The sequence below is a fragment of the Kitasatospora sp. NPDC004272 genome (assembly GCF_053603035.1).
In genome coordinates this window covers 1-57671 of record NZ_JBSGET010000036.1, presented here as the reverse complement: position 1 = coordinate 57671, position 57671 = coordinate 1, and the positions used below count along the sequence as shown (strand labels likewise).

The window sequence follows — 57671 nt, the reverse complement described above, 5'->3', positions numbered from 1 at the left end:
CTTCGCGGTGGCGGGCGCGTGCGACGGCCTCGTCCTGACGGCGACGCTGCGGATCCGGACCGCCCACTCCCCGCCGCACCGGCTGGCGCAGGTGTTCACGCTGGGGGCCGGGCTGAAGGTGTCCGCCGCCGCGGCCGGCGCCGCCCTCGCCGCGGCGGCCACCGTCCACTCCGCGCCCCGCTACCTGCTCGGCATCGCCGCGCTGCAACTGGCGGCCGCCCTGCTGTACGCCGCGCTCGGGCGCGGCGCCCGGGACTGACCCGGCGTCAGGGGGCGGCCGGGCGGAAGGACGGCGGGACGAGGCCGCCGACCGCGAAGGGATCGACGGTGCCGCCGGGGCGGACCGCTTCGAGGACGAACTCCGGGACGGTCAAGTCGAAGCGGTGCCGATCGGCGCTCTCGCCCAGGGCGAGCACCGGCCAGGTGTCCGGGTCCGCCGAGTCGGGGAGCCAGAAGAAGGCGTCGCCGTGGCAGGTGCCGCCCCACGGGACCGGGCCGCCCGGTTCGCCGGGCGGCGGGTAGGGGTGCAGCAGGTCGGCGGCACCGGGGAAGAGCCAGGCGGCCGACTCGCGGGCGAGGGAGTGGGCGGCCCGTTCGTCGCCGGGGCCGGCGAGGAACAGGTACTGGCTGAACTCGCCGGGGCCGAAGGTCTCCGCCAGTTCCTTGAAGGAGGCGGGGACGGGCAGGCCGAGGCGCCGTTCGACGGGGAGCCGGTCGGTGGCGGCCCGGAGGCGGGTCCAGCGGGTCAGGGCGGCGAGTTCCGCCACGGCGGGGGTCACCGGGCGGGAGCCCCGGCGCGCCGGTCGATCAGGGCGGCGAGGCCGTCGAGGATGCGGGCGAGGCCGAAGTCGAAGGCGTTGTCGCGGCCGCCGGGGGGGTTCGGCGAGGGCGGCGGCCAGGGCCGGGTAGCGGGCGGCGTGGGTGCGGATCAACGGGACCAGGGCGTGCAGGAGTTCGGCCTCGGGGGAGCCGGTGGCGGACTGGCGGTGCTGGGCGGCGATGGTGCGGGCGTGGCCGATCAGCAGGACGGCGGCGTCCATGCGTTCGGCGCCGGTCAGGCCCTGGCCGTCGAGGGCGGACACCACGCTCTCCAGCCAGGCGAGTTCGCGCGGCCCGGTGGCGCGCGGTGCGGCGAGGGCGTCCAGCAGCCAGGGGTGGGCGGTCAGGACGGCGGCCATCCGGTGCGTCCACTCGGTGAGCCGCTCGCGCCAGGGGGCGCCGCTCGGGGGCGGGGGGTCGCCCGCGGTGTGCTCGATCATCAGGGCGACCAGTTCGGCCTTGCCCGGCACGTCGCGGTACAGCGCCATCTTGGTGTGGCCGAGCAGCCCCGCGACCCGCTGCATGGAGAACGCGGCCAGGCCCTCGGCGTCCGCGACCTCGATCCCGGCGCGGGCGGCCCGGCAGGCACGGCTGGCCTCCGAGCCGCCACTGGTCTGAGCCCGCCGTCGGTCGGGGCCCGGACCGACGGCGGGGCCCCGGGCGGGCGGTCGATCGCGGTGGGAACCGCGGCAGTTGCGGGCGGGGCGCGGCGTAGCGTGGGGGGATGACCACCGACACGGCAGCGCAAGAGGCATTCCTGCGGGCGTTCCACGCCGAGCGCCCGGCGGTGACCGGCGAGGCGTTCGGGCCGGGGCGGTCGCCGGACGGCCGCTCCAGCTACCAGTTGCTGTGCGACCGGCTCGCGGGGCGCGCGAGCGTCCTGGACCTCGGGTGCGGGGACGGCCTGCTGCTGGAACTGCTGGCCGGACAGCGGGGACGGCGGCTCGCCGGGATCGACCTGTCGCCGCAGGCCGTGGCACTGGCCCGGCGGCGGCCGGCCCTCGCCGGGGCGCGGCTGGAGGTCGGCCGGGCCCAGCGGCTTCCGTTCGCCGACGGCTCCTTCGACGCCTGCGCGTCCCACCTGGCGCTGATGCTGATGGGGGACGCCGAGCAGGTCGTCGCCGAGGTGGCCCGGGTGCTGGCCCCGGGCGGGGTGCTGGCCTGCGTGCTGGGCGGCGGGGCGGTCGGCGGCGAGGCGTACGAGCGGTTCGTCGCCCTGCTGCGGCGCTCGCTCGGCACCCTGCCCGCCGAGCGGCGGATCCCGGCGCTGGGCGACCGGCGCACCCGCAGCCGGGCCGGGCTGGACGGGCTCCTCGCCCCGGCGGGCTTCGCGGCGGTCGACTGGGAGACCGTCCCGATCGACCTGAGCGGCCCGGCGGACCGGGTGTGGGCCGCCCTCTCCGGCCTCTACGACCTCGGCCCGCTCGACCCGGCGGCCGTGGAACGCCTGCACGGGGACTTCCTCGCGGAGGTGCGCGACCTGACGACGCCGCAGGGGACCGTCCCCTGCGGGTTCAAGGTGCACCTCGCCACCGCGCGGCTGGGCTGAACCGGGCCCCGGTCGCCCGGCCGCCCCGGCCGCGCCGTCCGTCGCGGCTCCCGCCGTCCCGGAACCGCCCACCGCCGCTCCCAGGCCCCGGAGCCGCCCCCGGAGCCGTCCCGGAGTCGTTCCCGGGCGTGAAAGTTTCGCGGTCGCGGCGGGTTTTCCGGCCCCGCTCCGAAGTGGGACGAAACGTGTGCGAAGGGCCCGTTCGACAGTGCTTCGACTGGGCGAAAGGCCGTCAGGGACGCTCGGCGGGACGGGAGTTCGCCGCACAGGTGCTCTGCCGCCCGGGCGGGTCGGGCCGCTAGCATCGGCCGCGGTCCGCTGCGGGAGCGCTCCCACGCTCCGGCTCCCGCATCGTTCCCGGTCAGCATGCCCCCACCCTGATGCCGACCGCCTCTCCCACCCGAGAGCACCCCCGGAGGACACCGTGCACACCCCCGACCCCCACCGGCGCGCCGCCGTTCCGCCCGCCCGGCCGACCCGTCGCGCCGCCGCCCTCGCCCTCGCCGCCGTGACCGCCGCCGTCGGCCTGGTGGCCGCCACCCAGTCCGGCGCCGACGCGGCCGTGCAGGGCAGCCTCGCCGCCGACACCCAGTTCTACAAGGACCCGACCTCCCAGGCCGTCAAGTGGGCGGCCGCCAACCCCGGTGACTACCGGGCGCCGGTCATCTCCAAGCGGATCGCCAGCCAGGCGCAGGGCATCTGGATCGCCAACTACCGCCCCGACACCGTCACCTCCGACGTCCGCACGATCACCTCCGCCGCCGCCCAGTCCGGCCAGGTGCCGGTGCTGGTGGCCTACATGATCCCCAACCGGGACTGCGGCGGGGCCTCCGCCGGCGGCGCCCCCGACCTCGCCTCGTACGATGCCTGGGTCGGCAAGTTCGCGGCCGGACTGGGCAGTTCGCGCAGCGTCGTGGTGCTGGAGCCCGACTCGGTCGCGCTCACCACCTGCCTCAGCGCCCAGCAGCAGAACGACCGGTTCGCCTCGCTGGCCCGCGCCGTCAACACCATCCACGCCGCCAACCCGAACGCCAAGGTCTACCTCGACGGCGGCCACTCCACCTGGAACTCCCCCTCCGAGCAGGCCAACCGGCTGCGCAGCGCGGGCGTGCTCAACTCGGACGGCTTCTTCACCAACGTCTCCAACTTCAACACCACCTCCAACGAGACCTCGTTCGCCCACAACCTGCTGGGCGCCCTCGGCAACCCCGGCAACCTGCACGCCGTCATCGACACCAGCCGCAACGGCAACGGCCCGTCTGGCAGCGTCTGGTGCGACCCGTCCGGCCGCAAGATCGGCAACTACCCGACCGCCGCGACCAACGACAGCGCGATCGACGCCTTCCTGTGGATCAAGCCCCCGGGCGAGGCCGACGGCTGCGCCGCCGCGGCGGGTACCTTCGTCCCCGACATCGCCTACCAGCTGGCGCAGAACGCGGCCGACCCGAGCACGCCCGCCCCGTCCTCGCAGCCGCCCACCTCGCAGCCGCCGACGTCCCAGCCCCCGACCTCGCAGCCGCCGACCTCGCAGCCCCCGACGTCCCAGCCGCCGGCCGGGAACGCGTCCTGCTCGGTCGCGTACCGGGCCAACTCCTGGGCGGGCGGCTTCACCGCGGACATCACGGTGAAGAACACCGGCAGCACCGCCCTCAACGGCTGGAAGCTGGCCTGGACGTTCCCCGGTGACCAGAAGATCACCAGCGCCTGGAACGCCACCGTCGTCCAGAGCGGCGCCGCCGTCACCGCCACCGACCTCGGCTACAACGGCGCCCTGGCGGCCGGCGGCTCCACCAGCTTCGGCGTGCAGGCCACCTACGGGTCGAACAACACCACCCCGAGCGCCTTCACGCTGAACGGCACCGCCTGCACCACCTCCTGAGCCATCCTCCCCAGCCCCGCCGGCCACCCCCCACCCGTGGGCCGGCGGGGCACCCCTTTTCCGGCCCGCGTCGACCGACCACGCGGGACGGTCACGGGCGGAGTTGGACGGCCGTCACCATCACGTAGCCGACCAGCAGTCCGAACAGGCACACCGCCGTGACGTACCGGGGTGTGAACGGCAGTCCCGCGAGTGACGGGTAGAGCAGGACGGCGCCGCCCGCGGCCAGGTCCGCGATGTACAGGCCGGGGGGCGGGGTGATGCCGGTGCTGTGGGCGGCCCAGCCGGTGGCGATCAGGAAGCCCGTCAGCAGGGTGAAGCCGGACAGCAGGCCGGAGCCGATCGCCCCGAGGGTGGGGTGCGGTTCCGGGAAGGGCTCACCCTCCGGGACCTCGGGGCGCACGCGGTGCGCCACCGCGAGTGCGCCCACGGCGAGGACCATGGCCCCGAGGGCGCCGAGCAACGGAGCGGGATTCAACGGCTCCTCCTGGAGAACGTGAAGTGCTGCCCGGCGAGGGCCGCGAGCGCGGCCGGCAGCAGGACGGTGACGAGCAGGACGCTCGCCCAGACCGATGGTTCGAGCGGGCCGGGCCCGGCGGCCGGGGTGTCCGGCGGCGGCACGGCGACCAGCGTCGAGGGCGAGGCGGTCGGGGTCGGTGCGGGTGTCGGCGTGGGGGCGAGGGTGGGCGTCGGGGTCGGCGCCGCTGTCGCTACCGGGACGGGAGCGGGGGGCGGCACGCTGGAGGCCCGGACGGTCGGGGTCGGGATCGGGGAGTGGAGTTGGGCCGGGGGCTGGGTCTGCTGGGCGGCGGGCGGGGGCTGCGTCGGGGTGGGGGACGGTGCGGGGGCGGGGGTCGGGGTCGGGTGGGCAGTGGGTGTCGGGGTCGGAGTCGGGGATGGCGCGGGGGTGGGAGTAGGCGTGGGGGTGGGGTGCGGGGTGTGGCAGTGCCAGTTCCAGTGCCAGGGCGGGTGGTGCGGCAGTGGCAGTGGGCAGAGCGGGGGGAGCGGCGGGAGCGGTGGCAGGTCGGGGAGCGGGGGCAGGGTGGGCAGCGGCGGGAGGTGATCGTCCCGGGTGTGGTCCATTGCCCGATCATCGGACCGTCCCCTTGGGGCGCGGTAGTCGTTCGCGGTCAAACCCCACCGGCCGGTGAACCCTCCCGAGCTGCGGCGGAACGTCCGGACGGAGACCGGTCGTCCGTTCGACCGAGGGTGGCTGCGGTGAGCGCCACCGCGGCGGCGAGCAGCACCGGCCACCCGGTGCCGAGCAGCAGCGCCAGCACCGCCGGGCAGCTCACGGCGGCGGCCAGGCGCGGCATGCCGTCCAGGACGCGGACCGCCGCGGCCGTGCAGGTCAGGTAGACGGCGAGGAACAGCGCCGTGGGCACGGCCACCAGTTGAGCGGTGGTCAGCAGACCCGTCCCGACCAGGGCGAACAGCGGGCCGCCGGTGAGCACGGTGGCCGCGACCACCGCGAGCGAGCCGCGCCGACCGGACGCCGGGCCGGGTGTCGCGCCGGACGCCGGATGGGTGGTCGGGCCGGATGCCGGGCCGGTGGTCGCGTCGGGCGTCGGGCCGGGTGTCGGGCCGGGCGGGAGCAGGGCGTCCAGCAGGGCGGCCGCGCCCGTCAGGTAGGTGTTGGTGGCGGCCAGGGTGAGGACCACCGCCGCGCCGGCGGCCAGCAGCGGGCCCCGGGAGCCGAGGGCGGCGCGCATCAGGTCGGCCAGCGGGACGGGGCCGCCCGCGTCCGGGCCGAGCACGGCCACCGTCGCGGCGGCCAGGCCCAGGCAGAGCAGCGAGGTCACGGCGAAGGCGATCAGCACCACCCGGCGCAGTTGGCGGCGCGGGTCGCGCAGCCGGGTGGTCAGCGAGGCGGCCGCCTCCCAGCCGACGAAGGCGAACATCAGCGGCGGTGCGGCCCGCGCGACGCCCGCCCAGCCGTGCGGCAGGAACGGCGTCCAGTGCGCGGCCCGGGCGGCCGGGGCCGACCCCAGCACCGCCAGCAGCACCAGGCCCACCAGCCCGGACACCAGGGCCAGTTGGAGCCCGGCGCCGGTCCGCACGCCGAGCAGCCGTACGCCCAGCACCAGCGCCAGCAGCACCAGCCCGGCCCGGACGGCCGTGCCCCCGTCGGCACCGACGGCCGCCGCCGCGTAGCTCCCGCCGATCAGGCAGACCACCGGCGCGCCCGCCACCACGCCCGCCAGGAAGCACCACCCGGCGGCCCGGCCCGCCCGGGCGCCCAGCCCCGCGGCCGTGTACCCGGCGACCCCGCCGGAGGAGCCCAGCCGGGTGCCGAGCGCGCAGAACACCGTGGCGATCAGACCGGACAGCCCCAGCAGCGCCAGCCAGGCCAGCAGCGAGGCCGGACCCGCCGCGCGCGCCGCCAGCCCCGGGAGCAGCAGCAGGCTCGGGCCGAGCAGCGCGCCGACGTACAGCGCGGACGCCCCGGCGGTGGAGAGCGGGCCGGGGGAGGCGGACGGGGAACGGGGGAGGGAGGTGGTCGTGGTGTCGGTCATGCCCCGATCCTGGCCCGGACCGCGCGGCACCCGCTGGCGAAAACCGCTCCGCGACGGGGCCCCGGCGGTGGATCCTGCCGCGGCAGGGCGGTCCGGCGGCAGAAGGTGCCGAGGGGCCGGGAGGGGAGGACGGTCGAGTCGGGTCGCTGGTGGATCCTGCCGGGGGTTCGCGGGCCCGCGTGGTCGATCGTGCCGCGCAATGGCGCCCCGGCGGCAGGCCGTGCCGGAAACGGGAGGGAACGGGAACGATTGCGCCGACACCACCGCTAGGGTGCACGGCATGTCATCGAACCCGCAGTACGACCGCATCGACCGCGCGATCCTGGCCCACCTCCAGCGCCACGGCCGGACCCCCAACGTCGACCTCGCCGAGGCCGTCCGGCTCTCGCCCTCCTCCGCGCTGCGCCGCACCAAGGCGCTGGAGGCGGACGGGGTGATCGCCGGGTACCGGGCCGAACTCGACCGGGACCGGGTCGGGTTGGGGCTGACGGTGTTCGTCGCGCTGCGGGTCGAGCAGCACTCGCGGGAGACCTCCCGGCAGATCGAGGAGGCGCTGTGCGCGATCCCCGCCGTGGTCGCCTGCCACGTGGTCTCCGGCGAGGCCGACTTCCTGGTGGAGATCACCGTCCCCGACCTGGCCAGCTACGAGCAGGTGCTGCTGGACGAGATCCTCGCCGTCGGCCCGGTCCGCGACGCCCGCTCCACCTTCGCCATCCGCACCGTCCGCTCCCGCGGCCCGCTCCCGCTCGACCACTGGCCGCCCCGGCACGGCAGGTGACCGGCACCCCGCCCCGCCGTCCGGCAGCCGCCGGATCAGGGTGCAGGTGCTGTTCGCGGGGACGGTCGCCGCGCTGATCGGGTTCAGTCTGCTCCTCGTCCTCGTCCTCGTCCTCGTCCTCGACCGGCCGTTCACCGGCGACCTGTGCGTCTTCTCCGGCACCGTTCAAGGAGGGCGCGCCGGCCGTCTTCTGGCCCTGATCCGGTCAGGGTGCGCGGGGGACGGCCGACGGAGGGGACGCTGGCTCGGTTACCCTCCGGTAGGCAAGACTGGCCCCGGGTGCGGCACCCGCCGCCCCGTCAGCCCGCCCTTCCCGCACCGGAGGTGCCCCCGTGGCCGCCGAACCCCTGATCGCCGCCGTCGGCGGACTGAGCCCGCAGGTCGACCCCGGGGCGTTCGTCGCGCCCGGCGCGGTGGTGGTCGGCGCCGTCACCGTCGCCGCCGGGGCGAGCATCTGGTACGGCGCCGTGCTGCGCGGCGACGCCGAGCGGATCACCGTCGGCGCCGGCACCAACGTCCAGGACAACTGCACCGTCCACGCCGACCCGACCTTCCCCGCCGTCCTCGGCGAACGGATCTCGGTCGGCCACAACGCCGTCCTGCACGGCTGCACGATCGAGGACGACGTGCTGGTCGGGATGAGCGCCACCGTCCTCAACGGCGCCCGGATCGGCGCGGGTTCGCTGGTCGCGGCGGGCGCCGTCGTCCCGCAGGGCATGCAGGTGCCGCCCGGCTCCCTGGTCGCCGGCGTCCCCGCCAAGGTGAAGCGGGAGCTCACCGAGGAGGAGCGGGCCGGGATCCGCGCCAACGGCGAGGGCTACCGACTGCTCGCCGCCGCCCACGCGAAGGACGTGCCCGGGGCGCACGGCTGACGGCGGCGCGGAAAGCGGGCGCCGACTCCGGCGCGCGGCCGTCCCGTTCGGACCGCGCGGACTGCTCAAGCGCGGCCGCGCACCGGAGGCCGGCGGCCGACCGCGACGGATTCCGTCGAGCGGCGGACCACCCCGCCCGGCTACGGTGCAGCGGTGACCAGCAACGACCAGCCCGGCTCGGCCCGGCTCGCCACCCCCGCCGACCTCGACGCCGTGGTCTCCACCCTGACCAGCGCGTTCTTTCACGACCCGCTCTGGGGCCCGGCCTTCCCCGACCCGTCCCGGCGCGCCCGGCAGGCCGCCGCGATGTGGCGGTTGTACGCGACCTCCGCCCTGCGCTACCCCTGGACCCTGGTCACCCCCGGCGCGGAGGCCGTCGCGGTGTGGATCCCGCCGGGCGGCACCGAACTCACCGCACCGGAGGCCGAACACCTGCCGGAGTTGCTCACCGGAGCGGCGGGGTCGGAGGCGGCCCGGGCCATCATGGGCATCTACGAGCAGTTGGAGGCCGCCCACCCCGGCGTGCCCTGCTTCTACCTCACCCTGCTCGGCGTCCACGACGACCACCGCGGCAAGGGCCTCGGCATGGGCCTGCTCGCCCGCAGCCTGGAGCGGATCGACGCCATCGGCGCCCCGGCCTACCTGGAGTCCTCCAACCCGGCCAACCTCGCCCGCTACCGGAGCGTCGGCTTCACCCCGCGCGAGGAGATCACCACCGCCACCGGACACGTCGTCACCACCATGTGGCGCCCGGCCCGCTGACCCCCCGCGCTGACTGCCGACTGCCGACTGCCGACTGCCGACTGCCGACTGCCGACCGCCGACCGGCCTCCCGCCACCCGGTGCGTCCGCCCGGCGCCGGGTCGACTTCGTCCGCGCTTCGTTGTCATGTCACTTGAAAGTCCCCCGGGCGGGGCATCCTGCTCGCTGACCGGCCGTCAGCCCGTACCGACCGCCGGGCCGCCCGCCCAGTCGACCGTCCAGGGGGACCGCATGAACTTCCGCCTCGCCACCGCCCGTTCCGCCGTCGTCGGCGCGGTGCTCGCCGCCGCCCTCCTGGGGTCCACGCAGCTGGGAGCCGCCGCCGACGCGGGGACGGTCGGGGAACGGCCGTTCGCCGGGACCACCGGGGTGGGGCTGCACAACACGTACGACCCGGGCGCGTTCGGCTACCTCGCGCAGGCGCTGGACACCGGTACCGCGATGATCGAGCTGGACGTGTGGACCGACACCGTCACCAAGGAGTGGAAGGTCAGCCACTCCAACCCGCTCGGCAACGGCAACAACTGCGTCGACGCCGCCACCCCGGCGCAGCTGTACGGCGGCGGCGCCAACAAGAACCTGGAGAGCTGCCTGGACGACGTCCGGGTCTGGCTGGCCGCGCACCCGACGGCGGGGCCGCTCACGATCAAGCTGGAACTCAAGGGCGGGTACGCCGCCAACCTGGGCATGGGCCCGGCCCAGCTGGACGGGCTGATCGCCGCCCACCTCGGCGCCGCCGCCTTCCGCCCGGCCGACCTGCTGGCCCGGCCCGGCGGCGGCAGCTACGCCACGCTCGACGACGCCGCCCGGGCGGGCAACTGGCCGAGCCGGGCCGCGCTGGCCGGGCGCGCCCTGGTCTACGCGATCCCCGGCACGGTCGAGGAGGGCAACCCCTTCGACACCCTGCACACCGACGTCGAGGAGGCCCGCCACCTGCGCGACCTGGCCGCCGCCGGCCGGATCGGCGACGCGCGGGTCTTCCCCGCCGTGCACGGCGCCGCCGCGGGCGACCCGCGCGGCGGGTACCCGGACGCCACCGTCCGCCCCTGGTTCGTGGTCTTCGACGGCGACGCCGCCGCGTACCTGAACGGCGTCGACACCGCGTGGTACGACCAGCGCCACTACCTGCTGACGATGACCGACGCGCAGAACGTCGCCCCGGCGATCAGCGGCACCGACCCGACGGCCGAGCAGGCCCGCGCGCGGGCCGTCCAACTGGCCGGCGCGCACGCGTCCCTGGTCTCCGCCGACTGGCGGCACCTGCCCGAGGTGCAGTCGCTGGTCCTCCCGCGCGGCTGATCCGCGGCTGACCTGCGGGCCGCTCGGGGAAGGGAGTTGACGGAGCGTCAGGGAAGCGGCCGGGCCGGGGTGTCCGCCGGGGGGATCCGGCCGCGAGTTCCGTCGGCACTGTTGACCAATTGAAGTGGGCATGGCACTTTCGTCCGGCGCGGGCGTGCACCGACCGGTCACACGTCTGCGATCCCCCACAAGGAGAGCCATGTTCAAGAGATCCGCCGCGGCCCTCGCCGCGGGCGCGGTCGTCGCGGGCGCCCTGACCGTCGCCGCCACCCCCGCCCAGGCCGTCCAGGCCGGTGACCTGACCTCCACCATCGCGCTGAGCAACTGCTCCGCCTCACTGGTCCGCTACCCGGGCTCGGTGGACACCGACCGGGCGATGATGCTGACCAACGGCCACTGCCTGCCGACCATGCCGACGGCCGGCCAGGTCATCCAGAACGCGAGCGCCACCCGCAGCGGCACCCTGCTCGACTCCGCCGGGAACTCGCTCGGCACCGTCCAGGCGGACAAGGTGCTGTACGCGACGATGACCGGCACCGACGTCGCGCTCTACCAGCTCACCGACACCTTCGCCGCCGTCGCCTCCAAGTACGGTGCCACCGCGCTGACGATCAGCGACACCCACCCGGTCGACGGATCCGCCATGTACATACCCTCCTCGTACTGGAAGCAGGTCTGGAACTGCTCGATCAACGGGTTCGTCGGGACCCTGCGCGAGGACCAGTGGACCTGGCGCGACTCGCTGCGCTACAGCGCGGGCTGCAACACCACGCACGGCACCTCCGGGTCGCCCATCGTCGACGCGGCCAGCCGGAAGGTCGTCGGCATCAACAACACCGGCAACGACGACGGCGCGATGTGCACGCTCAACAACCCGTGCGAGGTCGCCGCGGACGGCACCACCACCGCCACCAAGGGCCAGAGCTACGGTGAGGAGACCTACTGGTTCACCACCTGCCTGGGCACCGGCCGGGTCATCGACCTGAACGTCAGCGGCTGCCTGCTGACCAAGCCGGCCGGCGCGGCCGTCACCGTCACCAACCCGGGCAACCAGTCGACCGCGCTGAACGGCGCCGTCAGCCTGCAGATCACGGCCTCCGGCGGCACCGCGCCGCTCAGCTACTCGGCCACCGGGCTGCCCGCCGGCCTGTCGATCAGCGCCTCCACCGGCAAGATCACCGGCACCGCCACCACCGCGGGCGGCTCCACGGTGACCGTCACCGTCAAGGACGCGGCGGGCAAGACCGCTACCGCCTCCTTCGGCTGGACCGTCACCACCACCCAGGGCACCTGCACCCCGGCCCAGCTGCTCGGCAACCCCGGCTTCGAGACCGGCACCGCCGGCCCCTGGACCGGCACCTCGGGCGTGGTCGACAACTCCGCCTCCGAGGCCGCGCACGGCGGCTCCTGGAAGGCGTGGCTGGACGGCTACGGCTCCGCCCACACCGACACCCTCGCGCAGACCGTCACCATCCCGGCCGGCTGCTCGGCCACGCTGAGCTACTGGCTGCACATCGACACCGCCGAGAGCGGCACCACCGCGTACGACAAGCTGACCGTCACCGTCAACGGCACCTCGGTCGCCTCGTACTCGAACGTCAACGCCGCCACCGGCTACGCCCAGAAGAGCATCAACCTGTCGGCCTACGCGGGCCAGAGCGTCACGGTGAAGTTCAACGCGGTCGAGGACTCCTCGCTGCAGACCTCCTTCGTGATCGACGACACCGCGATCCAGACCAGCTGACACCGCTGATCCACCGGGGCCCGGCAGCCGCACCACACCGGCTGCCGGGCCCCGGCGCGCCGCCCGGCTTCGGCGCCATTCGGCCAAACGGGTGGCCGATAAAAGGAACCTGACACTCCGAATGTGGAGCCTGTGCGAGCCTTTCGGATGAACGCCAGTTCGGCCTGAACCGAGCCGATCTGCGAGCACTTCGCTGCTCCACCGCGGTCTGCGGCGTCCGGACACCTCGGACGGCCCGCCGCGGGTTCCACCGCCCCGAACCGGGGGCGTGCACACCTTCAGCAGCATTCTGGCCCCGGCACGCCGCCGGGCCACGACAGGGGGGATGGGGCACTTGCGCGACAAGGCCTTGGTGAGGACGTACCGGGACCGGACCTATGTGTCCACGGCGATGGTGCGGCACGGGGGGACGACCGTGGCGTTCGCCATGGACGACAAGCGCCGGATCTACTACAGCGTGCTCGACCTTGAGCAGGCGGACGTCAAAAAGGGCGACCTGGACGCGGCGTACTGGAACGCGGAGGCGGCTCTGCTGCCGTTCCCGTCCGAGTTCGTCGATCCGTACGAGGAGGTGCCGTTCGCGTACCGGATGCCGACCGTCAAGGTCGGCGGGACGGCTGAGACGCGGCCGCAGGAACTGTTCGGCGCGGAGACCGACCCGTTCCTGTCGAGCACCGCGCGGCTGACCGCGCCGGTGCCGATCCAGGTGGTCTCGGACGGCCGGTACGTCCTGGTGTTCCGGCAGTCGATCGAGACCGGGCACGCCGACGCGGTGTACCGGACCACCGCCAACACGCTGTCCGGTGACCTGAAGCGCACCGACCTGCTCACGGACGGCGGCGCGAAGGTGCCCGCCGCCGACGCCTCGCTGCTGTGCGACCGGTACGCGCTGGTCGGCTCGGCGCTCAAGCCCGTGGTGGAGGCCCGCTACCAGCGCTCCCGCAGCAAGTACCGGCCGGCGCCCGGCGGCACCGATACGCTCGGCACCCGCGACATGGACGGCAAGCAGTTCTACGAGCCCACCACCAAGCTGTCCTTCGTGCCGCGGCTGACCGGCGGCGGCTTCGCGGTGATGCTGCTGCCGACCGAGGTCGAGGGCGCCTCGCGCTGGCAGCTGTTCGTCAACAACGCCGCCGAGAAGCGCATCGAGTCGTACAACTGCGAGCAGGGCGAGGACGGCCTGTTCGACACGGCCGGCGTCCAGCTGTACACCAGCCCCGACCCCCGCTACCGCAAGTCCGTGCTGGAGCGCGAGCCCGGTACCGACCCGAACACCGGCCGACCGCTGATCCCCTTGCCCGCCACCACCGACCGGGCGGGCACCGCGCTGCGGTTCACCGCGGGCACCGCCGCCGACGTCCGGATCGGCACCGACGGCCTGCCCACGCCGAGCGGCGGCTGCACCTTCGAGGCGTGGGTGAAACCCACCGCGCCCGGCGGCACCATCCTCGGCTCGCTCGACGAGAGCGTGCCCACCGGCTTCCACCTCGGCCTCGACGCCCAGTACCGGCTGACCGCCGGCAACGGCCCCGGCAACCAGTGGCTGGTGACCGCCCAGGCCCTGACCCCCGGCGTCTACGCCCACGTGGCGATGGCCGTCAAGGGCACCGAGGTCGTGCTGTTCATCGACGGCACCGAGGCCGGCCGGGCCACCGTGACCAGCGCGCCGGTCCCGGCGTCCGCGAACGTGCTGGGCACCGCCTGGTCCAACGGGGCGCAAGCGGACGGCCTGGCGGGCGACCTGGACGAGGTGCGGATCTGGAACCACGCCCGCAGCGCCGCCGACCTGGCCGACCGCGGCCGGCGCCTGATCGGGACCGAACCGGGCCTGGTCGGGTACCTGCGCATGGACGAGGGGTCCGGCGCCGTCGCCGCCAACCTCTGCGACCGGCGCCGCGACGCCACCGTCAAGGGCGCCACCTGGGCCGGCTCGGACGCGCCCACCGGCGACGGGTCCGGCCTGTCCCGCGACATGTTCGCCGTCAAGGGCCGCGAGGTGGTCGGCGGTCTCAGTGCCGTCCTCTACTACCAGCAGGAGACCCAGCCCTCCGGCTACGGCGCCGTCGCCTCCGAGAAGCGCCAGGCGCGGGTCCTGCTGGCCTGCGCCACCTCCGGGCCGGCGTTGAAGGACGGCGTCACCGGACGCAACCACCTGTGCGCGCTGGACTTCGCGCTCGACCGCAGCGGCCGGCTCGCCGCCGTCCCGCGCGAACTGGTGCTCGACGAGGTCGGCCCGCCCACGGGCACCGCCGGCTACGACCAGCTGGCCGCCGCCCAGACCAAGGTCGACACGGCCCGGACCGAACTGGGCATCGACCAGCGGCTCGCCGACCAGCTCGATGCCGCGCTGTACCGGTTGAACGAGATCAAGGACATGCGCTACCGCCGGGACGAGTTCAACCAGTTGGCCAACAGCGTGCCCGGGATGTACGCCGCGCAGGCCCGGCTCGGCCAGGACCGGGCCCAGGTCGCCGTCGCCGAAGCGGAGCTGGCCGCGCTGTCCGGCGGACTGATGGGTGCCGCCGAGGCGGTAGTACCCATGCCGCGGATCGCCGTCGACCGCGGCGGCCTGAGCGCGTACGGCGGGCTGCTGAACTTCGCCTGGAGCGAGAAGGCGCCGTCCCTGCTGGACAGTGCCAACGGCGACGTGGTGCTCTACTACGCGGGCGCCGACGGGCAGTTCTTCTCCGTCTACTACCCCACCACCGTCTCCCGGGCCACCCGCAGGCTGACCGCCGGCGGCGGCACCGTCTCCCTGATCACCCGTGACCCGGCCGCGCGGATGGCCGACTTCGCGGTCACCGTCGCCGCCGGCGGCAACGCCGACACCTGCACCGTCACCGTGACGGCCGGAACGACCGTCGAACGCTTCCCCGACGTGCCCCGGGCAGCGGGCGACTTCGCCCGGGTGCTGAACGGGCGGCGGGCCGCCGGCGCCCTGCTCGGCCGGATCAGCGCGGCCCAGGACACCGTGCTGGAACTCGCCGAACCGCTCGCCCAGGGCCTGGCCGCCGGCACGGCCGTCGCCGTCGGCAGCCGGCTGCGCACCGTCGCCGGCACCGTCGCCACCGGCGGCAAGAAGATCACGCTGACCGTCGGCGGTCTCGCCGGCACCGCCGGACAGGACGTCCACTCCGCGCTGTACGACTACGCGAAGGCCACCTGCACCCGGCCCGGCACCTCGCTCGCGGGCGGCTCCCGGATCATCAGCGTCACCACCGTCGGCGTCGGAGCCGACCAGAAGGTCGCCGACGGCCCGGCCACCGACGGCGCGCAGCCGCTGCTGCCGCGCTGGCGCGGCGACGCCCCCGGGCGGGCGCTGAGCTTCGGCAAGGACGGCCAGCGCCTGACACTGCCGGAGGCCAAGTGGCCGAGCGTCTCCCCAGAGGGGGACGTGACCGTGGAGGCCTGGGTCAACCCGGCCGCCGTCTACGCCGAAAGCCGGATCTGGCACGCCAACGCCGGCGCCGTCCCGTACGCGCTGGCGCTCAAAGAGGCGAGCGAAACGAGTGCGGTCAAGGCCGTCGACACGCTCTACTGCGGCGAAAAGCTGTCCCTGCAAGGCGACTTCACCCTCGAATTCTGGGCGCGCCGCGAGGCGGCCGGCGCCGCCGGCTCGGTGTTCATGCTCGGCACTGACCGCACCCTGATATTCGAGCTGACCTCATCAGGCAGCGCGCGGTTCGGCTGGCTCGGCCCTAACGGCATGCTGATGGGTGGTCAGGACGACCTCGGCTGGCACTGCTGGAGCGCCGTGTGCGAGGCCGCCACCGGGCAGCGCATCCTGTACCGCGACGGCGTGGAGGTCGCCCGGGACACCGTCTCGACCGTCCCCATGCTCGGAGGGACCCTGCGCGTGGCCGGCCTGCAGGGCTGGGTCGACGAGCTCCGGATCTGGCGGCAGGCCCGCACGCCGGAACAGCTGCGGACCTGGGCCAAGCGGCGGGTGGCCGGAACCGAACGGGAACTGGCCGCCTACTGGACGTTCAGCGACAACGTGCTGGCCGACCGGACCGGCAACGGCCACGACGCCTCGGGTGTCAACTACGTCCGCGGCGAGTCCGCGCCCTACAGCTACAGCGTGGCCGCCGTCGTGGGTGACCAGCTGGTCCACAGCAAGGCCGTGTACCCGGTGGGGGACTGGGCGCACGTCGCCGCGACCTTCCGGCAGGACTGGGCGGTCAAGCTGGACGGCACCGGCTACCTGGACGCCGGCGGGCCCGAACGCCTGGACCTGGCGGACGAGCTCACCATCGAAGCGTTCCTCACGATCGACTCGCACGGCACCGTGCACGGCCTGGTCGGCAAGGGCGCGCTGGAGACCGGCGCCGACGACGCCGTCCCGTACGCCTTCTACATCACCGACACCGGAAACCTGGCGTTCTCCTTCGAGTCCGGCGACGGGCAGAGCGACTCCGTCCGGACGTACAAGTCGGCCAACGCCGTGCCCCCGGGGAAGTTCACCAAGGTCGCCGTCACCCGCTCCGGCGAAGACCCCGTCACCGGCGACGTCAAGATCCGGTTCTACATCGACGGGGAGAGCAGAACCGGGGACTCCGCCACCTTCAAGGGCGCCAGGCCGATCGGCAACGACGCCAACTGCGAGATCGGCCGGATCCGGATCGGCCCCAAGGCGTTCGGACTGCGCGGCACCCTGGCACAGGTGCGGATCTGGAACGTCGCCCGCTCCGGCACGCAGATCGGCGCGGCGATCGCCCCGGACGCCAAGGGCCTGCTGGCCTGGTGGAACTTCCCGGAGCGCACCGGCGCCGTCACCGCGGACGCCTGCGGCACCCACCCGGCGCAGCTGCGCGGTGCCGGCCGGGTCCGCACCCCCGATCCGTGGGGCAACCGGATCACCGTGTACCACAACGGAGTTCCGTCCGCTCCCGTCGTCGCCAGCCCCTTGACCCTCACGAACTTCGGGGCCCGGCAGGTGACCGCCGGCGCGATGCAGCGCTACGACGGAAAGTGGAGCAACCTGCTCAACGGCGGCCTGGACGAACTGCGGGTGTGGCGGACCTGCCGCACCCAGGAGCAGATCCTCGACAACATGTTCACCCGCCTGCGGAACGTGAACGAGGACGTGCTCGCCTACTACCCGATCGACCTGGACACCACCACCTCCGAGGTCAAGGTCCTCGACGCCGGGGCGGCCGGCTGCGACCTCTACCCCTCCACGGTGGCCCCCACCGTGATGGTCTCGCACGCCCCGATCAGCAATGACACCGCCCAGGTCCGCTCCGCGCTGGCCGGCATCCGCAACGGCTTCCAGCGCCACGTCAGCGCCACCCCGCAGGTCGGCGAGTACGCCGACCTGCAGACCGACGCCGACGGACTGCGGTTCGGCGTGATGAAGCGCGCCTACTCCGCGATCCGGGACGGGGCCTGGAACCTCACCACCGGGTACAAGGTCGGCGACCTGGTCACCTCCTGGGTCGGCCAGGCGCAGTTCGCACCCCAGCTCGTCGGCTACCTCGAAGGCGCGCCGCCCGTCCCGTCCGAGAACCTGATCAAGGGCACCGCGGACGACTTCAAGGACGCCTCCTCGGTGAAGTTCGTCCAGGCCAACAGCACCACCGACACGCTCGCCGGGGAGAGCAAGGGCAGCTTCGACGCCTCGGCGACGGCCTACTTCAAGGGCTCGGTCAGCGACGACACCTACATCGTCGCCGCCCCGCTGGGCGCCGGTACCGCCAAGCGCGCCTCCAGCGCGTCGGTCAGCGGCGGCGTCAGCGCGGAGATCAAACAGAGCTGGGGGTGGAGCAGCGAGACCCAGGTCGCCCAGGGCGCCACCACCACCCGCACCAGCGAGGTCGGCCTGACCGGCCACTGGGAGCCCGACGACGTCAAGAAGCAGGTCAACCCCACGGCCGGCCGCCGCTGGGTGCCCGCCAACACCGGTTTCGCGTTCGTCCAGTCCGGCACCGCGGACCAGTACGCGCTGCGGCTCAAGCACAACGGCGCGCTGATCGCCCACCGGATGGTCCCCAACCCCGACATCCCCGTCGACTGGAACATCATCCCGTTCCCGATCAACCCGCAGTACACCAAGCAGGGCACCCTCGACGGCGTGCTCGGCTTCGCCGCCGACCCCGCCACCGGCGCCCTGCAGCCCTTCCCCGACCCCGACCACCCCAAGGCCGCCGACGCCGGCGGATTCAGCTACCACCGGCCCAAGGAGGCGTACGCGCTCAAGCGCCGGATCCAGCGCGAGGAACGCCAGCTCCAGGGCTTCTACGAGTCGGTGAACTCCCATCCGATGAGCCCCGACCCGGTCGCGGCGGCCGCCGACCGCGTACTCAAGGGCATGATGGGCGGCACCGGCGGCACCGGCCTGACCGACGAGAGCGGCACCGACGCCGCCAAGGCCCGGGCGGCCGGGAAATCCGCCGCGAAACGCAACATCGTCAACACCTACGTGTGGACGGCGGAGGGCGGCCTGTTCTCCGAGGTCACCGGCACCACCGACCAGGTCGTGCAGACGACCGCGGGCGAGTACACCCTCGCCCTTTCCGCCACCTACCACAGCAGCACCACGTTCGAGGCCATCGGAATCGGCTTCGACACCGGGTACGAACTCGCCGTCGGCGGTGGATTCAGCATCACCCGCCGCAAGTCCAGGGACGCCAGCCGGACCTTCAACCTGGAGGTCGTCGCCAAGCCGAACGGCGACCTCCAGAAGCAGGACTCCGGCGGGAACCCCGTCTTCGACGCCAAGAACCGGCCCGTGCTCACCCCCGGCCGGGTCGACGCCTACCGCTTCATGACCTTCTACCTCGACACCTCCAGCGACAACTTCGAAGACTTCTTCGGCAAGGTCGTCGACCCCGAGTGGCTGGACACCGGCACCAGCCCGCACGCCCGGGAACTGTCCAAGGCCCGGCAGACCGACCGCAAGCCCCCGTGCTGGCGCGTCATGCACCGCGTCACCTACGTCAGCCGCGTCCTGGACACCAGCTCGCCCGGCGCCCCCAGCTACGCCAAGGCGCTCGGCGCGCTGGGCGTCACCAGCGACCACCAGCTGTTCCAGAAGCTGGAGCCCTACCTGACCGGCGCCACCGGCTCACTGCCCGAGCTGACCGCCGCCACCGCCGCGGTACTGACCGCCCACTTCCCGGTGCTCGCCCCGCACAGCGCCACCATCACGGAGCGCCTGGCCGCGTACCACCAGCTCTCCGACAGCGGCGGCCCGCTGACCCTGCCCGGCCGGATCGGCACGCCGACGTCCACCCAGACCCCGACCACTCCCACTCCGACGCCCCCTGCGGCGAAGGCCGCGCTGACCCTCCCCGCGACCCTCACCAGGGGCACCCGGATCACCGCCGGGTACAGCATCCCGGCGGACCAGGCGATGCCGAAGAACTGGATCGGCGTCTTCCCCAACGGCGCGGCCGTCAACTCCGGTTCCCTGCACTGGCAGTACGCGCCGGGCACCTCCGGCACCGTCTCCCTGCCCAACTCCGAGAACCTCCCCGCCGGGAGCTACCAGCTGTGGTTGCTGGCCAACGACGGCTACGTCAAACTGGCCGGCCCCTACGACCTGACCATCGCCTGACACCAGGCCGGCACGCAAGCTCCGTGCGGGACCCGGCTCAACCGCCTCGTCCCGCACGGAACCCCGGTGCGCAGGTCCGGGCCGGTGCTCACCGAAAGCTCCGTGTTCACCTCGATCCGGCGGGAGAACCGCTGGTCGTCCGAGGCAGGGTCGTCGCCGAAGCGCTCGTTGACGGCCCGGTCCAGTCGCCCGTCCCGGCCAGCGAGAGGACGAGGGCGGCGATGTTCCAGGCGTCGTCCGCGCCGCTGTGGTGGCGGCCCTCCAACGGGAGGCCCGCGAGTTCGAGGGCCCGGGCCATGCCGGGGCGCTTGCGCAGGCCGCGGGCGTCGGTGAAGACCGCCTTGGCGTTGGCGTGCCGGCGGCCGAACGGGTAGGCGGTGCCGGTGGCCCGGCACTGGCGGCTGAACTGCAGCCGGTCGTAGTCGCCCCAACTCGCCCAGGGGCGCCGCCCCGCCGCGTGCTCGGCGGCCAGCAGCCGGCACGCCTCGGCGAAGGACACGCCGGTCTCCACCTCGCGCTGCGTCAGCCCGGTCAGCTCGGTGCAGAAGGCGCTGACCGCCGAGCGCCGCGGGCGCACCAGGATCCGGTGCCGGCCGACCCGCCGCCGGGCGGTGAGGTCGACCACCGTCAGCCCGATCTCGATGATCTCGCCGACCTGCCCGGGCGGCGGCTGCCCCTCCCAGCAGGTGGCCTCGACGTCCACCACGTTCCACAACTCCGCTTCCACGGCCCGATCATGCGCAGCCGCCGCCGGACGGGGCAACCGGATATCCCGGCCGCGCTCACCCCCGGGGCCAGAGCGGCTCCTCGGCGCGCTGCTCGGCCTCGCGCAGCACCCGCAGGACGTTGCGGCCGGTCAGGGCGGCCAGTTCGGTCGCCGACCAGCCGCGGGCGGCCAACTCGGCCAGCAGGACCGGGTAGCCGGTGACGTCGGGCAGGTCGGCGGGCTGGCGGTCGACGCCGTCGTAGTCGCCGCCGAGCCCGACGTGGTCGAGGCCCGCCGCCTCGCGGGCGTGCTCGACGTGGTCGGCGACCTGGGCGGCGGTGGCCTCGGGGCGCGGGTGGGCGTCCAGCCAGCGGCGCAGCTCCGGGGGCGCGGGCGCGCCGGGGCCGGCGGCGAAGGCGGCCGCGTACTCGGCGGCCGCGGCGGACGGGGCCTCGCCCGGGGCCGGGTGGCGGGGCCAGGACCAGCGCGGCTCGGGCAGCTCCAGGCGCTCCCGTTCGGCGGCGAACGCGGCCCGCCAGGCGGCCACCTCGGCGGACACGAAGTCGGGTACGAAGGTCAGTTGCAGCACGCCGCCGTTGGCCCGGAGCAGCGCCAGCACCTCGTCGGAGACGTTGCGCGGGTGGTCGCCGACCGCCCGGCAGGAGGAGTGGCTGAAGATCACCGGCGCGGTGGAGGCGGCCAGCGCGGCCCGCTGGGTGGACTCGGCGGTGTGCGAGAGGTCGACCAGCACGCCGATCCGGTTCAGCTCGGCGACCACGGCCAGCCCCTCGGCGGACAGGCCGCCGACACCGGGGGAGCCGGGGTCGGTCGCCGAGTCCGCCCACGGGGTGTGGTGGTTGTGGGTGAGCGTCAGGTAGCGCACGCCCAGCCGGGCGTAGACCCGCAGCACGCCCAGCGAGGAGGCCAGCGAGTGGCCGCCCTCGACGCCCAGCAGCGAGGCGATCCGGCCCGCGGCGATCGCCGCCTCCACCTGGTCGGCGGTGGCGGCCGGGCGCAGCCGCTCCGGGTAGCGGGCGATCAGCCGGTGGGCCAGGTCGAGCTGCTCCAGGGTGGCCACGGCGGCCACCGGCTCGGGCAGGTCGGAGGGGACGTAGACGGACCAGAACTGCGCGCCCACCCCGCCCGCGCGCAGCCGGGGCAGGTCGGTGTGCAGCTCGGGCCGGGGCCCGTCCAGGCCCTCCACCGAGCCCCCGGCGCGGGCCCGCAGGGCGACCGGCAGGTCGTTGTGGCCGTCGACGACGGGGCTGCGGCGCAGCGCCTCCAGGACGGTGTCCCGCACGGGATCGGGGCGGCTGTTCACGGGGCGGTGGCTCCTGTCTGCTGCTGCTCGGGCAGTCGGGGTCGGCGGCGGGCGGCCTGCCGGTCCGGGTCGGGGACGGGCAGCGAGTCGATCAGCCGCCGGGTGTAGGGGTGTGCGGGCGCGCCGAGCACCCGGGCGGTGGGGCCGCTCTCCACCACCCGGCCGCGGTGCAGCACGGCGACCCGGTCGGCGACCCGCTCCACCACCGCCAGGTCGTGGCTGACGAACAGGGCGGCGAAGCCGAGTTCGCGCTGCAGCCGGGTGAACAGCTCCAGCACCCGGGCCTGCACCGAGACGTCCAGCGCGGAGGTCGGCTCGTCCGCGACCACCAGGTCCGGGTCGAGCGCCAGCGCCCGGGCCAGCGAGGCGCGCTGGCGCTGGCCGCCGCTGAGTTCGTGCGGGTGCCGTCCGGCGGTGTCGGCGGGCAGCCGGACCTGGTCCAGCAGTTCGCGGACCCGGGCGGCGACGGCGGCGCCGTCCAGCTCGGGGCGGTGCACCCGCAGCGGTTCGGCCACGCAGGCGCCGATGGTCAGCCGGGGGTCGAAGCTGGTGGCCGGGTCCTGGAAGACGAAGCCCAGCCGGCCGCCCCGGCCGGGGCGGCGGCGGGCACCCGGACGCAGCGTCTCGCCCAGCACGGTCAGGGTGCCGCCGCCGACGGGGACCAGCCCGGCGACGGCCCGGCCCAGGGTGGTCTTGCCGCTGCCGCTCTCGCCGACCAGCCCCAGCACCTCGCCCGCGCCGATCTCCAGGTCGACCCCGTCCACGGCGCGGAACGGCGGCCGCCCCCACCGCCCCGGGTACTCGACCACCAGGGCGCGGGCCGCGACCACCGGCGCCGCCGCCCGCTCCGGCGGCGCCGGGCGGGCCGGAGCCGCTCCGAAGTCCGGCACGGAGGACAGCAGTTGACGGGTGTACGGGTGCTGCGGCGCGGCGAACAGCTCCCGCACCGGGGCCTGCTCGACGATCCGGCCCGCGCGCATCACCGCGACCCGGTCGGCCAGGTCCGCCACCACGCCCATGTTGTGGGTGATCAGCAGCAGCGCGGTGCCCGACTCGTCCCGGCAGCGCCGCAGCAGGTCCAGGATCTCGGCCTGCACGGTGACGTCCAGCGCGGTGGTGGGCTCGTCCGCGACCAGCAGCCGGGCGCCCAGCGCCAGCGCCATCGCGATCACCGCGCGCTGCTGCTGGCCGCCGGACAGCTGGTGCGGGTAGTACCGGGCCCGCCGGGCGGGCTCGGGGATGCCGACCTGCTCCAGCAGTTCGACCGCCCGGGCCCGGCGGCGGGCCCGGCTGCCCAGGCCGTGGGCGCGCAGGCCCTCGGCGAGCTGCCAGCCGATCGGGAAGACCGGGTTGAGCGCGGTGGACGGCTCCTGGAAGACCATCGCCGCCGCCGTCCCGCGCAGCTCCCGCAGCGTGCGCCGGTCCGTGCCCAGCACGTCCACCGGGCCGGCGTCGCCGTGCGCCAGCAGCACCCGGCCCCGGGCGGCGGCCGAGTCGGGCAGCAGCCCGAGCACGCTGCGCGCGGTGACGGTCTTGCCGCTGCCGCTCTCGCCGACCAGCGCCAGCGCCTCCCCGGCCGCCACCGCCAGGTCGACGCCGCGCACGGCGTCCACCGTGCCGCCGTCGGTGGCGAACGACACGTGCAGGTCCTCGACGCGCAGCAGTTCCTCAGGCACGGGCGCGCTCCTTCGCGGCGGGCAGCGGGGTGACGGCGGCGGGCGCCCGGCGGCGGCGCAGCCGGGGGTCGGAGAGGTCGTTCAGGCTCTCGCCGAGCAGGGTGATGCCGAGGACGGCCAGCACGGTGGCGACGCCCGGGGCGAGGGCGGTCCACCAGATGCCCGAGGTGACGTCGGAGACCGAGCGGTTGAGGTCGTAGCCCCACTCGGCGGCCGAGTTCGGCTCGATGCCGAAGCCGAGGAAGCCCAGGCCGGCCAGGGTGAGCACGGACTCGGCGGCGTTCAGGGTGAGCAGCAGCGGCAGCGAGCGCACCGAGTTGCGCAGCACGTGCCGGAACATGATCCGCAGGTGGCCGGTGCCGATCACCCGGGCGGCCTCCACGAACGGTTCGCCCTTGACCCGCAGCACCTCGGCGCGCACCGCCCGGAAGTACTGCGGCACGAAGACCAGCGCCACCGAGCAGGCGGCCGCGGTCAGGCCGCCGCCCAGGCTGGAGCGCCCGCCGCTGATCACCACCGACATCAAGATGGCCAGCAGCAGCGAGGGGAAGGAGTACAGCGCGTCCGCGACGCCCACCAGCAGCCGGTCGGTCCAGCCGCCCAGGTAGCCGGAGACCAGGCCGAGCAGGGTGCCGGGCAGCACCGACAGCAGCAGGGCCAGCCCGATCACCGCCACGGCGGTGCGGCTGCCCCACAGGGTGCGGGCCAGCACGTCGTAGCCGCCCGCGGTGGTGCCCAGCGGGTGGCCGCCCCCGGGCGGCCGCTGCGCGCCGAACAGCGCGCCGCCGTCCTGGAGCTGGGCGTGCCCCCAGGGCGCCAGCCAGGGCGCGAGCAGCGCGGTGAGCAGCAGCAGCGCGGTCAGCACGGCCCCGGTCAGCAGCATGGCGCGCTGCGGTCCGGCGCTGCCGCGCACCCGCTGCGGCAGCAGGCGGGAGAGGATCCGTCGGCGAGCGGTCATCAGTACCTCACCCGGGGGTCGATCAGCGCGGCCAGGGCGTCCACCAGGAAGTTGACCACCGCGACCACCACCGCGAAGAGCGCGACGATGCCCTGCACGGCGGCGAAGTCGCGCGCCGTCAGGTAGTGCGCCAGCTGGTAGCCCAGGCCCTTCCACTCGAAGGTGGTCTCGGTGAGCACCGCGCCGCCCAGCAGCCCGGCCACCTGCAGGCCCAGCACCGTCACCACCGGCACCAGCGCGGGCCGGGCGGCGTGCCGGGAGAGCAGGCGCAGGCCGCCGACGCCGCGCGAACGGGCCGCCTCGACGTACTCGGCGTCCAGGGTGGCGATCAGGTGGGTGCGCACCAGCCGCAGCAGCACCCCGGCCAGCAGCAGGCCGAGCGCCAGCGCGGGCAGCACGCTGTGCCGCAGCACGTCGGCGACGGCCGCGCCGTCCCCGCTGCGCAGCGCGTCCAGCAGGTAGAGGCCGGTGGGGTCGGAGAGGTCCTGCAGGCGCAGTTCGGTGCCGATCGAGGCCCGGCCGGCCACCGGCAGCCAGCCCAGGCCGACCGCGAAGACCAGTTTGAGCAGCAGGCCGACGAAGAACACCGGGGTGGCGTAGCCGAGTACGGCGGCCAGCCGCAGCACCGCGTCCGGGGCGCGGTCGCGGTAGCGGGCGGCCAGCGCGCCCAGCGGGACGCCCACGGCGACGGCCACCAGCAGCGCCCAGCAGGCGAGTTCGAGGGTGGCCGCGCCGTAGGTGCGCAGCACCTCGGTGACCGCCCGGTTGTCGGTGGCGGTGCGGCCGAAGTCGCCGGTGGCGACCTGCCGCAGGTAGTCCAGGTACTGGGTGAACAGCGGCCGGTCGTACCCGGCGGCGTGCAGCTTCTGCTGGAGCTGGGCCGGGGTGAGCCGGTCGGCGAAGGCGGTGGTGACCGGGTCGCCGGTGGCCCGCATCAGGAAGAACACCGCGGTGAGCAGCAGCAGGACGGTGGGGAGGACGAGCAGCAGGCGGACGGCCAGGTAGCGGACCAGCGGGGAGCGGAGCACGGCCCGTGCTCCGCTCCCCGGGCCGCGCCGCGGTCCGTCGGTCCGTCCGTCGCGCCGTCCGCCCAGGGGCGGGGCGAGCGTCATGGTGGGGTTCCTCGTCGGGTTCCTCGGGGTCCGGGGGCGGTGCGGGGTCAGCCCTTGCTGATCTCGGCCCAGCGGAACCGGTAGGCGCTGTTCAGCTTGTCGGGCACGCCCCGCACGTCGGAGCGGGTCACGATGGCGGTGGAGCCCTGCAGCAGCGGCAGCAGCGGCACCTGGCCGGCGGCGGCGTCCTGCACCTGCTCGATCTGCCTGGTGCGGGCCGCCGGGTCGGTCTCGGTCTGCTCCTGCTCGATCAGCGCCTGCACGGCCGGGTCGGCGTAGCCGCTGTGCACCCAGCTGTCCGGGACGAAGAAGGTGCCGATGTAGTTGTCGGCGTCCAAGTAGTCGGCGTACCAGCCCAGTTGGTAGAGCGGGTAGAGGTCGGCGACCCGGTCCTTGCCGTACTGGGCCCACTCGGTGGACTGGAGGTCGACCTTGAACAGGCCGGTGCCCTCCAGCTGGGTCTTGAGCAGGGCGTACTCGTCGGCCGAGGAGGAGCCGTAGTGGTCGGTGTTGTACTGGAGGTGGAGGGTGACCGGGGTCGGCACCCCGGCGGCGGCGAGCACGGCGGCGGCCGCGTCCTTGGAGGGGCCGCCGTTCTTGTCGCCGTACAGCTTCTTGAACGACGGGGTGGCGCCGGTGATGCCGTCCGGCACCGAGGTGTAGAGCGGCTCGAAGGTGTCCTTGTAGACCTGGGAGGCGAGTTGGGCCCGGTCGACGGAGTGTGCGACGGCCTGCCGGACGGCCAGCGCCTTGGCCGGGTCGGCCTCGGGGGTGGCGCTGCCGTAGGGCTGTGACTTGAAGTCGAAGACCAGGTAGCGGATGCCGTTGCCGGAGCCGGTGTGGACGCTGACGCCCGGCTTGCCGGAGAGGTCCTGCAGGTCGGCGATCGGCAAGGTGCGGTAGACGGCGTCGATGGCGCCCTGCTGGACGTCCAGCTTCAGGTTGTTCGGGTCGGTGTAGTACTTGAGCCGCACCTGCGCGGTCTTCGGGGTGCCCAGCTGGCCGCGGTAGGCGCTGTTGGCCTCGAAGGCGACGAGCGAGTTCTTCGCGTAGCTGGTGATGCCGTACGGGCCGTTCCAGGGGCGGGCCTTGACCACCGCGTCGTCGTCGAGGATCTTGTCGGCCGGGAAGACCTCCTCGTCCAGGACGCTGCCGGCGCCGGTGGAGAGCACCTGCGGGAAGAGGCTGTCGTCGGGGCTCTTCAGGGTGAACACGACGGTCAGCGGGTCCGGGGCGGCGACCGAGGCGAGGTTGTACAGCAGGGAGGACGGGCCGTTCTTGTCGGCGATCCGCAGCTGCCGCTCGAAGCTGAACTTGACGTCGGAGGAGGTCAGGTCGTGGCCGTTGGCGAACTTCAGGCCGGGCTTCAGGACGGCGGTGTACTGGTTCGGCGCGGTCAGCTTGACGCTCTCGGCGAGGTTCGGCGCGACGTCGGAGGTGCCGTTGGGGGCGCTGACCAGCGCGGCGTAGACCTCGTCCGCGATGGTGCCGGAGCCCGCGTCCCAGGAGCCGGCCGGGTCGAGGCTGACCACCTGGTCGGTGGTGCCGATGGTCAGGGCGCGGGCGGCGGCGTCACCCGAGGAGCCGCCGCCGGACTTCGCGCTGGTGCAGGCCGCGGCGGTCACCAGGACGGCGGCGCTCAGGGCGAGCGCGGCCAGCCGGCGGCGGGCCGGAGCGGGGCCGGAAGCGGGGGCGGGTATGGCGGAACTGCCGTTCCCGGCAGGGGGATTGAGCATGGTGGTTCTCCGGTTTCGCGGTGCGCGGGGGCGTCGGCGGGCGCGGGCTCGGGGCGGGCGCGGGCGCGGGCCGGGCGGGAGCGGGGCGGTGCGGTGGTCGGGCGGCGGCGCGGTGCGCGCGGGCTCACCTACAGAGCGAACTGGAGACCATGAGCAGGTCGATGTGGCGGCGGCTGTACAGAGCCGTGGTCACCCTCGTCCTCCCGGTCGTGGTCGGTCCGGTCGGGCGGGGTCGCGCTCCGGAACTCGTGGCGAGGCACGAAGCTAGATCAGCGGCCGGGGGCGGTCAAGGGGCGTACAAGGGGGCCCTGACCAGGCGTCAATTCGCCTTGGCCGCACCGTCATCGGGGTTGGCGGGGCGCATTCCCCCGGTCGTCGGCGGACACCTCCGGTGACGGACGTTCACATCGGGAACCGGTATCGCCATACGACGGTAATGCAATCTTCACGGCTCGGTATCTACCCGCATAGACAGCTGACTGCCAGTCTGGCCCGGCACCGCCTCCCCGCCCCTCCGCCGAGTCCAGGAGCGCCCCCGTGCCGAACCGTTCCCTCCGCCGCCTCGCCGCCATCGCCGCCACCTCCGTCCTCGCCGCCGGAGCCGTCACCGCGAGCACCGGCACCGCCCAGGCCGCCCTGCCCACCCCGGTCTCCGCCGCCACCGCCCGCGGCTACCTCGGCCAGTTGGCCGTCAAGACCGAGAACCGCACCGGCTACAGCCGCGACCTGTTCCCGCACTGGATCACCATCTCCGGCGCCTGCAACACCCGGGAGACCGTGCTCAAGCGCGACGGCTCCGGCGTGGTCACCGACTCCGCCTGCGCCGCCACCTCCGGCACCTGGTACTCCCCGTACGACGGCGCCACCTGGCACGCCGCCTCCGACCTGGACATCGACCACGTGGTGCCGCTCGCCGAAGCCTGGGACTCCGGCGCCTCCGCCTGGACCACCGCCCAGCGCCAGGCGTTCGCCAACGACCTGACCCGCCCGCAGCTGATAGCCGTCACCGACAGCGTCAACCAGGCCAAGGGCGACAAGGACCCGGCCGAGTGGCTGCCCTCGGTCACCGGCTACCGCTGCACCTACGTCCGGGCCTGGGTGCAGGTGAAGTACTACTACAACCTGGCCGTGGACAGCGCCGAGAAGACCGCGCTCACCAACGTGCTCAACGGCTGCTGACCGCCGCGCAGTTCACCCCGCGACCCGCCCCGCGACCCGCTCCGCGGCCCGCCCCGGCCCCCGCCCCGGCCCCCGCCCCGGCCGTCCGTGCGGAACTCCCGCCCGGACGGTTTGGGGCATTTGCACCCGCGAATGACCGAAATGTCCGATCGGCGCGTCTTCGTCCTGGTCAACCCCCTTTTCCGGCATGCTTGCTGGCGGAACGACGGACGGTGACGGCCGACGGCAACGGCCGGCGGCAACGGCGGACGGCCGGATGCGGACGGCCGGGGAGCGGGCGGAGGGCGGGCGGATGGACAGGCGGAGCTTCCACCGGGCGGGGGTCGCGGCCGGCACCGGACTGTTCGCGGCCGCCGCGGGCGGACGGGCGTACGCGGCGCAGGCCCACGCGGTTCCGGCCCACCCGGAAGCCGCCTACGCGGCACCCGGATACGGGGCACCCGCCTACCCGGCCCCGGACTACGGGCCGACGGCGTACGGGAGTTCGGCCTACCCGGTGCCCGGCTACCTGCTGCCCCCGCACCCCGGCACCGCCTACCCGCCACCCGGCTACCCGGCGCCCGGCTACGCCGAACCCCCGTACGTGGTGCCCGCCTACGTGGTGCCCCCGCGCGCCCCCTCCTACGGCGCGGTGCTCTCCGACGGCCTGACCGTCCCCTGGGTGCTCAAGCAGATCGCCGCCGGCGACCTGAACGTCTGCTTCGCCGAATGCGGCCCGCCCGACGGCCCGGTGGTGGTCTGCCTGCACGGCTGGCCCTACGACATCCACAGCTACGCCGAGGTCGCCCCGCTGCTGGCCGCCCGCGGCTACCGCGTCCTGGTGCCCTACCTGCGCGGCCACGGCCGCACCCGGTTCCGCTCCGAGCAGACCCCGCGCAACGCCCAACAGGCCGCCGTCGCCCGGGACCTGGTCGCCCTGCTGGACGCGCTCGGGATCAGCCGCGCCCTGCTCGCCGGATTCGACTGGGGCGCCCGCACCGCCGCCATCGTCGCCGCGCTGCGCCCCGAGCGGGTCAAGGCGCTGGTCTCCGGCGGCGGCTACCTGATCACCGACGTCCACGCGCAGGCCGACCCGCTGGGCGCGGAGGCCGAACACGCCTGGTGGTACCAGTACTACTTCAGCACCGAACGCGGCCGCCGCGCCCTGCTCGACCGCCGGCTGCGCCGCGACCTGTGCCGACTGGTGTGGCAGACCGTCTCGCCGACCTGGCGGTTCGAGGAAGAGGTGTTCGACCGCACCGCCAGCGCCTTCGACAACCCCGACTACCCCGAGATCGTGGTGCACAACTACCGCTGGCGGCTCGGCCTGGCCAGCGGCGAACGCCGCTACGACACCGACGAACGGCGGCTCGCCGACCGGCCGGTGATCACCGTCCCCACCGTCACCCTCGACGGCGCCCTCGACCCGTTCACCCCGCCCGGCCGCAGCCGCGGCTACCGCGACCGGTTCGCCGGACCCTACCTGCACCGCACCCTCGACGGGATCGGCCACAACCTGCCGCAGGAGGCGCCCGGCGAGTTCGTCCGGGCGGTGCTCGACGCCGACCGGCTGTGACGGGGGAGCGGGGGGCCGGCCGCACCGAGGTGAAGGCCCGACGAACAGTCGGGACGCGCTCTGGACAAGCCGTTACCGGTGGGTAAGTCTCTGGTGGCGTGACCGAATCCACCAGCACCACCGCGCCCGCCGCCGTCGCGCTCGCCACCGCGTCCGCCACCGCGTCCCGCCCGCCGCGCCGCCGGGTGATCCAGGCCGCCGCCCTCACCGCCGGGGCCCTCGCCCTGCCGCTCACCGCCGCCGCCGGACGCGCCGACGCCGCCGACACCCCGCGCTTCCTGCACGGCGTGGCCTCCGGCGACCCGCTGCCCGACGGCGTCCTGCTGTGGACCCGCCTCACCCCCACCGCCGACGCGGAACCCGGCTCCGGCCTCGGCCCCGACACCGCCGTCCGCTGGCAGGTGGCCACCGACCGCGACTTCACCGCCGTCGTCGCCACCGGCACCGTCACCACCACCGCCGCGACCGACCACACCGTCAAGGCCGACGTCCGCGGCCTGCGCCCCGACACCGCCTACTGGTACCGCTTCCTCGCCGACGGCGCCGCCTCCCCCGCCGGCCGCACCCGCACCACCCCCGCCGCCGACGCACCGCTCGACCGGCTCCGCCTGGGCGTCGCCTCCTGCGCCAACTGGGAGGCCGGGTACTTCGCCGCCTACCGCCACCTCGCCGCCCGCGGCGACCTGGACGCCTTCCTGTTCCTCGGCGACTACATCTACGAGTACGCCACCGGCGCCTACGCCGCCCGCGGCACCGTGGTGCGCCCGCACGCCCCCGCCCACGAGATCCTCACCCTCGCCGACTACCGCACCCGGCACGGCCGCTACAAGACCGACGGCGACCTCCAGGCCCTGCACGCCGCCGTCCCCACCATCGCGATCTGGGACGACCACGAGTTCGCCAACGACGCCTGGTCCGGCGGCGCCGAGAACCACACCCCCGGCACCGAGGGCGACTGGGCCGACCGGGTCGCCGCCGCCAAGCAGGCCTACTTCGAGTGGATGCCGGTCCGGCCCTCCGTCGCCGGCACCACCTACCGGCGGCTGCGCTACGGCAAGCTCGCCGACCTGCACCTGCTCGACCTGCGCTCCTTCCGCTCCCAGCAGGCGTCCGTCGGCAACGGCGAGGTCGACTCCGCCGACCGCAGCATCACCGGCCGGGCCCAACTCGACTGGCTCAAGGCCGGACTGGCCGCCTCCGACACCACCTGGCGGCTGGTCGGCAACGAGGTGATGATCTCCCCGGTGGCCTTCCTCTCGGTGCCCGACTACCTGCTGCGCCCGCTCGCCCAACTGCTAGGCCTGCCCGGCGAGGGCCTCGCCGTCAACGTCGACCAGTGGGACGGCTACACCCACGACCGGCGCGAACTGCTCGGCCACCTCAAGGACCGGCACATCACCAACACCGTCTTTCTCACCGGCGACATCCACTCCGCCTGGGCCTGCGACGTCCCCTTCGAAGCCGCCACCTACCCCGCCTCCGGCAGCGCGGCCACCGAGTTCGTGGTCACCTCCGTCACCAGCGACAACATCGACGACATCCTCAAGGTCGCCCCCGGCACGCTCTCGCTGGTCGCCTCCGCCGCGATCCAGGCCGCCAACCGGCACGTCAAGTGGACCGACCTCGACTCGCACGGCTACGGCGTCCTCGACATCACCGCCGACCGCGCCCAGATGGACTACTACGTCCTGTCCGACCGCACCCGCGCCGACGCCACCAGCCGCTGGACCCGCTCCTACCGCACCAAGAACGGCACCCAGCAGATCGAACGGGTCTACACCCCGCTCTCCTGACGCCCCGTCCGCCGCCCGCCGCCCGCGGCCCCGCCCTCCGGGACACGCTCACCGCCCGTTCCCGGCGAGGGAGCTGACAGCCCGTCGGGGAGAAGCCGCTGCCCGCCGGTGGAGCGCCGTCAGGCGGCGGGCGCGGCGGGCTTCCGGTCGGTGGGGGCGAAGCCGCCCGCCAGTTCGGTCTGCCGGGCGGTCTCGTTCAGCCAGTCCTGGAAGTGCTCGTACCGCAGCGGGGGAGAGGCCGGGAAGTCCGGCCGCAGCGCGCCCAGCGGGAAGAACGCCACCCGGCAGTTCCGGCACAGCCAGGCCGCCCGCCAGACCTTGTGCACCAGCGTCCACTGCTCGTACGAGAGCGGCCAGTGGCCCTGCAGGGCGCGGCGCCGGAGGTCCGCCCGGCGCACCAGCCCGCCGGCCACGGCCAGGACCGCCGAGAGCGCCACGTGCACCAGCAGCGCGATCACCGCGTACGGGGTGTCCGGGCCCGACGCGTGCTGCACGTCGGCGATCGACCTGACGATCCAGAGCGCCTGCAAGCCCGCCAGCACGAACAGGACCACGCTGCCCCGGCTCGGGTTCTTCGGCTCGCGCGGCACGTCCAGCAGCCTGCGGGTCGGACGGTCCAGCGCGTCGGCCGGGTCGTGCAGCGCGGCCGTCACCAGCAGCGTCCGATCGGCCGTCGAGCAGGCGGGACAGGCGGCAGTCATCGGGCGCGGCTCCAGGGGTCGGGCCCCCGCGGCGGCGGCACGCGGCGCGGCGGGGCGGGGCGGGGCGGAGGGGGACGGTCGGCCAGCACTATAGGCCCACCGAAGGACGCGCCCGAACCGAACACCCCGCCGCCCACGACCCCGGACGCTCCGTCAGCCCGCCTCCACGCCCCGGGACCCTGCTCAGGCCGGCTCGGCCGGGCCGGGGACGCCGCTGTAGGCCGGGGCGAAGAAGACCAGGGCCACCAGGTCCTCGGTGATGTCGTGGAAGCGGTGCTCCTCCCGGGCCGGGACGAACAGCGAGCTGCCGGGGCCGACGTCGACGGTGCGGCCGCCGGAGGTGAACCGGGCCCGGCCCCGGGTGACCACGTAGACCTCGTCCTGCAGGTGCGGTGACTGGTCGTCGGTGCGGCCCGCCGGGAGGGAGTAGGTGCCGAAGCTCAGCGCGGGCACGCTCAGGTGCTCCGCGTAGTGGGCCGAGCCGTCCGGGGCGGGGCGGAAGCGCCCGCTGTCGATGATCTCCATGGCGGCCGATCCTCGCACGGACGGGCGGCCCCGGGGAGAGGACGGCGGTGTTGCCGGGGGGATAGCAGCGGGCGGCGGCCCGCTAGGTTCGGGGGATGGACACTCAGGGAGCGCCGCCCGGCGGCGTACGGGCGGACCCGGCGGAGACCGACGCGCGCTGGGCCGCGGCCTGGCGGCCCGAACGGGTCGCCCGGCGGCTGGAAGGGCTCGCCGCGCCCTGGTACGTGGCGGCGGGCTGGGCCCTGGACCTGTTCCTCGGCGGGCAGACCCGGCCGCACGGGGACCTGGAGGTCGCGGTACCGGCCGGCGCGTTCGGCGAACTGCGCTCGCACTTCCCCGAGTTGGCGTTCGACGCGGTCGGTGGGGGAGTGACCTGGCCGGACGCCGGACCGGAAGCGCTGGCCGCGACCCGGCAGACCTGGGCCCGCGACCCGGCGAGCGGCCGGTACCGGTTCGACGTGTTCCGCGAACCGCACGACGGCGACACCTGGATCTGCCGGCGCGACGAGGAACTGCGCCTGCCCTACCACCGGATCGTCGAGCGGACCGCCGACGGCATCCCGTACCTGCGCCCCGAACTGGTGCTGCTCTTCAAGGCCAAGGCGACCCGGGACAAGGACCGCGCCGACTTCGAACGCGTCCTCCCCCGCCTCGACCGCACCCGCCGGGCGGACCTGGTCCGCTGGCTGCGCAGGACCCACCCCGGCCACGAGTGGCTGGAGCGGCTGACGGCGGGTTAGACCTGCTCCTGCGGACCGCGCCGGGCACCCGCCAGCTGTTCGGACGCCGTCCGCCAGGCCCGCGTCACCGCCGTGCGGGCCTGCTCGGTGGCGGCCGCCACGTCGCCGCGCAGCACCAGCGGCGCCCCGACGTGGACGTGCACGCGGGGGCGGCGCAGCGGCGCGGTGAGGACGCCCGCGAGCTGCTTGGCGGTGGAGCCGGAGCTGATCCGGCGGGCCCCGGCCTGGCCGAGCGGGACGACCGGCGCGCCACCGGCGGCCAACCGGGCCAGACCGCTGCGGAAGGGGCCGGGTGGGCCGTCGGCCGCGTCCACCCGGCGGGGCAGCCGGCCCTCGGGGTAGATGACGACCACCCGCCCGGCGGCCAGGGCCTCGGCGGCGGCGGCCAGCGCCTCGGCGGCCCGCGCCGTCCCGCGGTGGACCGGGACGTGCCCCTCGCGGGCCAGCACCCGGCCCAGCAGCGGGATCCGCCACAGTCCGGCGGTCGCCAGCACCACCGGCTCGACGCCCAGGCGCCGTACGGCGGCGAGCACCACGCCCGGATCGACCAGCGAGGAGTGGTTGGGCGCGACGATGCTCCCCGGGGCGAGCACCGCACCCTCCTCCACGCTCACGCTGAACCGCCCGAGGACCGGGACGACGGCACTGGCGACGGCGCTCAGCATGGGTGGACTGCTCCCCGTTTCAGGATCGGACGCTGCCGGGACACCCCGCGGCGGCCCGTCCATGATGCCGCCGCAGCGGCCCGTCCGGCCTGAGTCCGGATACTCATCCGGGCCCGTGGACGAGCCCGTTGACGAGTCCGTGGACGAGCCCGGGGGCGGCGGGCTCAGCCGCCGATGCGCCCGAAGGTCGGGGGGATCGGCAGGGTGGTCCAGCGGCCCACGGGCCAGACCAGGACGCGGGCGCGCCCGATGACGTCGTCGACCGGGACGAACCCGCCGCCCGGGTTGTGGAGTTGCTGGTAGCGGGAGTCGGCGGAGTCGTTGCGGTGGTCGCCCATCACCCACAGGAAGCCCTTCGGGACGTGGACGGTGCCGACCGGGAAGTCGTCGCAGGGGGTGGAGCCGGGGTAGATGTAGGGCTCGTCCAGGGCGGTGCCGTTGACCCGGACGGGCTGGCCCGCGTCGCACTCGACGGTGTCGCCGCCGACCGCGATCACCCGCTTGATCAGGTCCTTCTCGTTCGCGGCGGGCACCAGGCCGAGGCCGCTCAGCACGCTCCGCACGAAGGTGCCCGAGTCGGGCGCCTCGGCCAGCCAGCCGCCCGGGTCCTTGAAGACCACCACCTCGCCGCGCTGCGGCCGGTCGCCCAGCCAGGGGCTGAACTTGTCCACGGCGACCCGGTCGCCCTTCTCCAGGGTGCCCATCATCGAGCCGGACGGGATCACGAAGACCTGCACCAGGAAGGTCTTGATCAGCAGGGCCAGCAGCAGCGCCGAGGCGACGCACCCCAGCACGGTGCGGCCGCGGGAGCGGCCCAGCACCCGGCGCAGCAACGGCTTCGCCGGCCCCTCCGACCCGGCGGCGGGGAGCGGCTCCTCGGATCCGGGCTCGGACAGGGGATCGGGTGCGGCTCCCGGGTCGGAACCGGGGGCGGTGGCTGCGGTGTTCACGGTGGCTCCCGCTCGGGGCGCTCGGGCCGCGCCGCCGGGAGGCGGGTGACGGCGGTGGATGGGGTGGGGCGTGGGTAGGGGTGGGCGGGGCGTCGGGCGACGGGGGCTCAGTCGCGGCGGATCAGCGCCGGGTCGATCCGCCGCACCAGCAGCGGCAGCGCGCCCAGGACGGCGACGGCGAGCACCGCCGCGCAGGCGGCGAGGGTGCGGGCGAAGGCGGGCCAGTCCCACGCGTGGACCAGTCCGCCGTACGCGTCGTAGGCGCGCCCCGCCAGCGCGCCGGCGGCCACCGCCGGGAGCAGGCCGCAGCCGAGGAACAGCACGGTCTGGACGACCTGGGCGCGGCGCAGGGTGCGGCGCGGGACGCCGATCAGGGTCAGCGCGGTGACGTTGCGCCGGCGCTCCAGGGCCCGGTCGAGCGCGGCGACCAGGTGGGCCAGGACGGTGACGGCCACGCCGAGCGCGGTGCCCGCGGTGTAGAGGGAGTCGACCAGCCGGGCCTTGCGCAGGCCGTCGGTGTCGACGCCGTACAGCACCGGTTCGGCGGCGGGCGCGGCCGCGGCGAGCCCGCCGAGCACCCGCTGCACGGTGGCGGTGGACGCCCGGGCGGCCAGGGTGAGGGTGCCGGTGGCGGCGGCGCCGTCCGGCAGGGTGTCCGTGGGCAGCAGCAGGTCCGTGCCGTACAGCGGGGAGTCGGCCGGCCAGCTGACCGAGGCCCGTGCGGACGGCACCCGGACGGTGACGGCGTCCGTCCCGCCGCCGGACCCGTTGCCCGGGCTGCCGCCGGATCCGCCGTCCGTCCCGCCGCCGGACCCGCTGCCCGGGCTGCCGCCGGAGCCGCCGTCCGTCCCGCCGCCGGACTCGGCGCCCGGGCCGGTGGGGAAGCGCAGTTCGGTGCCCGGCTCGGGCAGCGGCACCCCGTTCCCGGTGTCCAGCAGCAGCGGCACGCCGTCGGTGCAGCCGAGCGGCGGCGCGGCGGTGAACCGGGCCAGGTCCGCGCAGGTGCCGAGCAGGGCGGTGGCGGTGACCGGCCGGTGGCCGGGGACGGTGCTGGGCGGCGGCACCAGGTTGCGCACGGTCAGGACCGCCCCGTCCACGCCCGGCAGGGCGCGCAGCCGGGCCGGGTCGAGCCCGGGGGCCTCCGCGCCGACGACGCCGACGTACTGCACCGGCCGCCGCGGCTGCGCGGCCGCGTGCCAGTCGCGGAAGACGCCGTGCGCCAGGCCCAGGGCGAAGACGAACAGCACCAGCCCGGCGGTGGCCCGCACCGCCCCGCCCGGTTCCAGTTCGCCGCGGCGCGCGCCCAGCAGCACCGACAGCGAACGCGGGTCGCGGGCCGCCCGCCGGGCCAGGAACCGGGCCGCCAGCGGGTAGCAGGCGACCACCCCGTACCCGGTGGCGACCACCCCGGCCAGCAGCAGCGGCGCGGACAGCGCCCCGGCGGGGCGCCCGGAGCGGGACGGGGCGAGCCACAGCAGGCCGAGCGCGGCCAGGCCCGCCGCGAGCGGCAGCAGCCGCCACCGGGAGGGTGCGCGCGGCGGCCGCTCGCGGCGGTCCTCCAGCGGGCGGTCGGTCAGCGCGGACGTCCCCGCCCGGGAGATCAGCACCGCGCCCGCGGGCAGGCCCAGCAGGCACAGCAGCACGGTGGTCGCCGACGGCGCGGCGTCCCCGGGGAACCAGACCAGCCCCGGCAGTCCGACCCGGCCGCCGGCCCGGGCCGCCAGCGCGTACCCGGCCAGGCCCGCCGCCGCGCCCAGCAGCGCGGCCCCGGCCGGTTCCAGCGCGTTCAGCCGGCGCACGTCCCGCGCGGACATCCCGGTCAGCCGGAGCGCCGCCAGGGTGCGCAGCCGGCTCGCCGCGGACAGCCGGTTGCAGCCCGCCAGGAACAGGCCCAGCGGCAGCAGCACGAACACCGCCAGCATGAACTCCAGCAGGTGCAGCGTCTTCCCGTCGAGCAGCGCGGGCGGCCGGAACGCCAGCCCGAAACCGCCCAGCGGCTGCCCCTGCTCCAACTGCCCCCGCGGCACGCCGAGGTAGGCGTACAGCTCGTCGGGCGCGGCCAGCAGCGCCCCGGGCAGCACGCCCGCGACGGTGCCGGGCAGGCGCTCGCGCAGCGCGGGCTCGGCGGCCAGCAGTTCGCGCAGGCGCGGGGAGACCAGCAGTTCGCCGGGGCGCGGCGCGGTCGCGCCGCCGGGCAGGACGACCCGTCCGGGGGCGGCGATCAGCACCTCGGTGAGCGCGTCCGTCCCCCAACTGCCCTGCACGGTACGGAAGGCGGCGCCGTCGAGGGCGGGCGTGCCGGCCTGCGCCGGGTACGGGGTGCGGTGCTGCTCGTGGACGGTGCGGGCCTCCAGCAGCTGCGGCAGGGTCAGCACGGCGGCCAGGCAGGCCGCGCCGAGGGCCGCGCCCAGCGCCATCAGCAGCAGCCGCCAGCGGCCCCGCCGTCCCGCGCCCCGGGTCAGCGCCCAGCCCAGGCGCAGCACCGTCACCGCGCGGCCCCGGCGGAGATCCGGCCGTCGACCAGGTCCAGCCGCCGTCCGGCGGCGGCGGCCACCGTTTCGTCGTGCGTCACCAGCACCACGGCGGTGCCGCGTTCGGCGCTCAGCGCGAGCAGTTCGGCGAGCACCAGCCGGCCCGCGGCCCGGTCCAGCGCGCCGGTCGGCTCGTCGGCGAACAGCACCGCCGGGCGGTGCACCAGGGCGCGGGCGACCGCGGCGCGCTGCGCCTGCCCGCCGGAGACCAGGGCGGGACGGCGGTCGGCGAGGTGGTCGATGCCGAGGCGGGCCAGCAGCTCCAGCACCGGGCCGCGGGCCCGCCGCCCGCGCTGCCCGGCCAGCACCAGCGGCAGCGCGACGTTCTCGGCCAGCGTCAACTCCGGTACCAGGTCGCCGAACTGGAAGACGAAGCCGAAACTGCGGGCGCGCACGGCGGACAGCTCCCGGTCGGACAGCGCGGCCAGGTCGCGGCCCTCAAACAGCACCCGCCCGCCGGTGGGGCGCAGCACCCCGGCCAGGCAGTGCAGCAGCGAGGACTTGCCGGAGCCGCTGGGGCCGGTGACCGCCGTGACGGTGCCCGCCGCCACCGCGACGTCCACCCCGTGCAGCGCGGGCAGCGTCCCGTAGCGCAGCGCCACCCCCTCGGCCCGCAGCAGCACCCCGTCGTCGCGCGACACGGACGACCTCCCCCCGGTAGTCGGCCGGAGACCCCGCTCCGGACGGCGGTCATCGTACGTGCACCGCACGTCTGTGCGGCGTAAGGCCCGGGAGGGCGCCGGGAGGGCGCGGGGAGGGGAGGGGAGGACGGGGGAGGGCGCGGGGAGGGGACGGGAGGACGGGGGAGGGCACGGGAGGGGACGGGAACGCAGGTGTGCCGCGACCCGTCCCCCAACCGGTCGCGGCACACCCGCCGTGCTGGTTACCCGTTCACCGCCGTCGTCGTCGCCGGCGTGTTCCCGGTGGCTACAGGCGCTGCCACAGGGCCGGGACGACGTCCGGCGTCCAGGTGCTCTGCGAGGTGTGGGCCTGCAGGCACTTGTAGCTGACGCCGTTGTAGGTGACCACGTCGCCCGCGTTGTAGGACACGCCCGCGGCCCAGGTGCCGCCGCCGGTGCCGCCGCCGTTCACGACCAGGGTGTAGCCGGTGCCGTGGGTGGCGGAGGAGCCGGTGCCGGTGACCGTGATGGTGTAGGTCCCGGCGGGGGTGGAGGAGGAGGTGGAGACCGTCAGGGTCGCGCTGCCGCCGCTGGTGACGGAGGACGGGCTGAACGAGACGGTGGCGCCGGACGGGGCGCCGCTCGCGGTGAGCGACACGGTCTGCGCGCTGCCGGAGCTGGTGGCGGTGGAGACCGTGGCGCTGGCCGCGGAGCCCGCCTGGACGGTACCGGTGGACGGGTTCACCGCGAGGGTGAAGTCGTTGACCGGGGTGGTGGTGCCGCCGACCGAGGTCTTCCAGATCGCGTACGCCACGCCGTCGGCGTTCCGGTTCAGCACCGTCGCGTTGACGTTGGAGGTGGTGTCGCAGGAGGAGTGGTAGCAGGAGTCGTAGGACGCGTACGCGGTGCCGCCCCACTTGGTGGCCTGCGCAGGGGTCTTGGTGGCGTCGGCGCCCGCGGCGTAGCCGGAGGTCGGGATGCCGCCCTGCTGGAAGGAGTAGTCGTCGGAACGGCCCTGGCCCTCGACGTTCTCCTCCGGCTGGAGGTTCAGCGAGTCCCAGTACGCCTTCAGCGGCGCGGCGGTGGCCGAGTTGACGTTGTTGATGAAGTAGCCGGCGTTGGTCGAGCCGACCATGTCGAAGTTGTAGTAGCCCTTGATCGCCGAGCGCTGCGCCGAGGAGAGCTGGCCCACGTAGTACTGCGAGCCCTGCAGGCCCTGCTCCTCACCGGCCCACCAGGCGAACCGGACGTGCTTGCTCATGGTCGGGTTCTGCTGCGCCAGGACGAGCGCGTTCTCCAGCAGCACGGCCGAGCCGGAGCCGTTGTCGTTGATGCCCGGGCCGGCCGAGACCGAGTCCAGGTGGGCGCCGAACATGGTGACCTGGTCGGACGGGCCGCCCGGCCAGTCGGCGATCAGGTTGTTGGCGGTGTAGGTGCACGAGGTGCAGGTCTGCTCGGTGACGGTGTAGCCCGCCGCCTGCAGCTTGCCCTTCACGTACGCCAGCGACTGGGTGTAGCCCGCGGTGCCCGCCCGGCGGTTGCCGCCGTTCTGCTGGGCGACCGTGTACAGCTGGCTCAGGTGCGTCTGCACGTTGGCCACGTTGATGTCCGGGGCCGAGCCGCCGGGGTTGCCCCCGCCGCCGGTCACCGTCAGCTGGTACTGCGCGGTGTGGGTGGCCGGGCCGGTGCCGGTGACGGTCAGGGTGTAGGTGCCCGCCGCGGTGTTCGCGCCGACGTTGACGCTCAGCGTCGCCGAGCCGCCGGACTGCACGCTGGACGGGGAGAGGGTCGCGGTGGTGCCGGTGGGCGCGCCGGTCACCGACAGCGAGACGCTCGCGGCCGAGCCCGCGGTGACGGCGGTGGAGACCGTCGCACTGGTCGAGCTGCCCGCCTGCACGGAGCCCGAGGAGGGGCTCAGCGCCAGCGAGTAGTCGTTGTTGGTCGCGGCGCAGGTCGGGTCGCCGGCCTGGGCCGGCACGCTGACGGCGTCCCACGCGGCCTTGGTGCGGTTGAAGAAGTTGCAGCTCGCGTCGAGGTTCTTGGCCGCGGTCAGGGTCGCGGTCCGGTACTTCTTGTACGTCATGCCGCTGGTCTTGAGCAGCATGCCGCCGTAGAAGACCCGGCCCGCGTCCCGGATGCCGATGCCGGTGACGGACGAGGAGTTGCAGGTCGGGCTGGACGGCTTGCCGCCGCCCGGGCTGGAGCCCTCGGCCAGCAGGTAGAACCAGTGGTTCAGCGGGCCGGCCGCCGCGTGCTCCTCGGTGTTGGGGATCGACGCCGAGTAGCAGTTCGGGTTGCCGGAGACCTGCGAGGGGTTGTACATCACCCGGATCGGGCCCTGCCCGACCAGGTTGATCATCTCGCCGACCGTGTAGTCCGGGGAGTCGTACGGGGCCGGCTCGTTGGCGTACGCCTCGGTCAGCGCGCCCATGATGTCGCCGGTCGCCTCGCCCAGGCCCGCCTCGTTGTTGGCGCCGCCCGGCGTGTACTGGTCCAGGCCGTGGCCGAACTCGTGGCCCACCACGTCGATCGCGGCGATCCACTCGTTGGACTGGCTGTGGCCGATCGAGATGGTCGAGCCGTCCCAGTACGCGTTGACGTCGTTCAGGCCGACCTTGACCGGCCAGCTGCCGCCGTTGCCGTTGTGGCCGTTGCGCCCCAGCCAGTCCCGGAGCATGTCCCACTCCTTCTGCGCCGCGAACATCGCGTCGGCGCAGCCGGTCTCCTTGGACGTGGCGGCACCCGTGCCCCAGGAGTCGGTGGACTTGCTGAAGACCTGACCGGTCGAGTAGTCCGAGCACTGCAGGCCCGGACGGCTCGGGTCGCGCAGCGAGTAGGAGCTGCCCGAACCGGTGGTGTTGATGGTCAGGCCCGCCGGGCCGTTCCACTTGCTGTTGATGGTGCCGGCCTTGACGTCGTCGTAGCTGTCGGCCACCTCGCCGGTGACCGCGTCCACGAACACGTGCAGGTGGCTGGGCCGGCCCTCGGCCGAACCGGTCAGCACCGACTCCCAGGCCAGCCGGGAGGTGCCGTCCTTCACCCGGACGACCAGCCGGGGCGCCTCGGCCGAGTCGACCTTCGCCAGCTCCGCGCGCGCCGCCCTCTCCGCGGCCGCCGCGCTCACCTTCGCCTTCGTCGGCACGCCGACCGGCCCGGACGCGGCGTTCTGCACGCCGCGCACCTTGCCCTGGCCGTCGGCGAGCACCACCGCGTCGCCGCCGACCACCGGCAGGCCCTTGTAACTGCGCTCGTACGAGACCGAGTACAGGCCGTTCAGGAACTGGGTGACGCCTCGGCGCTCGTAGCTCTCGTCCGGGCCCTTGGCCAGTGCGTCCAGCCCGGCCGACGCCGCCAGGTCCGCCGCGGAGACGGCGGCGGCCAGCGGGGTGGGGGCCGGCGGGGCGAGGGGAGGCGCGGCGTTCGCCTGTCCGGCGAAACCACCGAGCATGCCTCCCAGCACGGCCAGGGTGGTGCCGGCGGTCAGCAATCTGCGTTTCATCAGAGCTCCTCAGCTCTTCGGGTGTGGGGGTGCCCGGAACCCTCACACCGCCGCCATGGCCCGGTCAACGGAGCTGACAATCCCCGGCACGTGATGGCAAATTCCGTCAAAGGCGTTGATCTAGAAGAGAATTGGCGCCGGGTCAGCAAGGGGTGCGAACCGCTCCGGACGGGGCCCGGACAAGGGCCCGAACAAGGGCGATGGCAAAGAAGAGGTACAGACCACGCCATGTACGGGGCCGGTCGGGACCGGTACCGTCTCGTACGGGAACAGGACCGGACGCGGGGGAGGTGTCGGCGCATGCTGGGCGCACCCAACCCGGTCGAACTGCCGGACGGCGGAAGCTGGCAGGAATTCGGCGCCCTGCTGCGCCACTGGCGCCGCCACGCCGGCTGGACCCAGGCCCAACTCGGCACCGCCGTCGGCTACGACCACACCGCCGTCAGCCGCCTCGAACACGGCGCCCGCCGCGCCACCCCCCGCCTCGTCCGACAGATCGACGAACTCCTCGGCACCGGCGGCGAACTCACCCGCAGCTACCACCGCGCCGAGAGCGCCGAGGGCGACCGCCCCGCCCTCCCCCCGCACCTGCTGCGCCCCCCGCTGCCCGCCACCGGCGGACCCGTCCCCACCGCCCCCGTCCCCGTCGACGACTGCCCCGCCAGCCTCCCCGACCACGACGTCCAGTGCCCGCTGCACGGCGCCACCGGCTGCCAGCCCCCGCCCCCCGCCGCCGCCCTCGCCCTGCACGCCGCGTTCTGCGCCGACCCCGCCGCCCCCCTCGACACCGACACCGTGCACGCCCTCGCCGCCGTCCTCGGCGCCCAACTCCACAGCGCCGAAAGGGCCGTGGGCGAACGCGGACCCGGCAGCGTGATCGAGGGCACCCTGCGCGCCGTCGTCGCCCGCCTCGCCGACGCACCCGTCCGCCACCGCCGCGTCCTCGCCCGGCTCGCGGCCGAGTACGCCCACGCCGCGGGCAGCCTGCGCCTGCACGGCGGCCGCCCCGCCACCGCGATGGCCTGCTTCGACCGCGCCCTCGGCTGGGCCGCCCTCGCCGGCGACCCCACCACCCAGGCCGCCGCCCTCAGCGACATGGCCGTCCTCGGCCTCCTCGACGACGACCCCGCCGCCGCCGGCGACTACGCCCGCGAGATCCGCCGCGCCGCGCCCGGCCGCCACTGGTCCGACACCCTCGCCACCCTCGGCGAAGCCCGCGCCACCGCCCTGGCCGGCGACATCCACGCCACCGTCCGCCACATCGGCCGCGCCCGCCAGCGCCTCGACCGACCCGAGGACCTCCCCGACACCGAAGCCCGCGTCCCCTGGCTGGCCCCCGCCGCACTCCGCCTCCGGGTCGAATCCGGCTCCTCCGCGGCCCTGCGCGACCTGGCTGCCGCCACCGCCGACCCCCGGCTCGCCCGCCGCGCCCTGACCGCCGCCACCGCCGCCCTCGACCTCCTCGCCGACGGCCAACTCCCGGTCGCCCGCGCCATGCTCACCGTCCGCATCGCCGACTGCCACCTCTGCGCCGACGACCCGCACGCCGCCCTCGCCGCCCTCGCCCCCCTCCTCGACACCGACGACACCCCGCTCCCGGCCCTGGTCCGCCACGAACTGCGGGGCGTGCGCGGTCGGTTGGCGGTGGGTGCGGGGCGGTGGGGGGTGGAGGTGGCGGAGGTGGCGGAGGTGGTGGTGCGGTTGGGGGCGGTGGTGTGAGGGGGTGCTGGGCTGGGTGGTGAGGGGGGAGGGGAGAGGGTGTCGCCGCGAATTGCGGGGCGTGCGTGGCCGGTTGGCGGTGGGTGCGGGGCGGTGGGGGGTGGAGGTGGCGGAGGTGGTGGTGCGGTTGGGGGCGGTGGTGTGAGGGGGCGCTGGGCTGGGTGGTGAAGGGGGCTGTGCCGGGGGCGCGTTCATGCGTGCGGGGGGCGACGAGGTGTCGTGACCGTGCGGCCGGGCGGCGCCGGGGTGCTGGGAAAACCGGGTGCGTCGGGCCGGGGGCGAGGCAGAGACTCGGGGGGTGGACATCGATCAGGACGCGGTGGCAGCCGCTTTCGGGCTGGGGCAGCCGTCGGGGCCGTGGCGGGTGCTCGACAACGGGGGCGCCCCGACCGGGGCCCGGGTGCTGGAGACCGCGCGCGGGCGCTGGACGGTGCGGACGGGTCGGCTGCGCAGCGAATGGCACCACCAACAGGCCCACCGGGTGCGGAGGTTGCAGCGGGCGGCGCTGGCGGCGGGTATCGAGATGCCGCGCCCCGTCGAGCCGCCCCGCCCCGCCGTCGGCTACTGGCACCGGCTCGCCGGTGACGGGGTCGTCCAGGTCGGCGAGTGGCTGGACGGGCACGACCTGCGGCGCCCCGGCGCCGATCTCGTGGCGGCCACCGAGTGGACGGGCCGCACCCTGGCCCGGATCGCGGTGCTGGACACCGGCGGGGAGCAGCCGCCCGCGCCGCACCCCGTCGAGGAGTGGCGGGAGTGGGTGGCCGAGGCCGAGACCGGCGGCCTCCCGGTGGCGGCCCCGGCCCGGGCGCTGCTCCCGGCGGTCGCCGACGCCATCGCCCTGGTGCGGGACGCGCAGCGCGCCGCCCCCGCCGCCGTCCTGGTGCACGGCGACACCTCCCGGGCCAACGTGCTGCGCACGCCCGGCGGGTACGCGCTGATCGACTGGGAGAGCGTCCGGCCGGAGGTCCCCTGGTGGGACGCGGTGAGCGTGGCCTTCCGGTTGGCCACCCCCTTCAACGGGCCCGCCGTCAGCGCCGACCCCCGGACGGTGCGGCCGCTGCTCGCCGCCTACCTGGACGCCGGCGGCCCGGGCGGCCCGGCCGAGGAGTCGGCCTTCGCGGGCCTGCTGCGCAGCCAACTCGCCTCCACCGCCTGGTTCCTGTGGCTGGCGATGGGCCACCGCGAGGCGGACGCCGGGCAGCGGGCCTTCGGCCTGCGGGTGGTGACCGACACCGCCCGGGAGCTGCCCGGGGTGCTGCGCGGGCTGCCGGACTGGACGGCGCTGCTGCGCTGAGCGGGCCCGTCGCCGCCCCGGCGTGGTCGCGCTGAGCGGGCCCGTTGCCGCCCCGGTGGGGCCGCCGTCGGCGGGGAACGGCCGGTGTGGCAGCATCCCGCCATGTCTCTGACGACCTGGAGCCACGACGGCGGCCTGTACTGCGCCCTGTTCACCGAGACGGGCGTGGACGGCAGCCGGCTCGGCCACTTCGAACTCAGCGCGGCCCGACTGGTCCCGAGCGGCACCCCGTCCGTGCCGGACTCGCCCGCACCCGGTCCGACGGCCCTGACCGTGGTGGCCCCGGCCCTGGAACCGGGCGACCAGCCCGTGGTCTTCTTCGGCGACGGTCCCACCCTGCCGTTCGCGGTGCTCCAGCACTTCGTGGCGATGGTGGCGGCCCGCCTGGAGGGCGCGGAGACGTGACGGCCCGCTCCCGGCAATGTCATTACCCTTCCTTGGGGAAGGACATATGATCACCTGGTCGCCGGCCCCGCCCCGCGCGGGCCGACGAGCCGGTGCGCCCGCCCGGGCCGGGCCGGGCCCGGGCGGGGAGACGTCCGACGACGGGGGAGAGGCCGATGGCGGCAGGACGGAACGACGACCTCGGGGGTCCGGAGATCACCGACGACGAGCTGCTCGACGTCGCCGACAACCCCGAGCAGGCCGCCGAACTGCACCGCGCCCTGCGGACGTTGGCGAAGAACGACAAGGTCGGCCCGGAGCTCCGGCAGATGGCCCGCGAGGTGCTCAGCGGCCGGATCGGCATGCGGGACGTGATCGAGTCCGACCGCTACCTGTCGGCGATCGGCGCCCGCCTGGGCGAGATGCGCACCGCGGCGGAGAACCTCTCGCCCGAGGAGCGCGAAGCCTCCGACCGGCGGGCCGTGAAGCTGCGCGAGGACTACGAGGCCGAGCACGGACCGGATCCGCACGCGGACGACGAGGACTGGACCATCCGGCGCGACGAACGCCCCTGAGGCGCTGCCCACCGCCTGCCCTGCCCCGCCCCGCCGCCGTCCTGCAGGGCGTCTCGCACTGCCACGCCCGAACCGGCCCCCGGGCCCGACGGGCGTCGGACGGGGCGCCCGACGGCCCGTCGGGCACGCCGGAAAATCCGGTGCCCCCGGGTCGGCGCGTTGCTACGGTGACCGCATGGCAGTGCTCAGACAATTCCAGGTCACCTTCGACTGTGCCGACCCCGCCCGGGTCGCCCGCTTCTGGTGCGAGGTGCTCGGCTACGAGTCCAATCCCCCCAAGGGCTTCGACAGTTGGGAGGAGTACCAGGCCGCCCAGCCGCCCGAGGAGCGCGGCTCCTGGTCCGCCTGCACCGACCCCACCGGCGTCGGCCCGCGGCTGTACTTCCAGCGCGTCCCCGAGGGCAAGGCCGTCAAGAACCGGGTCCACCTCGACGTCCGGGTCGGCACCGGCCTGATCGGCACCGAGCGCCTCGCCGCCCTGGAAGCCGAGTGCGCCCGGCTGCTGCCGCTCGGCGCCGTCCGGGTCCAGCTGCTGTACGACGGCGGCGACGACTCGTGCATCGCCATGCAGGACGTCGAGGGCAACGAGTTCTGCATCGACTGACGCCGCCTCGGCGCCGCTCGGCCGGTGCCGGTGCCGCCACGATGTGAGACGGAACGTCCCGAACAGCGGGACGCCGGTAGGGTCGGGACGCGCGGGGGGCAACACGAACGACGGGTAGGTGCGGCCATGCCGAAGACGGTCATCCACGTGTTCCACGAAGACGACGACTCGCTCACCACGGGCACCCGGGTGGCCCGGCGGATCCGGGAGGTGGCCGCGGAGCGCGGCTGCGAGGTCGAGGTGTTCTGCTTCGGCCCGGCCCAGCGCCGCCTCGGCGACCGGGACGCGACCGGGGCGGCCGCCGTCTACAACCGGCAGGTCGACGAGCTGATCGCCGAGGGCGTCCCGGTGGGCGCCTGCGTCAACGCGGCCCGCGCCGACGGGACGGAAGCCGCACTGCTGCGGCGCGGCCTGCGGCTGGAGGTGGCCCGGGACGAGTTCGTGCGCTTCGCCCTCGAAGGCGCCACCGTCATCACGTTCTGAGCCCGCCCGCTCCGCGCGCCCCGCCCGGGCTTGCCCGGGCTTGCCCGGACCCGCCCGGAAAAGAATTCGTACGGTCGTGCTGAAATATCGGGTAGGCTCGGCGGCATGACGGACACTCAGGCAGCGGATCCCCGGGCCGCCGACATCCGGGACCTCGACGCGCGCGCACTGCTGGTCGCGCGCTCCGTCGTCGACGGGGTCGGCGCCGACGCGCTCGACCGGCCGACCCCCTGCGGGCCCTGGACGCTCGGGCAGCTGCTCGCGCACATGACCGGGCAGAACCACGGCTTCGCGGCGGCCGCCCGCGGCGACGGCCGCGACCTCGCGCACTGGGCGGATCGCCCGGTCGGCGACGACCCGGCGGGCGTGTTCGCCGCCTCGGCGGCGGAGGTCGCCGCGGCCTTCGCGGAGGAGGGCGTGCTGGAGCGGGCCTTCCACCTCCCCGAGGTCCGCGACGGCGGCCCGTTCCCCGCGTCGCAGGCCATCGCCTTCCACTTCCTGGACTACCTCGTCCACGCCTGGGACGTCGCCGTCTCGATCGGCGTCCGGCCCGCCTTCGACGCCGACCTGCTGGCCGCCGTCCTGCCGGTCGCCGCCCTCGTCCCCACCGGCCCCGCCCGCGAGGCGCCGGGCGCCGCCTTCGCCCCCGCGCTGGACGTCCCGCCCGGGGCCGACCCGTTGGAGCAGGTGCTGCGCCTGCTCGGCCGCGACCCGCACTGGAGCCCCCCGCCCGCCGCCTGAGCATGGCCCGCCGGGCTTTCGGGGGCTTTCAGGAGAGCCGGGTCCGGGCGAACAGCTCCAGGTGGCCGCAGGCCGGGCAGCGGAAGGCGTCGATCTGCATCCGGGCCCGGCCGAAGCGCTTGGCCCGGCCCAGCAGCCCGCGTTCGACCGGCCCCGGTATCCACCGGGCGTCGCCGCGGCTGTCGCGGCCGCCGTCCTCGATGAAGCCCTGATCGAGTCCGGTGTGCCCGCAGTGGGTGCACCGGAGCGGGGCCGGGGTCGGGGCGGGGTACCGGGGGGTCACGCCCGGAGTATAGGCCGGGCCGGCGGCGTCCGGCCGGAGTTTCGAACGGACGTCAGGACGCCTGGGGTGCAAGGGACTTGAGGGCGCTGCCTGCCCCCGGCTCCACCCGCCGCCTACCCGTCCGCCCGCGCCGCCTTCGCCTCGGCGTGGGCCGCCCGGGCCGCCAGCACCTCGGGGGTGCGCGACTCGGCCCAGCGGGCCAGCGCCCAGACCTGCCGGGCGGCCTCCTCGCCGAGCGGGGTCAGCGTGTAGTCGACGCGCGGCGGGATGACGGCGTGCGCCTCGCGGTGCACCAGGCCGTCCTGCTCCAGGGTCTGCAGGGTCTGGGCGAGCATCTTCTCGCTCACCCCGCCCACCGCGCGGCGCAGTTCGCTGAACCGGTGGGTGCCGTCCAGCAGGACGGCCAGCACCAGTACCGCCCAGCGGCTGGTGACGTGCTCCAGGATGCCGCGCGAGGTGCAGCACTCCGAGTTGACGCTCACCGGGAGTCCGCCGGTCAGTTCCTTCACCCTGAGGTTCATGGAAGTAGCTTACCCAAAAGTGGGTACTTCCGATTCGTAAGTGGCTTTCCTACGGTGGGGTGCGACAGCCGTCGTACCGCCCTTCGCCCCACCCCAGGAGTTGCATTCCCATGAGCATCGTCGTCACCGGCGCCACCGGACAGCTCGGCCGCCTCGTCATCGACGAACTGCTGGCCCGCGTCCCGGCCGCCCAGGTCGCCGCCGCCGTCCGCGACGAGGGCAAGGCCGCCGACCTGGCCGCCCGGGGCGTCGAACTGCGGCTCGCCGACTACGACCGGCCCGGGACGCTGGCCGCGGCGATCCGCCCCGGCGACACCGTGCTGCTGGTCTCCGGCAGCGAGCTCGGCCGCCGGGTCGCCCAGCACACCGCCGTGATCGAGGCCGCGAAGGCCGCCGGGGCCGCCCGGCTGGTCTACACCGGGGTGCTCGGCGGTCCGGACGCCGACTTCCGGCTCGCCGACGAGCACCGGGCCACCGAGCAGCTGATCCTCGACTCCGGCCTGCCGTACACCTTCCTGCGCAACGGCTGGTACACCGAGAACTACACCGCGCTGATCCCGGTCCAGCTGGAGCACGGCGTGGCCGGCAGCACCGCGGGCGGCCGGATCGGCGCCGCGACCCGCGCCGACTACGCCGCCGCGGCCGCCGCCGTGCTGACCGGCGAGGGCCACGAGAACCGCGCCTACGAGCTCAGCGGCGACACGGCCTGGACGCTGGAGGAGTACGCCGCCGAACTCTCCCGGCAGAGCGGCCGGACGGTCGCCCACCACGAACTGCCCGCCGAGGCCAACCTCGGGGTGCTCACCGGCGCGGGCCTGCCGCCGCAGCTCGCCGAGATCCTGGTGGATGTGGACGTCTCCGGCATCGCCCGCGGCCTGCTGGCCGGCGGCAGCGGCGATCTGGCCCGGCTGATCGGCCGCCCGACCACGCCGCTGGCCGACACCGTCGCGCAGGCGCTCGCCGCGAGCGCGGCCGCGACCGCGAGCTGATCCCGGCCGCGGCCGCGGGCCGAACCCGGCCGAGCGCGGACGCCCGGACTACTCGGTGGTCCGGGCGTCCGCGGCCTCCTGGGCGGCCGCGGCCTCCCGGGCGCCGGCGCCGCCCGCGTCCAGGGCCGCCAGCAGGCGCAGCCCGTCCTCGGCGGGGCTGCCGGGGGCCGCGGTGAGCACCAGCAGTTCGGTGCCCGACCCGTCCGGCAGCGCGAAGTTCTCCTGGTGCAGTTCGAGCAGCCCGACCAGCGGGTGCCGGTACGCCTTGCGCCCGTGCGTGCGGGCGCGCACGTCCGCCCGGGCCCACAGACGGCGGAAGCGCTCGCTGCCCATCGCCAACTCGCCGATCAGCGAGGTCAGCCGGGGGTCGTCCGGGTACTTCCCGACGGCCAGCCGCAGGTGGCCGACCACGTCGAGGGTGCAGGTCTCCCACCCCGCGTAGAGGCCGTGCTCGCCCTCCTGCAGGAAGAGGTGCCGGGCGATGTTCAGACCCGCGGGGTCCGGGCGGCCGTAGAGCAGCCCGGCCAGGCGGTTCCCGGCGAGCACGTCCAGCCGGTGGCCCATGATCACCGCAGGCGCGTCGACGACCAGGTCCAGCACCCGCAGCAGCTCCGGGCGGATCCGCCCGCCCGGCGCCTTGGCCCGGCGCCGGGGCTGCCGGGCCAGCCGGTGCAGGTGGCCCCGCTCGGTCCCGTCCAGGCCCAGCACCCGGGCCAGCGCGTCCAGCACCTGCTCGGAGGGCTGGGTGGCCCGTCCCTGCTCCAGGCGCACGTAGTAGTCCACGCTCACCCCGGACAGGTGCGCGACCTCCTCGCGCCGCAGCCCCGCCACCCGCCGGCGGCCGTCGACGGGGATGCCGGCCGTGGCCGGGTCGACCCGGGCGCGCCGGGTCCGCAGGAAGCCCGCGAGATCGTCCATGCCCCCGAGTATGGCCCGGTCCGGTCCGGCGGCGGCCCGCCGAGGGTGGTCCCGCCAGTACCAGGAAGTCCGTTCCTACGGAAGCCGAGCCCCTGAACGGCCGCCGCCGCGAGGGCCAGGATCGGAGGCAGCCGAAGCGGCCGCCGCAGGGACGGCCGCCGGACGCCCCGACCGGAGGAGACCCCGATGAAGATCCTGATCGTCCACGCCCACCCCGAGCCGAAGTCGCTCAACGGCTCGCTCAAGGACCACGCGGTGACCGTCCTGGAGGCCGCCGGGCACCGGGTGCGGGTCAGCGACCTGTACGCGATGGACTGGAAGGCCGCGGCGGACGCCGCCGACTACGGCCCGCACGCCTCCAGCCCGCTCAAGGTCCCGCTCGACTCCGGCCGCGCCTTCGAGGCCGGGGAGCTCACCGCCGACGTCCGCGCCGAGCAGGAGAAGCTGCTCTGGGCCGACACCGTCATCCTCCAGTTCCCGCTGTGGTGGTACACCATGCCCGCCATCCTCAAGGGCTGGGTCGACCGGGTCTTCACCTACCGCTTCGCGTACGGGGTCGGCGAGCACAGCGGCACCAAGTACGGCGAGCGCTTCGGCGAGGGCACCCTGGCCGGACGCCGGGCCCTGCTCTCGGTCACCGTCGGCGGCCCCGAGTCGCACTACGCCGCCCGCGGCATCAACGGCCCGATCGACGACCTGCTGTTCCCCATCCAGCACGGCATCCTGTACTACCCCGGCCTGGAGGTGCTGCCGCCCTTCGTCGTCCACGGCGCCGACCGGCTCGCCCCCGAGCGGTACTCCGCCGTCGTCGAAGCCTGGGAGCAGCGCCTGCTCACCCTGGAGACCACCGAGCCGGTCCCGTACCGCCGGCAGAACTTCGGCGACTACGAGATCCCCGCCCTGCACCTCAAGGAGGGCCTGGAGCCGGCCGGCCGCACCGGCTTCGCCCTGCACCTGCAGCACTGACCGGACCCCGCCCGGCCCCGACCGGCCCCGACCGGCCCGGTGCCGACCGACACCGACCGGCCCGGCAACACCCGGCCCGGCCCGGGGCGCGCCACGCCCCGGGCCGCCGCCGCCCGGCCGGTAGCATCGGCGGATGACCGAGTTCCGCATCGTGCTGGCCACCGGGCTCGACCCCGACGAAGCCTGGCGGCGCGTCACCGACTGGCCCCGCCACGCGATGCCGTTCACCACCGTCCGCTCCGACGGCCGCACCGTCACCGCCCGCACCGGCACCGGCCGGTACGGCTTCGACGACGTGATGGACGTCGTCCACCGGGAGCCCCCCGGCCCCGGCCGCCCCGGCCGCTGCCGCCTCGTCAAACGCGGCCCGCTGATCACCGGATGGGCCGAGATCGACGTCCGCCCGCACCGCGGCGGCGCCGTCGTCCGCTGGCGCGAGGACCTGCGGATCGCCCCGCTGCCCGCCCTGCTCGACCGCCCCACCGCCTGGTGCGGCCGCCTCCTGTTCCGCCGCACCCTGCGCGCGCTGCTGCGCTGAGGCGCCCCGGCGGACCGCAACTTTTCCCGTTCCGGAGGAACGCTCCGGCCCGAGCGGGGCAAGAGTGTTCCGACGGAACCGGCGGGAACACCGAAGGGGTGGACGGATGAGTGAGGGGACGAGCACGCTGCTGTGGGTCGCCGCGGCGGTCTTCCTGGTCGCGACGGTGGCCGCGGCGATCGTACTGGTGGTCAAACTGGTGCGCACCAAGCGGCTGTTGGCCGACACGAACATTCCGATGTCGAAGAAGCTGCTGTTCTGGGGAGCGATCGCCTACCTGGTCTTCCCGGTCGACCTGATGCCCGACCCGGTCCTGATCGACGACATCGGCGTCCTGCTGCTGGCCCTGCGCTCGCTCAACAAGGCGGTCCCCGAGGGGGTCGCCGGCCGCGCGGGCCGGGTACGGTCGAAGCAGACAGGTGGGAGGGCAGAGGGATGACCGCGACGGCAGAGTCCGGAACGCTGCGCGTGCCGCGCAGCATCAACGGCATCGAGCAGGCGCTCACGTACGAGGAGCGGGCCCGGTTCTACGGCGAACTCGGCCCGCTGGAGGACCCGGTGGAACGCGAGGCGGTGATCGGCGCCTGGTGGCTGCGGGCGATGTCCGCCGCCTACGGGAACGACCGGGCGGGCTTCCGGGCCGCGGTGGCGCCGCTGCTGCTGGCGGGGCGGTCGGAGCGGGCCGGGGCGGCCGCCGCGTGAGCGGCTGGCGGATCTGGCTGCAGGAGCAGCCGGCCCGCACCATGGTGGAGATCTCGAAGACGGACGAGGTGCTGTTCGCGCTCGTCAACGCCGCCCTGGTGCTGCTGGACGACCGGGCGGGCGCGCCGGTGGACGAGTGGGGCGACCTGCGCAGCGTGGTGCTGGCCCGGTCCGTCACCGCCGAGCTGTTCGTCGACCCGGAGCAGCGCACCGTCGACGTGCTGCGGCTGGTCTGGGTCCCCGGCCTGGGCGGCTGAACGCCGGGAGCGGAAGCCGGACGCCGTGAGGGGATCCGAGCGCCGCCGGGCCCGGGTCAGCCGTGGTCGAGGACGGCGGTGACCACCGTGTGCAGGTGGCGGCGGAAGCGGTCCAGGACGGCGAGGTCGAGCGGGCCGCGGCGGGTGCCGGCGGGGTCGATGACGCCGGCCTGGCCGAAGGAGTGGGACGTCCAGACGATGGTGAAGACCAGCATCTCGACGTCCGCCCCGGCGCCGAGGCCGGCCCGGTCGAGGACGGTGCGGACGGCGGCGGCCACCTCGGCGACCAGCGGGCCGGCGAACTCGCTCTCGATGTCGGAGTGGTCGGCGCCCTCGGCCAGCCAGCGGCGCATCCACAGCGCCGGGACCTCGGGGTGGTTGAGGCAGAAGGACAGGTAGTCGTCGACGAAGGCGAGCAGCGCGGCCCGGGTCTCGCCGGGGGTGGAGCCGCAGGCGTGCAGCCGGGTCAGGGACTCGGTGACCACCCCGCGCTGGGCGAGGTGGGCCCGGCGCATCACCTCGCGGTACAGCTCGGGCTTGGCGCCGACGTGGTAGGCGACGGTGGCGATGTTCAGGCCGACCGCGTCGCCGATCGCCCGGGTGCTGGTGGCGTCGTAGCCGCGCTCGGCGAACAGGCGGGTGGCGGTCGCCAGGATGCGTTCGCGGGGGCCGTCCTCGGGCAGGGCGCTCATGGGCATCGAGGATAGCGGACCGCAGCGGAAGAAATCCATCAGGTGATGGAGCGATAAACAGCAGGTCAACACCCATTGTGCCGGACTCCATCATTCGATTGAATGAGCGCCTTTCCACGGACCGCGAGAGGAGCACCCGGCATGGGTACGACCAGGGTGGCGGTGATCGGCGCCGGCGCGGCAGGACTGGCCGCCGCCAAGGCACTGCTCGACCAAGGGCTGGAGGTCACCGTCCTGGAGCGCGGCACCCGCGTCGGCGGCCTGTGGGCGGGCGACGACGGCGCCGGCGGCTCCCCGGCGTACGACAGCCTGCACCTGAACACCAGCAAGGGCCGCACCGAGTTCGCCGACTTCCCGATGCCCGCGCACTGGCCCGACTACCCGTCCGCCGCCCGGGTGGCCCGCTACCTCGCCGACTACGCCGAGGAGTTCGGCATCACCGAGCGGGTCAGGTTCGGGACGCACGTCGAACGGGTCGCCCGGGACGAGCACGGCTGGCGGGTCGACGGCGAACGCCACGACGCCGTGGTGGTCGCCAACGGCCACAACCGGGAACCGAAGTGGCCCAGCCCCGGCTACCCCGGCGACTTCGCCGGCACCCAGCTGCACGCCCACGACCACCGCCGTGCCGACGCCTACGCGGGCAAGCGGGTGCTGGTCGTCGGCACCGGCAACTCCGCGATGGACATCGCCGTCGACGCCTCGTACACCGCCGACGGCCCGGTGCTGCTCTCCGCCCGGCACGGCACCCACATCGTGCCCAAGTACCTGTTCGGCCGCCCCGCCGACGCCACCGGCGGCGCGCTCGCCGTGCTGCCTTGGCGGATCCGGCAGGCCGTCGCGCAGACCGTGCTCAAGATCGCCGTCGGCACGCCCGGCCGCTACGGCCTGCCCGAACCCGCCGGCGGCCTGTTCCAGAACCACCCCACCATCAGCGACACCGTCCTGCACCGCCTCACCCACGGCGAGATCGAGGCCCGCCCCGGCATCGACCGGCTCGACGGCACCCGGGTGCACTTCACCGACGGCCGCACCGACCAGGTCGACGTCATCGTCTGGGCCACCGGCTACCGCGTCACGATCCCCTTCCTGGACCAGCGCTGGACCGGCCCCGACCCCGAGCAACTCCCGCTCTACCAAAGGGTGTTCCACCTCGACGACCCGACGCTCGGCTTCGTCGGGCTGATGCAGTCCACCGGCGCCGCGCTCCCCGTCGTCGAGGCCCAGGGCCGACTGTTCGCCGCCCACCTCGCCGGACGCTACGCCCTCCCCGGCGCCGAGCAGCAGCGCGCACACGTCCGCCGCGCGCACGCCGCCGCCGTCCGGCGCTGGGGCGACAAGCGGCCGATGATGCGGATCGACTTCGACCAGTACGTCGCCGCCGTCCCCCGCGAACTCAAGGCCGGCGCCCGCCGCGCGCAGAAGGAGAAGACCCCGTGACCGTACTCAACCGGCGCCAGGACCCGCGCGGCCGCCGCGTGCTGATCACCGGCGCCTCCGGCACCATCGGACGCGCCCTCGGCACCCGCCTCACCGCCGCCGGCGCGCACGTCCTCGGCCTCGACCTGCGCCCCGCCGGCGACGAACCCTTCCCCGTGCTGCGCTGCGACGTCACCGACGACGACAGCGTCACCGCCGCCGTCGCCGAAGCACTGCAGACCCTCGGCGGCCTCGACGTCCTCGTCAACAACGCGGGCACCGGCGGCCCCGCCCCCGCCGAGCACGCCCCCGGCACCGAGGTCCGCCGCCAACTGGAGATCAACCTGCTCGGCACCTGGCGCACCACCGCCGCCTGCGTGGACGCCCTGGTCGCCGCCCGCGGCCGGGTCGTCATGGTCACCTCCCGGATGGCCGTCATGCAGCTCCCGCTCGCCGCCGCCTACGGCGCCTCCAAGCGCGCCATGGTCGCCTACGCCGACGCGCTGCGCCTCGAACTCGGCACCCACGTCGGCGTCAGCTGCGTCTACCCGTCCGCGGTGCGCAGCCCGATCCACGACTCCACCAAAGCCGCCGGACTCTCCCTGGAGGGCATGAGCGTCTACGAGCCGCTGGAGGGCGTGCTCGACGCGATCGACAAGGCCGCCTTCTCCACCCGCCCGCACCGCGACGTCACCACCACCCGCAAGGGCGCCGTCGAGTTCTTCCTCGCCCGCCACCTGCCCGCCCTCACCGACCGGATCGTCGCCCGCACCCTGCACGCCCGCACCGCCGCCGGAGCCCTCGACGGCGCCGCACTCGCCGCCGGGGTCGTCGCCCGCCACCGGGGCCGGAAGTGACCGGGACGGAGCCGGGCCGCCGGGCACTCACCCTGTACGCCGCCGGATCGGTCGGCATGGGCGTCTGGGTCACCGTGCCCGGACTCCTGCTGCTGTACTTCCTCACCGACGTGCTCGGCGTCAGCCCCGCCCTGGCCGGCCTCGCCCTGCTGCTGCCCAAGGCCGTCGACGTGCTCGCCCACCCGCTGCTCGGCTCCCGCTCCGACCGGCAGGCCCGCCGCGACGGCCACCGGCGGCGGATGATGCGCGTCGGCCTGCTGCTCGGCGCCGCGCTGACCGCCCTGTTCAGCGTCCCGCCCGGCCTGCACGGCGGAGCCGCCGCGCTCTGGGTCGGCGGCTGGTTCACCGCCGGGAACCTGCTGTTCGCCGCCTTCCAGGTGCCCTACCTCACCACCCCGTCCGACCTGGACGTCGGCTACCACGCACGCACCCGGGTCTTCATGTTCCGGATGGCCCTGCTCACCGTCGGCCTGCTCGCCGCCGGAGTCGCCGCCCCCGCGCTCTCCTCCGGCGGCACCCGCGCCGACTACGCCCGGATGGCCGTGCTGCTGGCCGCCGCGGTGGCCGCCTCCGGCGCCGTCGCCCTGCTCGGCGTGCGCCGGCTCACCGCCGAGTGCGGCTTCAAGGCACCCGCCGAACGGGCCGGCCACTCCACCCGCGCCGACCTGCGCACCGCCCTGCGCGACCCCGACTTCCGCCCCCTGCTGCTCTCCTACCTGTTCACCGGCACCACCACCCACCTTTTTCTGGCCGCCCTGCCCTACGTCACCGAGCACGTCTTCCACCACAGCGGGCTGACCGCCCTGTTCATGGGCCTCTTCCTCGCCCCCGCGCTGCTCTCCGGCCCCGCCTGGACCGCCTGGTCCCGGCGCGAGGGCAACGGCAAGCAGCGCGGACTGCTCATCTCCCAGGCCGTGTTCGCCACCGGCTCGCTGCTCCTGCTGCCCGCCGCCGCCCTGCTCGACGGGGGAGCGCGGGTCACCGCCACCGCCGCCGTGGTGATGGCCATGGGCACCGCCTTCGCCGGACTCCAACTCTTCGCGTTCGCGATGCTCCCGGACGCCGTCGCCGCCGCCGAGAACGCCGAAGCCGGCGCCTACACCGGCCTGTGGACCGCCACCGAGGCCACCGGCACCGCCGTCGGCCCCTACCTGTACTCGGCCGCCCTCGCCCTCGGCGGCTTCGTCCCCAGCACCGGCGGCACCCACACCGCCCAGAGCGACACCGCACTGACCGCCCTGCTCGCCGGCTTCACCCTGCTGCCCGCCGCCCTGATGGCCCTCGCCCTGGCCCTCCAACGCCGCTGCGCCCTGGACACGAGACGAGGGGGGCTCGGGTGAGCGACCACCAGGGGCTCGGGGAACGGCGAGGCCGTGCGGCCGGCGGCCGGAGCCCAGCGAGGGGTCCGTGCTGCTGCGTGCCGTGAACAGAACCCGAAGCAGACGCGCGCCACGGCAGTGAACCCGCAGCAGCCGCGGCCTCGCCGTCCACCGCACCGGCGGCGGGGCATGCACCGGTTCCGGGCGGGCACACGGCAGGGCATGAGTGAGCATCAGCAGCCACCGCACCCGTCCGTCCCGCCGCGGCCGGTGGGACCGCCGCTGCCCACGGATCCGCCGCTGCCCACCGCCCCGCCGCAGCCCACCGCCCCGCCGCGGTCCCGTCGGCGGGCGTGGCGGTTCGGCG

General features: G+C 75.0%; 48 protein-coding genes and 3 pseudogenes (1 of these 51 running past the window's edge). 30 read left to right on the top strand and 21 right to left on the bottom strand.

Annotated elements, in window-relative coordinates; genetic code table 11:
- Positions 1-259 (top strand): annotated as a pseudogene (locus ACWEO5_RS14140) (MFS transporter) (its annotated part extends 383 nt beyond the left edge of the window); the annotation flags it as partial.
- A gap of 7 nt (positions 260-266) precedes the next feature.
- Here the strand turns inward: ACWEO5_RS14140 and ACWEO5_RS14135 are convergent.
- Positions 267-1343, bottom strand: a complete 1077-nt coding sequence (locus ACWEO5_RS14135; protein WP_452162660.1) for a TetR/AcrR family transcriptional regulator C-terminal domain-containing protein — start codon at positions 1341-1343, stop codon at positions 267-269.
- 200 nt (positions 1344-1543) lie between these two features.
- On the opposite strand from ACWEO5_RS14135, the gene ACWEO5_RS14130 reads away from it, so the two are divergent.
- Together ACWEO5_RS14130 and ACWEO5_RS14125 are read left to right on the top strand one after the other, a co-directional pair.
- Entirely contained in the window at positions 1544-2368 is an 825-nt protein-coding gene (locus tag ACWEO5_RS14130; RefSeq protein ID WP_452162659.1) for a class I SAM-dependent methyltransferase, read from the top strand.
- Between the two features lie 424 nt (positions 2369-2792).
- The gene (locus ACWEO5_RS14125; RefSeq protein ID WP_452162658.1) at positions 2793-4247 is read left to right on the top strand and encodes a glycoside hydrolase family 6 protein; all 1455 of its coding nucleotides are present in this window, start codon (positions 2793-2795) and stop codon (positions 4245-4247) included.
- A gap of 91 nt (positions 4248-4338) precedes the next feature.
- On the opposite strand, the gene ACWEO5_RS14120 is transcribed toward ACWEO5_RS14125, so the two are convergent.
- From ACWEO5_RS14120 to ACWEO5_RS14110, 3 genes are read right to left on the bottom strand one after another with little or no spacing between them, the layout of a single operon-like run.
- Positions 4339-4725, bottom strand: a complete 387-nt coding sequence (locus tag ACWEO5_RS14120) for a hypothetical protein (protein WP_452162657.1) — start codon at positions 4723-4725, stop codon at positions 4339-4341.
- On the bottom strand, positions 4722-5330 hold the full coding sequence (locus ACWEO5_RS14115) for a hypothetical protein (protein WP_452162656.1): 609 nt from the start codon (positions 5328-5330) through the stop codon (positions 4722-4724). Before ACWEO5_RS14115 ends, ACWEO5_RS14120 begins: the two co-directional genes overlap by 4 nt.
- Before the next feature lie 47 nt (positions 5331-5377).
- A complete protein-coding gene (locus tag ACWEO5_RS14110; RefSeq protein WP_452162655.1) occupies positions 5378-6763 on the bottom strand; it encodes an APC family permease in 1386 nt (461 codons plus the stop codon).
- A 280-nt stretch (positions 6764-7043) separates the two neighbouring features.
- Here ACWEO5_RS14110 and ACWEO5_RS14105 point away from each other — a divergent pair, with 280 nt between their 5' ends.
- The 7 genes and pseudogenes from ACWEO5_RS14105 (at position 7044) to ACWEO5_RS14075 (ending at position 19776) form a co-directional block, all read left to right on the top strand.
- Positions 7044-7541, top strand: coding sequence for an Lrp/AsnC family transcriptional regulator (locus ACWEO5_RS14105; RefSeq protein ID WP_452162654.1), 498 nt, complete (start codon positions 7044-7046; stop codon positions 7539-7541).
- Positions 7542-7873: 332 nt separating this feature from the next.
- On the top strand, positions 7874-8413 hold the full coding sequence (locus ACWEO5_RS14100) for a gamma carbonic anhydrase family protein (protein WP_452162653.1): 540 nt from the start codon (positions 7874-7876) through the stop codon (positions 8411-8413).
- Between the two features lie 153 nt (positions 8414-8566).
- Positions 8567-9175, top strand: a complete 609-nt coding sequence (locus ACWEO5_RS14095) for a GNAT family N-acetyltransferase (RefSeq protein ID WP_452162652.1) — start codon at positions 8567-8569, stop codon at positions 9173-9175.
- A 231-nt stretch (positions 9176-9406) separates the two neighbouring features.
- Entirely contained in the window at positions 9407-10474 is a 1068-nt protein-coding gene (locus ACWEO5_RS14090) for a phosphatidylinositol-specific phospholipase C domain-containing protein (RefSeq protein ID WP_452162651.1), read from the top strand.
- Between the two features lie 130 nt (positions 10475-10604).
- Positions 10605-11243 (top strand): annotated as a pseudogene (locus ACWEO5_RS14085) (trypsin-like peptidase domain-containing protein); the annotation flags it as partial.
- Between the two features lie 249 nt (positions 11244-11492).
- Positions 11493-12218, top strand: a pseudogene (locus tag ACWEO5_RS14080) (putative Ig domain-containing protein); the annotation flags it as partial.
- A gap of 415 nt (positions 12219-12633) precedes the next feature.
- Positions 12634-19776: a LamG-like jellyroll fold domain-containing protein gene (locus ACWEO5_RS14075; RefSeq protein ID WP_452162650.1), complete on the top strand. Its 7143-nt coding sequence runs from the start codon at positions 12634-12636 to the stop codon at positions 19774-19776.
- A gap of 106 nt (positions 19777-19882) precedes the next feature.
- Here the strand turns inward: ACWEO5_RS14075 and ACWEO5_RS14070 are convergent, their stop codons facing one another.
- From ACWEO5_RS14070 to ACWEO5_RS14045, 6 genes are all read right to left on the bottom strand, one after another.
- Entirely contained in the window at positions 19883-20503 is a 621-nt protein-coding gene (locus ACWEO5_RS14070) for an exonuclease domain-containing protein (protein ID WP_452162649.1), read from the bottom strand.
- A gap of 55 nt (positions 20504-20558) precedes the next feature.
- Positions 20559-21803, bottom strand: coding sequence for a dipeptidase (locus ACWEO5_RS14065; protein WP_452162648.1), 1245 nt, complete (start codon positions 21801-21803; stop codon positions 20559-20561).
- Positions 21800-23479, bottom strand: coding sequence for a dipeptide ABC transporter ATP-binding protein (locus ACWEO5_RS14060; RefSeq protein WP_452162647.1), 1680 nt, complete (start codon positions 23477-23479; stop codon positions 21800-21802). Before ACWEO5_RS14060 ends, ACWEO5_RS14065 begins: the two co-directional genes overlap by 4 nt.
- Positions 23472-24437, bottom strand: coding sequence for an ABC transporter permease (locus tag ACWEO5_RS14055; RefSeq protein ID WP_452162646.1), 966 nt, complete (start codon positions 24435-24437; stop codon positions 23472-23474). The genes ACWEO5_RS14060 and ACWEO5_RS14055 overlap by 8 nt, the downstream gene beginning before the upstream one ends.
- Positions 24437-25465, bottom strand: a complete 1029-nt coding sequence (locus ACWEO5_RS14050) for an ABC transporter permease (RefSeq protein ID WP_344554842.1) — start codon at positions 25463-25465, stop codon at positions 24437-24439. The genes ACWEO5_RS14055 and ACWEO5_RS14050 overlap by 1 nt, the downstream gene beginning before the upstream one ends.
- Positions 25466-25596: 131 nt before the next feature.
- Positions 25597-27285 (bottom strand): ABC transporter substrate-binding protein, encoded by a 1689-nt coding sequence (locus ACWEO5_RS14045; RefSeq protein WP_452162645.1) that lies wholly within the window; start codon positions 27283-27285, stop codon positions 25597-25599.
- Between the two features lie 570 nt (positions 27286-27855).
- On the opposite strand from ACWEO5_RS14045, the gene ACWEO5_RS14040 reads away from it, so the two are divergent.
- From ACWEO5_RS14040 to ACWEO5_RS14030, 3 genes are all read left to right on the top strand, one after another.
- A complete protein-coding gene (locus tag ACWEO5_RS14040) occupies positions 27856-28464 on the top strand; it encodes an HNH endonuclease family protein (RefSeq protein WP_452162662.1) in 609 nt (202 codons plus the stop codon).
- 292 nt (positions 28465-28756) lie between these two features.
- Entirely contained in the window at positions 28757-30019 is a 1263-nt protein-coding gene (locus tag ACWEO5_RS14035; protein ID WP_452162644.1) for an alpha/beta fold hydrolase, read from the top strand.
- Positions 30020-30204: 185 nt separating this feature from the next.
- The gene (locus ACWEO5_RS14030) at positions 30205-31812 is read left to right on the top strand and encodes an alkaline phosphatase D family protein (RefSeq protein WP_452162661.1); all 1608 of its coding nucleotides are present in this window, start codon (positions 30205-30207) and stop codon (positions 31810-31812) included.
- A gap of 119 nt (positions 31813-31931) precedes the next feature.
- Here ACWEO5_RS14030 and ACWEO5_RS14025 read toward each other — a convergent pair whose 3' ends face one another.
- Together ACWEO5_RS14025 and ACWEO5_RS14020 are read right to left on the bottom strand one after the other, a co-directional pair.
- Positions 31932-32513 (bottom strand): hypothetical protein, encoded by a 582-nt coding sequence (locus ACWEO5_RS14025; protein WP_452162643.1) that lies wholly within the window; start codon positions 32511-32513, stop codon positions 31932-31934.
- 183 nt (positions 32514-32696) lie between these two features.
- Complete coding sequence (locus ACWEO5_RS14020) at positions 32697-33038, bottom strand: cupin domain-containing protein (RefSeq protein WP_344554836.1); 342 nt, start codon at positions 33036-33038, stop codon at positions 32697-32699.
- A gap of 95 nt (positions 33039-33133) precedes the next feature.
- Here ACWEO5_RS14020 and ACWEO5_RS14015 point away from each other — a divergent pair, with 95 nt between their 5' ends.
- Positions 33134-33778 (top strand): nucleotidyltransferase domain-containing protein, encoded by a 645-nt coding sequence (locus ACWEO5_RS14015; RefSeq protein ID WP_452162642.1) that lies wholly within the window; start codon positions 33134-33136, stop codon positions 33776-33778.
- Here the strand turns inward: ACWEO5_RS14015 and ACWEO5_RS14010 are convergent.
- The 5 genes from ACWEO5_RS14010 to ACWEO5_RS13990 form a co-directional block, all read right to left on the bottom strand.
- Positions 33775-34443, bottom strand: coding sequence for a lysophospholipid acyltransferase family protein (locus ACWEO5_RS14010; protein WP_452162641.1), 669 nt, complete (start codon positions 34441-34443; stop codon positions 33775-33777). The two genes, ACWEO5_RS14015 and ACWEO5_RS14010, sit on opposite strands and share 4 nt — an antisense overlap.
- 164 nt (positions 34444-34607) lie before the next feature.
- The gene (lepB, locus tag ACWEO5_RS14005; RefSeq protein WP_452162640.1) at positions 34608-35393 is read right to left on the bottom strand and encodes a signal peptidase I; all 786 of its coding nucleotides are present in this window, start codon (positions 35391-35393) and stop codon (positions 34608-34610) included.
- Between the two features lie 107 nt (positions 35394-35500).
- Entirely contained in the window at positions 35501-37882 is a 2382-nt protein-coding gene (locus ACWEO5_RS14000) for a hypothetical protein (RefSeq protein ID WP_452162639.1), read from the bottom strand.
- Positions 37879-38565, bottom strand: a complete 687-nt coding sequence (locus ACWEO5_RS13995; protein WP_452162638.1) for an ABC transporter ATP-binding protein — start codon at positions 38563-38565, stop codon at positions 37879-37881. Before ACWEO5_RS13995 ends, ACWEO5_RS14000 begins: the two co-directional genes overlap by 4 nt.
- 286 nt (positions 38566-38851) lie before the next feature.
- The gene (locus ACWEO5_RS13990; protein ID WP_452162637.1) at positions 38852-42043 is read right to left on the bottom strand and encodes a M28 family peptidase; all 3192 of its coding nucleotides are present in this window, start codon (positions 42041-42043) and stop codon (positions 38852-38854) included.
- Positions 42044-42343: 300 nt separating this feature from the next.
- Here ACWEO5_RS13990 and ACWEO5_RS13985 point away from each other — a divergent pair, with 300 nt between their 5' ends.
- The 7 genes from ACWEO5_RS13985 to ACWEO5_RS13955 all read left to right on the top strand — a co-directional run bounded on the left by ACWEO5_RS13985 (position 42344) and on the right by ACWEO5_RS13955 (position 47843).
- Positions 42344-43762, top strand: coding sequence for a helix-turn-helix domain-containing protein (locus tag ACWEO5_RS13985; protein ID WP_452162636.1), 1419 nt, complete (start codon positions 42344-42346; stop codon positions 43760-43762).
- A gap of 298 nt (positions 43763-44060) precedes the next feature.
- Positions 44061-45056, top strand: a complete 996-nt coding sequence (locus ACWEO5_RS13980) for an aminoglycoside phosphotransferase family protein (RefSeq protein WP_452162635.1) — start codon at positions 44061-44063, stop codon at positions 45054-45056.
- Positions 45057-45158: 102 nt separating this feature from the next.
- Positions 45159-45461: a hypothetical protein gene (locus tag ACWEO5_RS13975; RefSeq protein WP_452162634.1), complete on the top strand. Its 303-nt coding sequence runs from the start codon at positions 45159-45161 to the stop codon at positions 45459-45461.
- Positions 45462-45616: 155 nt separating this feature from the next.
- Positions 45617-46015 carry a hypothetical protein gene (locus ACWEO5_RS13970; protein WP_452162633.1) on the top strand — a complete coding sequence of 133 codons (399 nt, stop codon included), beginning with the start codon at positions 45617-45619 and terminating at the stop codon, positions 46013-46015.
- Positions 46016-46190: 175 nt separating this feature from the next.
- On the top strand, positions 46191-46619 hold the full coding sequence (locus tag ACWEO5_RS13965) for a VOC family protein (protein WP_344554825.1): 429 nt from the start codon (positions 46191-46193) through the stop codon (positions 46617-46619).
- Positions 46620-46745: 126 nt separating this feature from the next.
- Complete coding sequence (locus ACWEO5_RS13960) at positions 46746-47102, top strand: hypothetical protein (protein WP_452162632.1); 357 nt, start codon at positions 46746-46748, stop codon at positions 47100-47102.
- 105 nt (positions 47103-47207) lie between these two features.
- Positions 47208-47843 (top strand): TIGR03086 family metal-binding protein, encoded by a 636-nt coding sequence (locus ACWEO5_RS13955; protein ID WP_452162631.1) that lies wholly within the window; start codon positions 47208-47210, stop codon positions 47841-47843.
- 28 nt (positions 47844-47871) lie between these two features.
- On the opposite strand, the gene ACWEO5_RS13950 is transcribed toward ACWEO5_RS13955, so the two are convergent.
- Positions 47872-48126 (bottom strand): hypothetical protein, encoded by a 255-nt coding sequence (locus ACWEO5_RS13950; protein WP_452162630.1) that lies wholly within the window; start codon positions 48124-48126, stop codon positions 47872-47874.
- Positions 48127-48239: 113 nt separating this feature from the next.
- Positions 48240-48647 (bottom strand): winged helix-turn-helix transcriptional regulator, encoded by a 408-nt coding sequence (locus ACWEO5_RS13945; protein WP_452162629.1) that lies wholly within the window; start codon positions 48645-48647, stop codon positions 48240-48242.
- A gap of 110 nt (positions 48648-48757) precedes the next feature.
- On the opposite strand from ACWEO5_RS13945, the gene ACWEO5_RS13940 reads away from it, so the two are divergent.
- The gene (locus ACWEO5_RS13940; protein ID WP_452162628.1) at positions 48758-49636 is read left to right on the top strand and encodes an NAD(P)H-binding protein; all 879 of its coding nucleotides are present in this window, start codon (positions 48758-48760) and stop codon (positions 49634-49636) included.
- Positions 49637-49684: 48 nt separating this feature from the next.
- Here the strand turns inward: ACWEO5_RS13940 and ACWEO5_RS13935 are convergent, their stop codons facing one another.
- Entirely contained in the window at positions 49685-50554 is an 870-nt protein-coding gene (locus tag ACWEO5_RS13935; protein ID WP_452162627.1) for a helix-turn-helix transcriptional regulator, read from the bottom strand.
- A 186-nt stretch (positions 50555-50740) separates the two neighbouring features.
- Between ACWEO5_RS13935 and ACWEO5_RS13930 the strand changes: the two genes are divergently transcribed.
- The 5 genes from ACWEO5_RS13930 to ACWEO5_RS13910 all read left to right on the top strand — a co-directional run bounded on the left by ACWEO5_RS13930 (position 50741) and on the right by ACWEO5_RS13910 (position 53017).
- On the top strand, positions 50741-51520 hold the full coding sequence (locus tag ACWEO5_RS13930) for an NAD(P)H-dependent oxidoreductase (protein ID WP_452162626.1): 780 nt from the start codon (positions 50741-50743) through the stop codon (positions 51518-51520).
- A gap of 133 nt (positions 51521-51653) precedes the next feature.
- Positions 51654-52058, top strand: coding sequence for an SRPBCC family protein (locus tag ACWEO5_RS13925; RefSeq protein WP_452162625.1), 405 nt, complete (start codon positions 51654-51656; stop codon positions 52056-52058).
- Between the two features lie 106 nt (positions 52059-52164).
- Entirely contained in the window at positions 52165-52497 is a 333-nt protein-coding gene (locus tag ACWEO5_RS13920) for a YkvA family protein (protein ID WP_452162624.1), read from the top strand.
- Positions 52494-52760, top strand: coding sequence for a hypothetical protein (locus ACWEO5_RS13915; RefSeq protein WP_452162623.1), 267 nt, complete (start codon positions 52494-52496; stop codon positions 52758-52760). The genes ACWEO5_RS13920 and ACWEO5_RS13915 overlap by 4 nt, the downstream gene beginning before the upstream one ends.
- Positions 52757-53017 carry a hypothetical protein gene (locus ACWEO5_RS13910; RefSeq protein ID WP_452162622.1) on the top strand — a complete coding sequence of 87 codons (261 nt, stop codon included), beginning with the start codon at positions 52757-52759 and terminating at the stop codon, positions 53015-53017. Before ACWEO5_RS13915 ends, ACWEO5_RS13910 begins: the two co-directional genes overlap by 4 nt.
- Positions 53018-53073: 56 nt before the next feature.
- Here the strand turns inward: ACWEO5_RS13910 and ACWEO5_RS13905 are convergent, their stop codons facing one another.
- A complete protein-coding gene (locus tag ACWEO5_RS13905) occupies positions 53074-53709 on the bottom strand; it encodes a TetR/AcrR family transcriptional regulator (RefSeq protein ID WP_452162621.1) in 636 nt (211 codons plus the stop codon).
- Between the two features lie 141 nt (positions 53710-53850).
- Here ACWEO5_RS13905 and ACWEO5_RS13900 point away from each other — a divergent pair, with 141 nt between their 5' ends.
- Genes ACWEO5_RS13900 through ACWEO5_RS13890 form a run of 3 tightly spaced genes read left to right on the top strand, consistent with a single transcriptional unit; the run spans position 53851 to position 57325 of the window.
- Positions 53851-55149 (top strand): flavin-containing monooxygenase, encoded by a 1299-nt coding sequence (locus tag ACWEO5_RS13900; protein ID WP_452162620.1) that lies wholly within the window; start codon positions 53851-53853, stop codon positions 55147-55149.
- Positions 55146-55985, top strand: a complete 840-nt coding sequence (locus ACWEO5_RS13895; protein WP_452162619.1) for an SDR family NAD(P)-dependent oxidoreductase — start codon at positions 55146-55148, stop codon at positions 55983-55985. Before ACWEO5_RS13900 ends, ACWEO5_RS13895 begins: the two co-directional genes overlap by 4 nt.
- A complete protein-coding gene (locus ACWEO5_RS13890; protein WP_452162618.1) occupies positions 55982-57325 on the top strand; it encodes an MFS transporter in 1344 nt (447 codons plus the stop codon). Before ACWEO5_RS13895 ends, ACWEO5_RS13890 begins: the two co-directional genes overlap by 4 nt.
- Positions 57326-57671 lie beyond the last annotated feature (346 nt).

Bases quoted from the DNA above. Each gene is read 5' to 3' on its own strand.
- ACWEO5_RS14135 (WP_452162660.1), bottom strand. From the start codon at position 1,343: ATGCAGCGGGTCGCGGGGCTGCTCGGCCACACCAAGATGGCGCTGTAC.
- ACWEO5_RS14130 (WP_452162659.1), top strand. From the start codon at position 1,544: ATGACCACCGACACGGCAGCGCAAGAGGCATTCCTGCGGGCGTTCCAC.
- ACWEO5_RS14115 (WP_452162656.1), bottom strand. From the start codon at position 5,330: ATGGACCACACCCGGGACGATCACCTCCCGCCGCTGCCCACCCTGCCC.
- ACWEO5_RS14110 (WP_452162655.1), bottom strand. From the start codon at position 6,763: ATGACCGACACCACGACCACCTCCCTCCCCCGTTCCCCGTCCGCCTCC.
- ACWEO5_RS14105 (WP_452162654.1), top strand. From the start codon at position 7,044: ATGTCATCGAACCCGCAGTACGACCGCATCGACCGCGCGATCCTGGCC.
- ACWEO5_RS14090 (WP_452162651.1), top strand. From the start codon at position 9,407: ATGAACTTCCGCCTCGCCACCGCCCGTTCCGCCGTCGTCGGCGCGGTG.
- ACWEO5_RS14055 (WP_452162646.1), bottom strand. From the start codon at position 24,437: ATGACCGCTCGCCGACGGATCCTCTCCCGCCTGCTGCCGCAGCGGGTG.
- ACWEO5_RS14045 (WP_452162645.1), bottom strand. From the start codon at position 27,285: ATGCTCAATCCCCCTGCCGGGAACGGCAGTTCCGCCATACCCGCCCCC.
- ACWEO5_RS14035 (WP_452162644.1), top strand. From the start codon at position 28,757: ATGGACAGGCGGAGCTTCCACCGGGCGGGGGTCGCGGCCGGCACCGGA.
- ACWEO5_RS14025 (WP_452162643.1), bottom strand. From the start codon at position 32,513: ATGACTGCCGCCTGTCCCGCCTGCTCGACGGCCGATCGGACGCTGCTG.
- ACWEO5_RS14020 (WP_344554836.1), bottom strand. From the start codon at position 33,038: ATGGAGATCATCGACAGCGGGCGCTTCCGCCCCGCCCCGGACGGCTCG.
- ACWEO5_RS14015 (WP_452162642.1), top strand. From the start codon at position 33,134: ATGGACACTCAGGGAGCGCCGCCCGGCGGCGTACGGGCGGACCCGGCG.
- ACWEO5_RS14010 (WP_452162641.1), bottom strand. From the start codon at position 34,443: ATGCTGAGCGCCGTCGCCAGTGCCGTCGTCCCGGTCCTCGGGCGGTTC.
- ACWEO5_RS13990 (WP_452162637.1), bottom strand. From the start codon at position 42,043: ATGAAACGCAGATTGCTGACCGCCGGCACCACCCTGGCCGTGCTGGGA.
- ACWEO5_RS13985 (WP_452162636.1), top strand. From the start codon at position 42,344: ATGCTGGGCGCACCCAACCCGGTCGAACTGCCGGACGGCGGAAGCTGG.
- ACWEO5_RS13975 (WP_452162634.1), top strand. From the start codon at position 45,159: ATGTCTCTGACGACCTGGAGCCACGACGGCGGCCTGTACTGCGCCCTG.
- ACWEO5_RS13970 (WP_452162633.1), top strand. From the start codon at position 45,617: ATGGCGGCAGGACGGAACGACGACCTCGGGGGTCCGGAGATCACCGAC.
- ACWEO5_RS13965 (WP_344554825.1), top strand. From the start codon at position 46,191: ATGGCAGTGCTCAGACAATTCCAGGTCACCTTCGACTGTGCCGACCCC.
- ACWEO5_RS13960 (WP_452162632.1), top strand. From the start codon at position 46,746: ATGCCGAAGACGGTCATCCACGTGTTCCACGAAGACGACGACTCGCTC.
- ACWEO5_RS13955 (WP_452162631.1), top strand. From the start codon at position 47,208: ATGACGGACACTCAGGCAGCGGATCCCCGGGCCGCCGACATCCGGGAC.
- ACWEO5_RS13945 (WP_452162629.1), bottom strand. From the start codon at position 48,647: ATGAACCTCAGGGTGAAGGAACTGACCGGCGGACTCCCGGTGAGCGTC.
- ACWEO5_RS13940 (WP_452162628.1), top strand. From the start codon at position 48,758: ATGAGCATCGTCGTCACCGGCGCCACCGGACAGCTCGGCCGCCTCGTC.
- ACWEO5_RS13935 (WP_452162627.1), bottom strand. From the start codon at position 50,554: ATGGACGATCTCGCGGGCTTCCTGCGGACCCGGCGCGCCCGGGTCGAC.
- ACWEO5_RS13930 (WP_452162626.1), top strand. From the start codon at position 50,741: ATGAAGATCCTGATCGTCCACGCCCACCCCGAGCCGAAGTCGCTCAAC.
- ACWEO5_RS13925 (WP_452162625.1), top strand. From the start codon at position 51,654: ATGACCGAGTTCCGCATCGTGCTGGCCACCGGGCTCGACCCCGACGAA.
- ACWEO5_RS13920 (WP_452162624.1), top strand. From the start codon at position 52,165: ATGAGTGAGGGGACGAGCACGCTGCTGTGGGTCGCCGCGGCGGTCTTC.
- ACWEO5_RS13915 (WP_452162623.1), top strand. From the start codon at position 52,494: ATGACCGCGACGGCAGAGTCCGGAACGCTGCGCGTGCCGCGCAGCATC.
- ACWEO5_RS13905 (WP_452162621.1), bottom strand. From the start codon at position 53,709: ATGAGCGCCCTGCCCGAGGACGGCCCCCGCGAACGCATCCTGGCGACC.
- ACWEO5_RS13900 (WP_452162620.1), top strand. From the start codon at position 53,851: ATGGGTACGACCAGGGTGGCGGTGATCGGCGCCGGCGCGGCAGGACTG.